At 47.3% G+C, this 56,860-nt stretch carries 61 protein-coding genes, 1 other RNA gene and 1 other annotated feature (2 of these 63 only partly in view); of the genes, 52 read left to right on the forward strand and 10 right to left on the reverse strand.

Annotated features, from left to right (window positions below; genetic code table 11):
• The 12 genes from nadC to yajC all read left to right on the forward strand — a co-directional run.
• Nucleotides 1-271: the end of a carboxylating nicotinate-nucleotide diphosphorylase gene (gene nadC / locus ACH32G_RS11305; RefSeq protein WP_269774717.1), read on the forward strand. It extends 581 nt beyond the left edge of the window; the window shows 271 of its 852 coding nt (coding positions 582-852); the start codon falls outside the window, past its left edge; its stop codon occupies nucleotides 269-271.
• Nucleotides 271-1,374 carry a quinolinate synthase NadA gene (gene nadA, locus ACH32G_RS11310; RefSeq protein WP_064777700.1) on the forward strand — a complete coding sequence of 368 codons (1,104 nt, stop codon included), beginning with the start codon at nucleotides 271-273 and terminating at the stop codon, nucleotides 1,372-1,374. Before nadC ends, nadA begins: the two co-directional genes overlap by 1 nt.
• Before the next feature lie 126 nt (nucleotides 1,375-1,500).
• The gene (gene safA / locus ACH32G_RS11315) at nucleotides 1,501-2,718 is read left to right on the forward strand and encodes a spore coat assembly protein SafA (protein ID WP_327815153.1); all 1,218 of its coding nucleotides are present in this window, start codon (nucleotides 1,501-1,503) and stop codon (nucleotides 2,716-2,718) included.
• Between the two features lie 146 nt (nucleotides 2,719-2,864).
• Complete coding sequence (locus tag ACH32G_RS11320; protein ID WP_016938799.1) at nucleotides 2,865-3,458, forward strand: YhcN/YlaJ family sporulation lipoprotein; 594 nt, start codon at nucleotides 2,865-2,867, stop codon at nucleotides 3,456-3,458.
• A 124-nt stretch (nucleotides 3,459-3,582) separates the two neighbouring features.
• Nucleotides 3,583-3,702, forward strand: coding sequence for a hypothetical protein (locus tag ACH32G_RS11325; protein WP_016938800.1), 120 nt, complete (start codon nucleotides 3,583-3,585; stop codon nucleotides 3,700-3,702).
• A 165-nt stretch (nucleotides 3,703-3,867) separates the two neighbouring features.
• On the forward strand, nucleotides 3,868-4,344 hold the full coding sequence (locus tag ACH32G_RS11330) for an intercompartmental signaling factor BofC (RefSeq protein WP_032864880.1): 477 nt from the start codon (nucleotides 3,868-3,870) through the stop codon (nucleotides 4,342-4,344).
• A 134-nt stretch (nucleotides 4,345-4,478) separates the two neighbouring features.
• The gene (gene ruvA / locus ACH32G_RS11335; RefSeq protein ID WP_003152683.1) at nucleotides 4,479-5,084 is read left to right on the forward strand and encodes a Holliday junction branch migration protein RuvA; all 606 of its coding nucleotides are present in this window, start codon (nucleotides 4,479-4,481) and stop codon (nucleotides 5,082-5,084) included.
• A gap of 10 nt (nucleotides 5,085-5,094) precedes the next feature.
• Nucleotides 5,095-6,099: a Holliday junction branch migration DNA helicase RuvB gene (ruvB, locus tag ACH32G_RS11340; protein ID WP_016938802.1), complete on the forward strand. Its 1,005-nt coding sequence runs from the start codon at nucleotides 5,095-5,097 to the stop codon at nucleotides 6,097-6,099.
• Nucleotides 6,092-6,292, forward strand: a complete 201-nt coding sequence (locus tag ACH32G_RS11345; protein ID WP_003152687.1) for a DUF2905 domain-containing protein — start codon at nucleotides 6,092-6,094, stop codon at nucleotides 6,290-6,292. Before ruvB ends, ACH32G_RS11345 begins: the two co-directional genes overlap by 8 nt.
• Before the next feature lie 25 nt (nucleotides 6,293-6,317).
• Nucleotides 6,318-7,346 (forward strand): tRNA preQ1(34) S-adenosylmethionine ribosyltransferase-isomerase QueA, encoded by a 1,029-nt coding sequence (gene queA, locus ACH32G_RS11350; RefSeq protein ID WP_016938803.1) that lies wholly within the window; start codon nucleotides 6,318-6,320, stop codon nucleotides 7,344-7,346.
• Between the two features lie 27 nt (nucleotides 7,347-7,373).
• The gene (tgt, locus tag ACH32G_RS11355; RefSeq protein WP_016938804.1) at nucleotides 7,374-8,519 is read left to right on the forward strand and encodes a tRNA guanosine(34) transglycosylase Tgt; all 1,146 of its coding nucleotides are present in this window, start codon (nucleotides 7,374-7,376) and stop codon (nucleotides 8,517-8,519) included.
• Between the two features lie 30 nt (nucleotides 8,520-8,549).
• Nucleotides 8,550-8,810, forward strand: coding sequence for a preprotein translocase subunit YajC (gene yajC, locus ACH32G_RS11360; RefSeq protein WP_012118091.1), 261 nt, complete (start codon nucleotides 8,550-8,552; stop codon nucleotides 8,808-8,810).
• A 51-nt stretch (nucleotides 8,811-8,861) separates the two neighbouring features.
• On the opposite strand, the gene ACH32G_RS11365 is transcribed toward yajC, so the two are convergent.
• The gene (locus ACH32G_RS11365; protein ID WP_016938805.1) at nucleotides 8,862-9,248 is read right to left on the reverse strand and encodes a TIGR04086 family membrane protein; all 387 of its coding nucleotides are present in this window, start codon (nucleotides 9,246-9,248) and stop codon (nucleotides 8,862-8,864) included.
• 166 nt (nucleotides 9,249-9,414) lie between these two features.
• Between ACH32G_RS11365 and ACH32G_RS11370 the strand changes: the two genes are divergently transcribed.
• A complete protein-coding gene (locus ACH32G_RS11370; protein ID WP_045926487.1) occupies nucleotides 9,415-10,071 on the forward strand; it encodes a DUF421 domain-containing protein in 657 nt (218 codons plus the stop codon).
• 6 nt (nucleotides 10,072-10,077) lie between these two features.
• Here ACH32G_RS11370 and spoVB read toward each other — a convergent pair whose 3' ends face one another.
• A complete protein-coding gene (gene spoVB, locus ACH32G_RS11375) occupies nucleotides 10,078-11,634 on the reverse strand; it encodes a stage V sporulation protein B (protein ID WP_448814369.1) in 1,557 nt (518 codons plus the stop codon).
• Between the two features lie 113 nt (nucleotides 11,635-11,747).
• On the opposite strand from spoVB, the gene ACH32G_RS11380 reads away from it, so the two are divergent.
• From ACH32G_RS11380 to dtd, 8 genes are all read left to right on the forward strand, one after another.
• Entirely contained in the window at nucleotides 11,748-12,044 is a 297-nt protein-coding gene (locus ACH32G_RS11380) for a post-transcriptional regulator (protein ID WP_045926489.1), read from the forward strand.
• A gap of 36 nt (nucleotides 12,045-12,080) precedes the next feature.
• Entirely contained in the window at nucleotides 12,081-14,300 is a 2,220-nt protein-coding gene (gene secDF / locus ACH32G_RS11385) for a protein translocase subunit SecDF (protein WP_448814370.1), read from the forward strand.
• 130 nt (nucleotides 14,301-14,430) lie between these two features.
• A complete protein-coding gene (locus tag ACH32G_RS11390; protein WP_049627103.1) occupies nucleotides 14,431-14,928 on the forward strand; it encodes a cation:proton antiporter regulatory subunit in 498 nt (165 codons plus the stop codon).
• Nucleotides 14,929-14,991: 63 nt separating this feature from the next.
• The gene (locus ACH32G_RS11395; protein WP_099744695.1) at nucleotides 14,992-15,318 is read left to right on the forward strand and encodes a LapA family protein; all 327 of its coding nucleotides are present in this window, start codon (nucleotides 14,992-14,994) and stop codon (nucleotides 15,316-15,318) included.
• 55 nt (nucleotides 15,319-15,373) lie between these two features.
• The gene (gene recJ / locus ACH32G_RS11400) at nucleotides 15,374-17,734 is read left to right on the forward strand and encodes a single-stranded-DNA-specific exonuclease RecJ (RefSeq protein WP_448814371.1); all 2,361 of its coding nucleotides are present in this window, start codon (nucleotides 15,374-15,376) and stop codon (nucleotides 17,732-17,734) included.
• A gap of 5 nt (nucleotides 17,735-17,739) precedes the next feature.
• Complete coding sequence (locus tag ACH32G_RS11405; RefSeq protein WP_003152714.1) at nucleotides 17,740-18,252, forward strand: adenine phosphoribosyltransferase; 513 nt, start codon at nucleotides 17,740-17,742, stop codon at nucleotides 18,250-18,252.
• 157 nt (nucleotides 18,253-18,409) lie between these two features.
• A complete protein-coding gene (gene relA, locus ACH32G_RS11410; protein ID WP_016938813.1) occupies nucleotides 18,410-20,614 on the forward strand; it encodes a GTP diphosphokinase in 2,205 nt (734 codons plus the stop codon).
• A 12-nt stretch (nucleotides 20,615-20,626) separates the two neighbouring features.
• A complete protein-coding gene (gene dtd / locus ACH32G_RS11415; protein ID WP_016938814.1) occupies nucleotides 20,627-21,070 on the forward strand; it encodes a D-aminoacyl-tRNA deacylase in 444 nt (147 codons plus the stop codon).
• A 26-nt stretch (nucleotides 21,071-21,096) separates the two neighbouring features.
• Here the strand turns inward: dtd and ACH32G_RS11420 are convergent, their stop codons facing one another.
• Nucleotides 21,097-22,659: an SH3 domain-containing protein gene (locus ACH32G_RS11420; protein WP_016938815.1), complete on the reverse strand. Its 1,563-nt coding sequence runs from the start codon at nucleotides 22,657-22,659 to the stop codon at nucleotides 21,097-21,099.
• A 130-nt stretch (nucleotides 22,660-22,789) separates the two neighbouring features.
• On the opposite strand from ACH32G_RS11420, the gene ACH32G_RS11425 reads away from it, so the two are divergent.
• From ACH32G_RS11425 to ACH32G_RS11445, 5 genes are all read left to right on the forward strand, one after another.
• A complete protein-coding gene (locus tag ACH32G_RS11425) occupies nucleotides 22,790-22,960 on the forward strand; it encodes a YrzK family protein (RefSeq protein ID WP_016938816.1) in 171 nt (56 codons plus the stop codon).
• 60 nt (nucleotides 22,961-23,020) lie between these two features.
• Nucleotides 23,021-23,253: a binding site (T-box leader), on the forward strand.
• A gap of 63 nt (nucleotides 23,254-23,316) precedes the next feature.
• Nucleotides 23,317-24,591: a histidine--tRNA ligase gene (hisS, locus tag ACH32G_RS11430; protein ID WP_016938818.1), complete on the forward strand. Its 1,275-nt coding sequence runs from the start codon at nucleotides 23,317-23,319 to the stop codon at nucleotides 24,589-24,591.
• A gap of 14 nt (nucleotides 24,592-24,605) precedes the next feature.
• Nucleotides 24,606-26,384: an aspartate--tRNA ligase gene (gene aspS / locus ACH32G_RS11435; RefSeq protein WP_016938819.1), complete on the forward strand. Its 1,779-nt coding sequence runs from the start codon at nucleotides 24,606-24,608 to the stop codon at nucleotides 26,382-26,384.
• Nucleotides 26,385-26,446: 62 nt separating this feature from the next.
• A non-coding RNA gene (gene ssrS, locus ACH32G_RS11440) (6S RNA) lies at nucleotides 26,447-26,639 on the forward strand.
• Between the two features lie 71 nt (nucleotides 26,640-26,710).
• Complete coding sequence (locus ACH32G_RS11445; protein WP_016938820.1) at nucleotides 26,711-27,475, forward strand: tRNA threonylcarbamoyladenosine dehydratase; 765 nt, start codon at nucleotides 26,711-26,713, stop codon at nucleotides 27,473-27,475.
• A gap of 117 nt (nucleotides 27,476-27,592) precedes the next feature.
• On the opposite strand, the gene ACH32G_RS11450 is transcribed toward ACH32G_RS11445, so the two are convergent.
• A complete protein-coding gene (locus tag ACH32G_RS11450) occupies nucleotides 27,593-28,858 on the reverse strand; it encodes a replication-associated recombination protein A (protein WP_016938821.1) in 1,266 nt (421 codons plus the stop codon).
• 194 nt (nucleotides 28,859-29,052) lie between these two features.
• Between ACH32G_RS11450 and cymR the strand changes: the two genes are divergently transcribed.
• From cymR to ACH32G_RS11490, 8 genes are all read left to right on the forward strand, one after another.
• Nucleotides 29,053-29,469, forward strand: coding sequence for a cysteine metabolism transcriptional regulator CymR (gene cymR, locus ACH32G_RS11455; RefSeq protein WP_003152730.1), 417 nt, complete (start codon nucleotides 29,053-29,055; stop codon nucleotides 29,467-29,469).
• A gap of 19 nt (nucleotides 29,470-29,488) precedes the next feature.
• Nucleotides 29,489-30,628, forward strand: coding sequence for a cysteine desulfurase family protein (locus ACH32G_RS11460; protein ID WP_016938822.1), 1,140 nt, complete (start codon nucleotides 29,489-29,491; stop codon nucleotides 30,626-30,628).
• A 35-nt stretch (nucleotides 30,629-30,663) separates the two neighbouring features.
• On the forward strand, nucleotides 30,664-31,779 hold the full coding sequence (mnmA, locus tag ACH32G_RS11465; RefSeq protein WP_016938823.1) for a tRNA 2-thiouridine(34) synthase MnmA: 1,116 nt from the start codon (nucleotides 30,664-30,666) through the stop codon (nucleotides 31,777-31,779).
• An 87-nt stretch (nucleotides 31,780-31,866) separates the two neighbouring features.
• Entirely contained in the window at nucleotides 31,867-32,487 is a 621-nt protein-coding gene (locus tag ACH32G_RS11470) for a tetratricopeptide repeat protein (RefSeq protein ID WP_448814415.1), read from the forward strand.
• A gap of 18 nt (nucleotides 32,488-32,505) precedes the next feature.
• Complete coding sequence (recD2, locus tag ACH32G_RS11475) at nucleotides 32,506-34,884, forward strand: SF1B family DNA helicase RecD2 (RefSeq protein ID WP_049627096.1); 2,379 nt, start codon at nucleotides 32,506-32,508, stop codon at nucleotides 34,882-34,884.
• A gap of 118 nt (nucleotides 34,885-35,002) precedes the next feature.
• Entirely contained in the window at nucleotides 35,003-35,461 is a 459-nt protein-coding gene (locus ACH32G_RS11480) for a PRC-barrel domain-containing protein (protein ID WP_016938826.1), read from the forward strand.
• A gap of 12 nt (nucleotides 35,462-35,473) precedes the next feature.
• Nucleotides 35,474-35,665: a hypothetical protein gene (locus ACH32G_RS11485; RefSeq protein ID WP_003152738.1), complete on the forward strand. Its 192-nt coding sequence runs from the start codon at nucleotides 35,474-35,476 to the stop codon at nucleotides 35,663-35,665.
• A 21-nt stretch (nucleotides 35,666-35,686) separates the two neighbouring features.
• Entirely contained in the window at nucleotides 35,687-35,818 is a 132-nt protein-coding gene (locus ACH32G_RS11490) for a YrzQ family protein (RefSeq protein ID WP_003152741.1), read from the forward strand.
• A gap of 35 nt (nucleotides 35,819-35,853) precedes the next feature.
• Here the strand turns inward: ACH32G_RS11490 and ACH32G_RS11495 are convergent, their stop codons facing one another.
• Genes ACH32G_RS11495 through ACH32G_RS11510 form a run of 4 tightly spaced genes read right to left on the reverse strand, consistent with a single transcriptional unit; the run spans nucleotide 35,854 to nucleotide 38,812 of the window.
• Nucleotides 35,854-36,510, reverse strand: a complete 657-nt coding sequence (locus tag ACH32G_RS11495; RefSeq protein WP_448814372.1) for an amino acid ABC transporter permease — start codon at nucleotides 36,508-36,510, stop codon at nucleotides 35,854-35,856.
• Between the two features lie 18 nt (nucleotides 36,511-36,528).
• Nucleotides 36,529-37,179, reverse strand: a complete 651-nt coding sequence (locus tag ACH32G_RS11500) for an amino acid ABC transporter permease (RefSeq protein WP_326351299.1) — start codon at nucleotides 37,177-37,179, stop codon at nucleotides 36,529-36,531.
• A 56-nt stretch (nucleotides 37,180-37,235) separates the two neighbouring features.
• Nucleotides 37,236-38,063 carry a transporter substrate-binding domain-containing protein gene (locus ACH32G_RS11505; RefSeq protein ID WP_064777712.1) on the reverse strand — a complete coding sequence of 276 codons (828 nt, stop codon included), beginning with the start codon at nucleotides 38,061-38,063 and terminating at the stop codon, nucleotides 37,236-37,238.
• A 20-nt stretch (nucleotides 38,064-38,083) separates the two neighbouring features.
• Complete coding sequence (locus tag ACH32G_RS11510; protein WP_448814373.1) at nucleotides 38,084-38,812, reverse strand: amino acid ABC transporter ATP-binding protein; 729 nt, start codon at nucleotides 38,810-38,812, stop codon at nucleotides 38,084-38,086.
• A gap of 218 nt (nucleotides 38,813-39,030) precedes the next feature.
• On the opposite strand from ACH32G_RS11510, the gene ACH32G_RS11515 reads away from it, so the two are divergent.
• From ACH32G_RS11515 to ACH32G_RS11575, 13 genes are all read left to right on the forward strand, one after another.
• The gene (locus tag ACH32G_RS11515; RefSeq protein ID WP_448814374.1) at nucleotides 39,031-40,092 is read left to right on the forward strand and encodes an AI-2E family transporter; all 1,062 of its coding nucleotides are present in this window, start codon (nucleotides 39,031-39,033) and stop codon (nucleotides 40,090-40,092) included.
• A 331-nt stretch (nucleotides 40,093-40,423) separates the two neighbouring features.
• Nucleotides 40,424-43,060 (forward strand): alanine--tRNA ligase, encoded by a 2,637-nt coding sequence (gene alaS, locus ACH32G_RS11520; protein WP_448814375.1) that lies wholly within the window; start codon nucleotides 40,424-40,426, stop codon nucleotides 43,058-43,060.
• Nucleotides 43,061-43,144: 84 nt separating this feature from the next.
• Complete coding sequence (locus tag ACH32G_RS11525) at nucleotides 43,145-43,411, forward strand: IreB family regulatory phosphoprotein (protein ID WP_003152749.1); 267 nt, start codon at nucleotides 43,145-43,147, stop codon at nucleotides 43,409-43,411.
• Between the two features lie 8 nt (nucleotides 43,412-43,419).
• Nucleotides 43,420-43,836 (forward strand): Holliday junction resolvase RuvX, encoded by a 417-nt coding sequence (ruvX, locus tag ACH32G_RS11530; RefSeq protein WP_016938833.1) that lies wholly within the window; start codon nucleotides 43,420-43,422, stop codon nucleotides 43,834-43,836.
• Nucleotides 43,837-43,848: 12 nt separating this feature from the next.
• Nucleotides 43,849-44,130 carry a DUF1292 domain-containing protein gene (locus ACH32G_RS11535; RefSeq protein WP_003152751.1) on the forward strand — a complete coding sequence of 94 codons (282 nt, stop codon included), beginning with the start codon at nucleotides 43,849-43,851 and terminating at the stop codon, nucleotides 44,128-44,130.
• Nucleotides 44,131-44,240: 110 nt separating this feature from the next.
• Entirely contained in the window at nucleotides 44,241-45,332 is a 1,092-nt protein-coding gene (mltG, locus tag ACH32G_RS11540) for an endolytic transglycosylase MltG (protein ID WP_045926788.1), read from the forward strand.
• Between the two features lie 150 nt (nucleotides 45,333-45,482).
• Nucleotides 45,483-46,136 (forward strand): O-methyltransferase, encoded by a 654-nt coding sequence (locus tag ACH32G_RS11545; RefSeq protein ID WP_264818879.1) that lies wholly within the window; start codon nucleotides 45,483-45,485, stop codon nucleotides 46,134-46,136.
• 6 nt (nucleotides 46,137-46,142) lie between these two features.
• Nucleotides 46,143-47,072, forward strand: coding sequence for a peptidase U32 family protein (locus ACH32G_RS11550; RefSeq protein ID WP_064777780.1), 930 nt, complete (start codon nucleotides 46,143-46,145; stop codon nucleotides 47,070-47,072).
• A 17-nt stretch (nucleotides 47,073-47,089) separates the two neighbouring features.
• On the forward strand, nucleotides 47,090-48,358 hold the full coding sequence (locus ACH32G_RS11555; protein ID WP_016938837.1) for a peptidase U32 family protein: 1,269 nt from the start codon (nucleotides 47,090-47,092) through the stop codon (nucleotides 48,356-48,358).
• A gap of 5 nt (nucleotides 48,359-48,363) precedes the next feature.
• A complete protein-coding gene (gene udk, locus ACH32G_RS11560) occupies nucleotides 48,364-48,999 on the forward strand; it encodes a uridine kinase (protein WP_016938838.1) in 636 nt (211 codons plus the stop codon).
• A 253-nt stretch (nucleotides 49,000-49,252) separates the two neighbouring features.
• The gene (gene greA / locus ACH32G_RS11565) at nucleotides 49,253-49,726 is read left to right on the forward strand and encodes a transcription elongation factor GreA (protein WP_014470754.1); all 474 of its coding nucleotides are present in this window, start codon (nucleotides 49,253-49,255) and stop codon (nucleotides 49,724-49,726) included.
• A gap of 52 nt (nucleotides 49,727-49,778) precedes the next feature.
• Nucleotides 49,779-51,533, forward strand: a complete 1,755-nt coding sequence (locus tag ACH32G_RS11570; RefSeq protein ID WP_047475563.1) for a peptidoglycan D,D-transpeptidase FtsI family protein — start codon at nucleotides 49,779-49,781, stop codon at nucleotides 51,531-51,533.
• A gap of 63 nt (nucleotides 51,534-51,596) precedes the next feature.
• Nucleotides 51,597-52,292 (forward strand): YrrS family protein, encoded by a 696-nt coding sequence (locus ACH32G_RS11575; RefSeq protein ID WP_016938840.1) that lies wholly within the window; start codon nucleotides 51,597-51,599, stop codon nucleotides 52,290-52,292.
• A gap of 39 nt (nucleotides 52,293-52,331) precedes the next feature.
• Here ACH32G_RS11575 and ACH32G_RS11580 read toward each other — a convergent pair whose 3' ends face one another.
• Nucleotides 52,332-52,535 (reverse strand): YrzA family protein, encoded by a 204-nt coding sequence (locus ACH32G_RS11580; protein ID WP_003152771.1) that lies wholly within the window; start codon nucleotides 52,533-52,535, stop codon nucleotides 52,332-52,334.
• Nucleotides 52,536-52,718: 183 nt separating this feature from the next.
• On the opposite strand from ACH32G_RS11580, the gene ACH32G_RS11585 reads away from it, so the two are divergent.
• The 5 genes from ACH32G_RS11585 to ACH32G_RS11605 all read left to right on the forward strand — a co-directional run bounded on the left by ACH32G_RS11585 (nucleotide 52,719) and on the right by ACH32G_RS11605 (nucleotide 56,504).
• Nucleotides 52,719-53,360: a class I SAM-dependent methyltransferase gene (locus ACH32G_RS11585; protein ID WP_448814376.1), complete on the forward strand. Its 642-nt coding sequence runs from the start codon at nucleotides 52,719-52,721 to the stop codon at nucleotides 53,358-53,360.
• A gap of 20 nt (nucleotides 53,361-53,380) precedes the next feature.
• Entirely contained in the window at nucleotides 53,381-54,076 is a 696-nt protein-coding gene (mtnN, locus tag ACH32G_RS11590) for a 5'-methylthioadenosine/S-adenosylhomocysteine nucleosidase (RefSeq protein ID WP_003152774.1), read from the forward strand.
• Nucleotides 54,077-54,122: 46 nt separating this feature from the next.
• Nucleotides 54,123-55,046 carry an O-acetylserine dependent cystathionine beta-synthase gene (locus ACH32G_RS11595; RefSeq protein WP_047475566.1) on the forward strand — a complete coding sequence of 308 codons (924 nt, stop codon included), beginning with the start codon at nucleotides 54,123-54,125 and terminating at the stop codon, nucleotides 55,044-55,046.
• Between the two features lies 1 nt (nucleotide 55,047).
• The gene (locus ACH32G_RS11600) at nucleotides 55,048-56,190 is read left to right on the forward strand and encodes a bifunctional cystathionine gamma-lyase/homocysteine desulfhydrase (protein ID WP_060964681.1); all 1,143 of its coding nucleotides are present in this window, start codon (nucleotides 55,048-55,050) and stop codon (nucleotides 56,188-56,190) included.
• Nucleotides 56,191-56,273: 83 nt separating this feature from the next.
• A complete protein-coding gene (locus tag ACH32G_RS11605; protein ID WP_166706103.1) occupies nucleotides 56,274-56,504 on the forward strand; it encodes a YrhC family protein in 231 nt (76 codons plus the stop codon).
• A 39-nt stretch (nucleotides 56,505-56,543) separates the two neighbouring features.
• On the opposite strand, the gene ACH32G_RS11610 is transcribed toward ACH32G_RS11605, so the two are convergent.
• Nucleotides 56,544-56,860, reverse strand: the 3' portion of a protein-coding gene (locus ACH32G_RS11610) for a DUF1641 domain-containing protein (protein WP_049627081.1). The gene runs 175 nt beyond the window's last position; only the last 317 of its 492 coding nucleotides appear in the window; its start codon lies off the right edge, out of view — the gene reads right to left on this strand; it ends in the stop codon at nucleotides 56,544-56,546.

Genomic DNA, 56,860 nt, shown 5'->3' on the forward strand with positions numbered 1-56,860 from the left:
TGAATCCGAAGAGCAGCTGCTGGAGGCAATAGAAGCGGGCGCAGACGTTATTATGTTTGACAACTGTCCGCCTGAGACCGTCCGGCGTTTTGCGGCCATGACACCGGCCCATATCAAAACGGAAGCATCCGGAGGCATAACGCTCGACACATTGCCTGCTTATAGAGGAACAGGCGTACAATATATTTCACTCGGATTTCTGACTCATTCAGTAAAAAGCGCCGATATCAGCATGGATGTTGCGGCGGCGGAACAGGGGGATTTTTCATAATGTCTATCTTTGACGTGTTAACTGCATCAGCTGACATGATGCCGAGCCATTATAAAAACTTGAGTACCGAAGAAATGGAGGAGCGGGTCGCCGCGATTAAACGGTCCTTCGGAAAACGTCTGTTCATTCCGGGACATCACTATCAAAAAGATGAAGTGATACAATTCGCCGATACTGCCGGTGACTCCCTGCAGCTTGCCCAAGCAGCCGAAAAAAATAAAGAGGCGGAATATATTGTGTTTTGCGGCGTGCATTTTATGGCGGAAACGGCTGATATGCTGACTGATGATAACCAAACTGTCATTTTGCCCGATATGCGTGCCGGCTGTTCGATGGCTGATATGGCTGATATACAGCAGACAGATAAAGCATGGCAAGAGCTTCAAGAGCTGTACGGTAACACCATCATTCCGTTAACATATGTTAACTCGACGGCGGAAATTAAAGCATTCGTCGGGCGGCACGGCGGAGCAACTGTCACTTCTTCGAATGCCCGGAGCGTGTTGGAATGGGCTTTTAAACAAAAGGAAAGAATTTTATTTTTGCCGGATCAGCATTTAGGCAGAAATACAGCATATGACCTCGGCATTCCGCTGACAGAAATGGCTGTATGGGATCCGGCTCAGAACCGATTGCTTACCGACCACCCGGAAAACATTAAGGTCATCCTTTGGAAAGGACATTGCTCCGTACACGAAAAATTCACAGCGGAAAATATTTCTCAGCTGAGGCAGCGGGATTCTGACATACGCATTATCGTTCACCCGGAATGTTCGCGGGAAGTGGTCTCGCTAAGTGATGACAGCGGATCTACCAAATACATTATTGATACGATTGAACAGGCTGAGCCGGGAAGCAAGTGGGCTGTCGGCACGGAAATGAATCTTGTGCAGCGCCTCATTCAATCGCACCCGGATAAACAGATTAAATCACTGAATCCGGATATGTGTCCGTGTCTGACAATGAATAGAATCGACCTTCCGCATTTATTGTGGTCGCTTGAGCAGCTTGAAAAAGGCGAGCCAAAGGGTGTCATTAAGGTTCCGGAAGCGGTTCGGACAGAAGCGCTTCGTGCGTTGAACAGAATGCTGAGCCATACGTAAAAATAAAAAACTCCCCTCCTTTCCAAATTTTTTATCATCATGCCCAGCTCGCCTGCATATAGTGTGAAGAAACGTATTGTAATGACAAATGTACCGTTCACGTTTTGTGCATAGGAGGGGAAAACGTTGAAAATTCATATCGTTCAAAAAGGCGATTCGCTCTGGAAAATAGCTGAAAAATACGGAGTTGATTTTGAAGAATTAAAGAAATTGAATAATCAGCTGAGCAATCCAGACTTAATTATGCCTGGAATGAAGATAAAGGTGCCTTCAGAAGCCGTTCCGGTCAGAAAAGAACCAAAGGCAAACTTCGGAACGTCTGCGCATAAGCATGAGCATCCATATGCCAAAGAAAAACCGAAATCAGTTGTGGACATTGAAGACACCATACCGGAAGAACCAAAGCCGTCAATTCCGTATGTGCCGCCGATCCCTGAAAAGCATGAGAATGTGCTGCCGAAAGCTGATATGAATCAGTATTATCCGACCAATCAGCTGTTTCAGCCGTGGTCGCCTCCTAAGCCGGAGGAACCGGTGACACATTTTGTCGAGCCGAAAGAAAAAGAGCATGACAATAACATTCCACAACAGGAGGAAATGATCAACATGGAAAACGCGAATTACCCGAATATGCCAAAGGCGCCTGAAGCCGGAAAGATGGAAGAAGAAAACGCAGCTTATCATCTGCCGAACATGCCAAACATCCCGAATGTCCCGTTTCCGAATATGCCGGCCGTTGAACCGCCTTTTATGCATTATCCGATTCCGTGCATGCCTTGTCCTTGTCCGGTTCCGGTGACACCGATGCTGCCGGGTTCGGGTTTATGCCATCCGTGCTTCCCGGTAGGCGGAGGTTTCGGCGGTTATGGAGGAGGTTATGGAGGCTTTCCGGTAATGCCGATGCCGTTACCGTACGGATTCCATCATCACGGATTCCATCATCCGGGATTTGGGCCGCAAGCTGGTTACGGTGAATATGAAAACCAGGCCCATGAAAATGCAGAGCATTTTGATGGTTTTACATCTGGTTTCGGCGGTGCTCCATACGGACATATGCCGTATTACGGCGGCTATTCATCACATTACGCAAACGAGCCGCATCACGATGGAAAATTTAAGGACGATGATTGCGGATGCAATGATTCGCATCACCATCATCACCACCACGGTTCACATCATCATGGTTCACATCACCATCACGCCAATATGCCTGTGCAGCCATATCCGAATATGGGCGCAAATGCCGGATATTTTATGCCTTACGGCGGAGCAAATCCCAATGCCGCGCCGAATCAGCCGAGTCCAAATCAAGTATTCGGACGGCCGGAGGAAGATGAAGACTAATGTATCGGGACGATGTATGTCGTTCCTTTTTTTATGTCCGAAGAAGAATGGACATAACTGACAAGCTTAAACCCGCCGCCGGCCGCACATCCTAAACATGAGCGGAAAACGCTCACACAGCGATGAATCCACGGGGGGTTTTTCCATTGGGCAAAAAACTGATGACAATCGCAGGCGTTTTAGCCGTGACTGCAAGTTTAACGGCATGCGGAGCAAATAATGCCATGAATGACGGACGCTACAATCAGACAACACGTCCGGTCGGGTATTATTCAAATGACAATGATAACGGCAGACGCCAGTACGGAATGGACCATCAAGGACCTGTTTCCGAAATGATGGAAAACCGAAACGGCCGCCGGGATACGACAAACGTGTCTTACCGAAATGCGCCGAATAACGGGGTTCCGTTAACAACTGACGGCACATATAACGGCCGCAACGCCAATACGCCGCCGGCCGCTATGTCTTATAATGGGTATGACAATGCCGAAAACATCAGAATGGCGGCAAAAATTGCAAACCGTGTGAAAAAAGTAAAAGGCGTACAGGATAGTCAGGTCGTCGTGACTGACACGAGAGTCGTCATTGCCGTCAGAACAAATCATCCTTTTACGAAAAATGATGATAAACATGTCAAACATGCAGCCAAAAAGTTCGCGGACGGCCGCGCAATTCAAGTATTTACTGATAACGCCACTTTTACAAAGCTTCAAGACATGAACAAAAACAGCCGTTAGACGGGACTGCCGGATGATTTCATCCGGCAGTATTTTTTTCATCATTTCTTTACATATTCTTAAAACGCTCTTTATATTGCGCTGTTAACATAAAAGCAAAATAAAATGTAACGGAGGAGCCGGGATGAAAAAAACGGAGCGCGACAAAAGCTGCGGGACAAAAACTGTGTATTTGACTGTAAGAGGATACCGACTCAAACTGACGCCCGGACAGATGAAACTGATATCAGCCTGCCGGGCATAATAAAGCGGGGCAGCCTTCATAAGAGGGCTGCTTTTTTTTCGGCGAAACCGTCAAAAGAAAGAAAACGGTTAAGCACCGGCATCTTTGGTCAAACTAGCATCAAGAGTTTGATTGAATAAAGAGGTGTTATTGGTGAAACGAATTTGCGGTGGGCGTCTTTTATTTATGCTTATCTTATCAGCTGCAGTCCTGATTTGCGGAGGAAACAGTGCATACGGGGCAGAGGTCGAGCATTACGGGCCGCTTCGGGTGCACGTCCAGCTGGAAAAGGTTTATCTTGACGGTGATGTCGGCATCGAACATACGGATGAAACCGTTTTGGCGATGGAAGACTTTTGGGCCGCATACGCCGGCTGGACGCTCGTTGAGCAGAAAAAAGGTTTCGTCCTTTTCCGTAAGCATGTTGATGATATTTCTCCGCTCAGTAAGGTAAACGGTTATATCGGTGTCACGGACGGAGGGGTGATTTCCACTTTTCACGGCCGTCCCGGATCGCTGTCGGAGCCGATCCAGTCTTTCTTTCAAATTGATTTAGAGCGGTTGGAAAGCCGATTGCAAAAGCATTTGGAGCATGGTATACCGTACAGGACAAAAGCGGAGTTTGAGAGCGTGATCGATCATATTAAGACTTACAGCGGCTGACTTTGACGCAAGACATGTGACACATGTCTTTTTTTTCTGAACGGAAGGTGGCAAAGCGAACATACGTTAACTTTTCTATAAGACTTTGGCTGTTTTTGTGTTACAATGATAAGCAGTCAAAGAGGTGAATAGGTGTGATTGAATTCGTGAAGGGGACGATTGATTACGTATCTCCCCAATACATCGTGATTGAAAACGGCGGAATCGGCTATCAGGTCTTCACTCCGAATCCGTTTATTTATAAGGTAAGCAATCAAGAGACCATTTTTACGTATCATCATATAAAAGAAGACGCCTTTTCTCTGTACGGCTTTTCAACCAGGGAAGAAAAAGCGCTTTTCACAAAGCTGCTGAACGTCACCGGCATCGGGCCGAAAGGGGCGCTCGCCATTCTCGGTTCCGGTGATCCGGGAGCCGTCATCGAAGCGATTGAACAGGAAGATGAAGCCTTTTTGGTGAAATTTCCGGGTGTGGGCAAAAAGACGGCGCGGCAGATTATTCTTGATTTAAAAGGCAAACTGGCCGATGTCGTGCCTGAAATGATTGACAACCTGTTCAATCATGAAGCGCGCATTGAAAAACAAGAGGCTGAAACGGCGCTTGACGAGGCCCTTGAAGCGCTCAGGGTTCTCGGCTACGCCGAAAAAGAAATTAAAAAAGTGCTTCCTCACTTAAAAGAGGAAACGGCGCTTTCAACAGATCAATATGTGAAAAAAGCATTGCAAAAATTATTAAAGTAAGGTGATGTTCATGGATGAACGGCTCGTTTCAAGTGAAGCAGACAGCCATGAATCAATAATCGAGCAAAGCCTCAGGCCGCAGAATCTCGCCCAGTACATCGGCCAAAAGAAGGTGAAAGAAAATCTGCGCGTCTTTATCGATGCGGCGAAAATGAGGCAGGAAACGCTTGACCACGTTCTTTTATACGGGCCTCCGGGTCTCGGAAAAACAACGCTTGCGTCGATCGTGGCCAATGAGATGGGTGTGGAGATGCGGACAACGTCAGGGCCGGCCATTGAAAGGCCGGGAGACTTGGCAGCCATTCTGACGGCGCTCGAACCCGGTGATGTGCTGTTTATAGACGAAATTCACAGGCTGAACCGTTCAATTGAAGAAGTGCTGTACCCGGCGATGGAGGATTTCTGCCTTGATATCGTCATTGGTAAAGGCCCGTCCGCCCGCTCCGTCCGTCTTGACCTTCCGCCTTTTACGCTGGTAGGAGCGACGACCAGGGTGGGATTATTGACCGCACCGCTCAGAGACCGGTTCGGGGTGCTGTCGCGCCTTGAATACTATACGCAGGAAGAGCTGACAGATATCGTGTCACGAACGGCTGAAGTATTTGAAGTGGATATCGAAGAAGCGCCGGCTCTGGAAATCGCCAGACGGTCAAGGGGAACGCCGCGGGTTGCAAACCGGCTTCTCAGAAGAGTGAGAGATTTTGCCCAGGTGCTCGGCGACAGCCGCATCACTGAAGAAATCGCTCACGACGCGCTCGAACGTCTTCAAGTCGATGCGCTCGGCCTTGATCATATTGACCATAAGCTGCTGATAGGCATGATTGAAAAATTCAGCGGCGGTCCGGTCGGCCTTGATACGATTTCCGCGACAATCGGCGAAGAACCGCATACAATAGAGGATGTGTACGAACCGTATCTGCTGCAGATCGGATTTCTTCAGAGAACGCCGAGGGGACGGGTCGTGACCCCGGCTGTATATGAGCATTTTCGATTGGAGGCGCCTGCCTGTGACTGATTTTCCGAAGGTTCTCATGGTTCTCGGTGCTGTTTTGCTTATTGCCGGCGCAGTCTGGCACTTTGTCGGACGGCTGCCCGGAGATATTTTCGTTAAAAAGGGAAATGTCACATTTTTCTTTCCCGTTGTTACTTGTATTGTAATCAGTGTGATACTATCCATCCTGCTCAATTTTTTCGGCAGAATGAAATAACAATAGACAGAATAAAGGTGAAATGATGAAAGTCGATTTATTTGATTTTGAACTGCCTGAACGCCTCATTGCCCAAGTGCCGCTGAAAGAGCGTGACGCATCGCGGCTGATGGTGCTTGACAAACAGACGGGCGGGCTGACAGACAGTTCATTTAAAGAAATTGTCAGCTTTTTTAAAGAAGGGGATTGTCTCGTCTTGAACAATACCCGTGTGCTCCCTGCCAGATTATTCGGCACAAAAGAAGATACGGGAGCGAAAGTGGAGCTCCTGTTGTTAAAACAGGAAGAGAATGACACATGGGAAACGCTTGTAAAGCCGGCGAAACGCGTAAAAAAAGGAACGGTCCTGACATTTGGGGACGGCCGGCTGACAGCGGTCTGCACGGAGGAACTTGATCACGGCGGCCGGAAAATAGAATTCCGGTATGACGGGATTTTTTACGAAGTGCTTGAATCGCTCGGTGAAATGCCGCTTCCTCCTTACATTAAAGAGCAGCTTGATGATAAAGAACGGTATCAGACCGTCTTTTCAAAAGAAATCGGGTCCGCCGCAGCCCCGACTGCCGGACTTCATTTTACGGAAGAGATTCTGGACGAGCTGAAGCAAAAGGGTGTGCGGATTGAATTTATCACCCTGCACGTGGGACTCGGCACATTCCGCCCAGTCAGTGCGGATGATGTGGAAGAGCATAACATGCACGCGGAATTTTATGAAATGACGGAAGAAACCGCCGCCTCTTTAAACGAGGTCAGAAAGTCGGGAGGGCGCATCGTGTCGGTCGGGACGACATCCACGCGCACCCTTGAAACCATTGCCGGCGAGCATGACGGCGTATTTACCGCTTCAAGCGGCTGGACGTCGATCTTCATTTATCCGGGATATGAATTTAAAGCGATTGACGGCATGATCACCAATTTTCACCTGCCGAAATCTTCGCTTATCATGCTTGTTTCTGCGCTTGCCGGCAGAGAGCATGTTCTTTCTGCCTACCGTCATGCGGTAGAAGAGGAATATCGTTTCTTCAGCTTTGGCGACGCCATGCTGATTATCTAATTTGAATGACAGGAGGCCTCATACAAAGTGGCTGAACAACCGATACGTTATGAATTTATAAAGGAATGCAAACAAACGGGAGCGCGCCTGGGCAGAGTTCATACGCCCCACGGCTCCTTTGAGACGCCTGTATTTATGCCGGTCGGCACGCTTGCTACGGTAAAGACGATGTCTCCGGACGAGCTGAAATCTATGGATGCGGGTATTATTTTAAGCAATACGTACCATTTATGGCTCCGCCCCGGACATGACATTGTAAAAGAAGCGGGCGGGCTTCATCAGTTTATGAACTGGGACCGCGCGATTTTAACGGATTCCGGCGGTTTTCAGGTCTTTTCATTGAGCAAGTTTCGTAATATAGAAGAAGAAGGCGTACATTTCCGCAATCACTTAAACGGAGACAAGCTGTTTTTATCTCCGGAAAAAGCGATGGAAATTCAAAACGCCCTCGGTTCTGATATCATGATGGCCTTTGATGAATGTCCTCCGTATCCGGCAGAATATGATTACATGAAACGCTCTGTCGAACGGACCAGCCGCTGGGCGGAACGCTGCCTGGAGGCGCACGGGCGCTCTGATGAGCAGGGGCTGTTCGGAATCGTACAGGGCGGAGAGTATGAAGACTTGCGGACACAAAGTGCCAAAGACCTGGTTTCACTTGATTTTCCGGGTTATGCCATAGGCGGATTATCTGTCGGCGAGCCGAAGCACGTCATGAACAGAGTGCTTGAGTTTACAACTCCGCTTTTACCGAAGGACAAGCCGAGATATTTAATGGGTGTGGGTTCACCGGATGCCTTAATTGATGGCGCCATCCGCGGCGTGGATATGTTTGACTGCGTGCTGCCGACCCGGATCGCCCGAAACGGCACGGTGTTCACGAATGAAGGGCGTCTGAACATGAAAAACGCCAAATATGAGCGCGATTTCCGACCGATTGACGAAGAGTGCAGCTGTCATACATGCAAAAATTACTCCCGTGCTTACATCAGACATTTGATCCGCTGCAATGAAACGTTTGGAATTCGATTAACAACTTACCATAACCTTCATTTTCTGTTACACTTAATGGAGCAGGTCAGACAAGCTATCCGAGAGGATCGTCTTGGTGATTTCCGAGAAGAGTTCTTTGAGCGTTACGGCTATAATAAGCCAAATGCGAAAAGCTTCTAAATAAAACCATTTTTGAAAGGAGGGTAACAGATGGGTACTTTAGGTACAATCGTTCCTATTATTTTGATGTTTGCAGTGCTTTATTTCCTGCTCATCCGTCCGCAGCAAAAGCAGCAGAAGGCCGTACGCCAGATGCAGGAAGAGCTGAAAAAAGGAGATTCAGTGGTGACAATCGGAGGATTGCACGGCACTGTTGAATCAATTGATGAAAGCAAGGTCGTCATTAAAACAGGTGATAACACCCGTTTAACATTTGACCGCCGCGCAATCAGAGAAGCTTCTGCTGAATAACAGCGAAGCTCATACATACTAAAAAAGAGCGGAGAATCCGCTCTTTTTTTATTACGCTGATCTGCTTCCCTTCAAATTCACTCCGAAAATCCCGCCCAGCATACTGACTCCCAAAAAGCCGAGATGAAACAAAAGCTGACCGGATGTAAATGATTTTCCGAACCCTAAATATTGAAAAAGCAAGATGATTAATGAGAAACAAACGGCGGTTAACGCTCCGATCATCCAGCCTTTTTCTTTTGCTTTGCCGCCGGAAATAAAACCGCCGGCAAATAAAGAAAGAAAAGAAAGCGCGGTGACCAGCCAGCTGAAAGATGACTCTTCCATTGACGTAACCGTCAGCAGCAGTGAAATCGCCAGACTCGTAAGAAGCATCACTGCAAAGATAGCCACTAAGCCGTATAAGACGCCTTTACCCACTTGTTTCGTTTCTTCCATTTTGATCTCCTCTCCGCCCTGCGGCCTGACATATGACAAGCCGGAGCCCGTCTTTTTCTAAATGTATTCTCTGAATGTTTGGATTAGACGTAAAAGCATCATGTTCAGTTCATTTCTTACATAAAACAGAGCGGATCGCAAATGCTATGACCGTTGGAGGTGCGATATGGGAGATATTTTCATTATTACGTTTCGTACGATAGTGCTTTATTTTATCATTCTTGTGATTTTCAGACTGATGGGAAAACGGGAAATCGGAGAACTGAGCATTTTAGACCTTGTCGTTTCCATTATGATTGCCGAGATTGCCGTATTGGCAATTGAAAATGTAGAAGATAAGCTTTTGCATACCATTGTGCCGATTGTCATTTTAATGATTATTCAAGTAAGCCTTGCTTTTGTCTCGCTCAAAAGCCAAAAAATACGGCAGCTGCTTGACGGAAAACCCACCATTATTATAAAACAGGGGAAAATTGACGAACGGGCGATGAGATCGCAGCGCTACAATTTTGACGATCTTCTTATGCAGCTGAGGGAGAATAACATCGATAGAATCTCTGACGTGTCGTACGCCATTTTGGAGTCTTCGGGCAAACTGTCAATCGTCAAAAAGAAAAACAATAAGGATAAGCAGATGGAAACATCGCTTATCGTTGACGGGGTCATTCAGAACGAGCATCTGGACAGAATCGGGAAAGATAAACACTGGCTCGAAAAAAACTTAGCGAAAAGAGGATATCAGGATCTTTCGGTTATATCATTCTGCACGTTTACGGACGGCGCTTTTTTTATTGATCTTAAAGATGAAAAAGGAGAGCCTTAACCGGTTTCACCGCGTCACAAACCGTCCGATGACCGGAATCCGGATCAGCTCCTCCCTTTTAATCAGCCTGAATAACAGCAGAAGCACAATATATAGTATGACGGTCATGGCAATCCAGCCTGTAAGATTAACAGCCTCTGACCCTGAAAAATGAACAGCGCGCTTTATGAATCGGCTCACATAACCGCAAATGAATATGACTGCAAAACAGAGCGCGTATTCTTTTATTTTGATGCTGATCGGAAGCACTTTGCTTACGGTGGCTGCATGGAGAAGGGTGACGAGCACCATTCCCGTCACAATCGCCAATGCCGCGCCCATAATGCCCAAAGAAGGCCTGGTCGCCAGCACAAAAATAAGGCCTGTTTTAACAGCGGCGCCGATAAAACTGTTCATCATGGCGGCTCCGGCTAAATTAAGCGCCTGCAGCACCGCTTGAAGGGGCCCCTGAAAATAATAGAGCAGAAAAAACGGCGCCATGACTTTAATAAAAACGGCCGCATTGGTCGATCCGTACATGACGGACATCAGCTCATCAGCGAAAGAGAATAAAATAACCACCGAGATGCCCCCGCTTAAAAGGCACAGCCTCATCGCCTGTTCCAGACGGTATTCGACAACCTGCAGCTTTTTTTGCTCCATTCCTTCACTGATCGCAGGAACAAGGGCCGTTGACAGAGAATAGGTTATAAAGCTGGGCAGCGTCAAAACCGTCATGGCAAATCCGGTCAGCTCCCCGTACTGTCTGGTGGCAGCAGCGGTGGCGACTCCTGCAATTGCAAGGCTCTGCGCGACGACAATAGGCTCAAAAAACCAAGACAAGTTTCCGATGAATCGGCTTCCGGTTGTCGGGAGCGATACGCTCATCAGCTGACGGAAGGTCTCTTTTCCATTTGCAATCGATTTGAAAAATTGTTTTCTGATTCTGATTGTTTTTTTAGCTTTGAAACAAATGAATAAATAAATAAGAGAGGCGAGCTCTCCGATGACAGACGAAATCATGGCTCCGGCTGCGGCATATTCAATCCCGTACGGCAGAAACACTGTCGTGCAGACCGCGACAAGTGAAATCCGCACAATCTGCTCAAGCACTTGGGAAAATGCCAGCGGGTTCATATTCTGCCTGCCCTGAAAATAGCCGCGCAGCACGCTGGAGATTGCGATAATCGGCACGACGGGCGTAATCGCCAGAAGCGGGTAAACCGTGCGTTGATCAGTCAGCATCGTTTCCGCCATAATCGGCGCAAAGCATAAAAACAGCGGCGTGAAGATGAGACTTAATATCCCGGTGATGGTAAGCGACATCACTAAAATGTGTTTCATTTTCTGCCGGTCCCCCCGGGCGCTTGCTTCAGCGACAAGCTTGCTGATGGCAACAGGGAGGCCGAATTGGGTCAAAGTGGTGGCCAAGAAAAATGTCGGGGCAGCCATCATGTACAATCCGACCCCTTCTTCACCGATAAACCGGGCGATGACCACCCGATTGACAAAGCCGAGCATTCTTGTAATCATCCCCGCTGCGATGAGAATAAGAGTGCCCCTTAAAAAAGTCTGTTTTGCCATTTTATAACCCCTGCCTTCTCAAACTACCTGGAATCATATACAATAAAGATATGCGCCGATGTCGTCCGAGCATGACAAGTCTTCGAGAAAAAGGGAAAAAGGAGCGAGCGCCCATGGAGAAGCATCCCGCCGAAATGTATAAGGATCATTTGCGGCCTTTTTTGTACAGTAAACTTGAAGAGTTCAAAATTCTTGGATACGATGATGTTGAACACGAGAGTTTATGGTCATACCTAATACATAAAAAGTGGAAACAGAAAACGGAAATGCCGCTGTATGAATTGGCCGGCGATATTTTATCAGTTAAAATTGGCGATTTTATGAACTATGCAACCGTTGAAGCTTTTAAGTCGTCTAATTGGCTGGAAAGCGATGAAGGTCAGGAAGCTTTGGATGAACTGCTGAGATAATGATTTGACGGCATAGGTTTAAGGAGGAAATACATAATGAAAAAAGGACGCTTGATTGCGTTTTTCCTGATTGTATTATTAATCGGCACAGGGCTGGGGTATTTTACAAAACCGGCTGCCAATAATATTACGTTAGGATTGGATTTACGCGGCGGGTTTGAAGTACTGTACGACGTGCAGCCTGTCAAAAAAGGCGATAAAATCACAAAAGACGTGCTCGTCAGCACGGTGCAGGCGCTGAACCGCCGGGCTAACGTTCTCGGCGTAAGCGAGCCGAACATTCAGATTGAAGGGAACAACCGCATCCGCGTACAGCTGGCGGGCGTCACGAATCAGAACAGGGCGCGCGAAATTCTGTCAACGGAAGCGCAGCTCTCATTCAGGGACACGAATGATAAAGAGCTTTTAAACGGCTCTGATCTCGTGGAAAACGGCGCGAAGCAAACTTTTGATCCGACAACGAACGAACCGATTGTCAGCGTGAAACTGAAGGATGCGGACAAGTTCGGAGAAGTGACGAAAAAGGTCAAGAAAATGGCGCCTAATAATCAGCTCGTCATCTGGCTCGATTATCAAAAAGGCGATTCATTTAAAAAAGAAGTCGGCAAAAAACATCCGAAATATGTATCCGCTCCGAATGTGAGCCAGGAATTAAATACAAAGGATGTCACGATTGAAGGCCAGTTCACCGTTCAAAAAGCAAAGGACTTGGCCAATATTTTAAACGCGGGTGCACTGCCTGTGAAACTGACCGAAAAATACTCTACTTCAGTAGGGGCACAATTCGGACAGCAGGCTTTACATGATACGGTCGAGGCCGGCATCATCGGGATTGCAATTGTTTTCTTATTTATGCTGCTTTATTACAGACTGCCGGGACTCATAGCGGTCATTACGCTTTCTGTATACGTGTATATTACGCTGCAAGTGTTTGACTGGATGCAGGCTGTGCTGACTTTGCCGGGTATTGCGGCGCTCATTTTGGGTGTCGGGATGGCGGTTGATGCCAACATTATCACCTATGAACGGATAAAAGAAGAGCTGAAACTCGGCAAATCCGTCCGCTCGGCTTTCCGTTCAGGGAACAGACGGTCATTTGCGACGATCTTCGATGCGAATATCACAACGATCATCGCAGCGGTCGTGCTCTTTATTTTCGGGACAAGCTCTGTAAAAGGGTTTGCGACGATGCTGATCTTGTCAATACTGACAAGCTTTATTACAGCGGTCTTCCTTTCAAGATTCCTGCTCGCCCTTCTTGTGGAAAGCAGATGGCTTGACCGGAAAAAAGGCTGGTTCGGCGTCAAGAAAAAACATATTATGGACATCCAGAAAACAGATGAAAATACTGAACCGCATACGGCATTCCAGAAATGGGATTTCACGAGCAAACGAAAATACTTCTTTATTTTCTCAAGCGCTGTAACCGTTGCGGGAATTATCATCTTGCTGGTCTTTAAGCTCAACCTGGGAATCGATTTTGCAAGCGGTGCGCGGATTGACGTGCAGAGCAATCATGCCTTGACGGCGCAGCAGGTTGAAAAAGACTTTGACTCTCTCGGCATGGATCCGGAAAACATCGTGCTCTCGGGTAAAGAGAACCATGTTGCCGCAGCCCGGTTTGTCGGAGAGCCATCTAAAGAAAAGATCGCTGAAATCAAAACGTACTTTAAGGATAAATACGGAGCTGAACCGAATGTCAGCACGGTATCGCCGACAGTCGGAAAAGAACTGGCCCGTAATGCCTTATATGCCGTGGCGATTGCATCAATTGGCATCATTATTTACGTATCAATACGTTTTGAGTATAGAATGGCTGTCGCCGCAATTGTATCCCTGCTGTATGACGCTTTCTTTATCATCGCGTTTTTCAGCATTACAAGGCTGGAGGTCGATGTCACCTTTATCGCCGCTATTCTCACCATTATCGGTTACTCGATAAATGATACGATCGTTACATTTGACCGGATACGCGAGCAGATGAAAAAACGCAAGCCAAAGTCATTTGCCGATCTGGAACACATTGTGAATCTGAGCTTGCAGCAAACCTTTACACGCTCGATTAATACGGTCTTGACCGTTGTGATTGTAGTCGTCGTGCTGCTTATTTTAGGCTCATCGTCAATTACGAACTTCTCAGTCGCCTTATTGGTCGGTTTATTGACGGGTGTTTATTCTTCTCTTTACATCGCCTCGCAGCTGTGGCTTGTATGGAAAGGAAAAGAATTTAAAGGGAAAAAATCAATCGAAGAGTAAAATGGGAACAGGCTGTCTTGCAGAAGGCAGCCTGTTTTTTAGGCTGCGTTGAACTTAAAACCTGCATTTGCTATAATGACATACGCTTACATAATCAATCATCATTGTAAAAACATGTAGGAGGGTTCTTATGAATGTTCGTGAGTCGGAACTTCCGGGCATCGGCCAGAAAGTCGAAATCATTACGAAAAATCATGATAAAATCAGTATTATTCTCCATGATGACGGCAGAAGAGAGCTCTATTACTTCGATGAGAAAGACCATGACGAATGCTTGGCATCCGTTGAATTTAACGATGAAGAGGCGAGGCAGATTTCCGCTATTTTAGGCGGGATGACGTATAAGCCGAAAACGCTGGAATCTGTGGAAGTTGCACTTGATGATCTCGTTATTGAATGGTTTAAAGCCGAATCTCGCGCACCGGCTGTCAGCCGCACAATCGGAGATTTGGATATCAAGAAGCATTACAACGTCCAGATTATTGCGATCGTAAAGAAAAACCGGCAAAAACAGCTGAGTCCCGGCATTGATACTGTGATTGAAGAAGGGGACACCCTCGTCTTATCCGGGGAAAGAAGCGGATTGAAAAGGCTGGTCCGTGAGCAGTTAACGGCCCGGATTTCCTGAGACCGGAGTTTAATCCCTGGAAAATGAGGGAAAAGATAAGAATTAATAATTGGGGGCTGACGTATGAATAAACAATGGACTATTATATTCGCTTTACTATTTACTCTGATTGTCGCCATTTTTGCTGTCATTAACGTGCGGGCGGTTGAGGTTGATTATCTGTTCGGCACCGCTGAATGGCCGCTGATTTTAGTCATTTTAGGCTCTGTGTTAATGGGAGCGCTGATCGTATTTTCAGCCGGTATATTTCAAGTGATGAAGCTGAAGCGGGAAATTAAAATGCTGCGGAAAGAAAACAGATCCGCTGCTGAATTGCCGGCTGATCCGGACGGCAGAAAACCGGCCGCACTGCCGGAAGAAATACTGGAAGAGAAAAAAGGATCAGAATAACATTTGAAACCCCTCAGTCCGCTCTAGTATAATAGGGTGGTTGAGGGGTGAATTTATGTTAGCGTCAAAAATGCGCTGGGAAATCCAGCAGCCGGATCAGGAAAAGGTCAAATCACTCACAGAACAATTGGACATAACACCTCTTGTGGCATCGCTGCTTGTAAAAAGAGGTTTTGATACTGCCGAAAGCGCAAGGCATTTTTTACATACAAAGGATGCAGACTTTTATGACCCGTATGAATTAAAAGGAATGCGGGAAGCAGTTGATCGGATAAAGCTGGCGGTTTCTCAAGGGGAACCGATTATGATTTACGGAGATTACGATGCAGACGGCGTTACAAGCACATCAGTGATGCTGACGGCACTCAGACAGCTGTCAGCAAACGTTGACTTTTATATTCCCGACCGTTTCACAGAAGGCTACGGCCCGAATGAACAAGCTTTCCGCTCCATAAAAGAGCGGGGTTTTTCGCTTATCATTACAGTGGATACGGGCATCGCCGCCGTTCATGAAGCTGAAGTCGCAAAAGAGCTGGACCTAGACGTCATTATTACCGACCACCATGAGCCGGGACCCGAGCTTCCCGACGTATTTGCGATCATCCACCCGAAGCAGCCGGGCTGCAGCTATCCGTTTAAAGAATTGGCCGGCGTCGGTGTGGCGTTTAAGCTTGCTCACGCGCTTACGGGTTCTTTGCCGGAAGCTATGCTGGACTTAGCGGCCATCGGTACGGTTGCGGATCTGGTGCCGCTGCATGATGAAAACAGATTAATTGCGTCACTTGGGATCGAAAAGCTTCGGACGACAAATCGGCCGGGTCTCAAAGCTCTGATTAAGCTTTCCGGCGGGGATATCGGACAAGCTGATGAGGAAACGATCGGGTTTCAGGTTGCACCGAGGCTGAATGCCGTCGGAAGAATAGAACAGGCTGATCCCGCCGTGCACCTGCTGATGACCGAAGACCAGTTTGAAGCGGAGGAATTGGCTTCGGATATTGACCGGCTGAATAAGGAACGCCAGAAAATGGTGAAAACCATGACCGAAGAGGCTGTTGAAATGGTTCAGCAGCAAGACGGAAACCCGTCTGCCATTGTAGTGGCAAAAGCCGGCTGGAACCCGGGGGTTGTCGGGATTGTCGCATCGAAGCTCGCTGAACGTTTTTATCGCCCCGCTGTCGTGCTGGGGATAGATGAGGAGCAGGGAATCGCCAAAGGATCGGCGCGAAGCATCAGGGGTTTCAACCTTTTTACGAGCCTTTCACAGTGCAGAGACATTCTTCCTCATTTCGGCGGGCATCCGATGGCCGCGGGAATGACGTTAAAGGCTGAAGATGTGCCGGATTTAAGAGACAGGCTGAATCAATTGGCTGAAGAAACCCTTACGGAAGAGGATTTTATCCCGATTCAGGAGGTTGATCTTGTCTGCGGCGTCGAAGACATAACCGTTGAAAGCATTACAGAATTGAATATGCTCTCGCCGTTCGGCATGCTTAACCCTAAACCGCATGTCATGGTGGAAAACGCCGTGCTTGATGAAGTGCGCCTGATCGGAGCGAATAAAAATCACGTGAAAATGACGGTGAAAAATGATGCTGCCGTTCTCGATTGCGTCGGCTTTAACAAAGGAGAGCTGGAAGCCGGAATTGTCCCCGGATCAGCGATTTCCATTGTCGGCGAAATGTCCATTAATGAATGGAACAACAGAAAGAAACCCCAGCTGATGATTAAAGACGCTGCGGTGCTGGAATGGCAGCTTTTTGATATCAGAGGCAAGCGGACGTGGGAAGATACGGTTGCTGCGCTGCCGAAGGAAAAACGGGTGCTCATCAGTTTTAACGAAAAAACTGTCCGAAAACTTCGTGGCGAAGAGCTGCCGGACGAGCTGGTTCAGATCACGTCGGAATCCGAGGCGGAGGCTCTTCCGCTTGACGGAAAGTATGCCGTCTTTCTGGATGTGCCGCCGTCAGAGGAGCGGCTCAAGCGTTTGCTTGACGGCAAGAAGCCGGAACGGATTTATTTTGTTTTTATCAATCATGAAGAACATTTTCTGTCCTCATTTCCATCGCGGAGTGATTTCAAGTGGTTTTACGCATTTCTCTTGAAAAGGGGCAATTTTGACTTAAGTAAGCATGGTTCGGAGCTTGCGAGACACAAAGGATGGTCAATTGACACAATCAATTTCATGACAAAGGTGTTTTTTGATCTCGGTTTTGTTAAAATAGAAGATGGTGTGCTGTCTGTCGTGAGCGGCGCGAAAAAACGCGACCTCGCAGATTCGCAAACCTACCAGGTAAAACAGCAGCTGATGGAATTAGACCAGAAGCTCAATTATTCCGCGGCCCATGAGCTGAAGGAATGGCTGAATAAGCTGATGAACCAAGGTTCAGAGGCTTATGAAAGTACGAGGAGGACATAGAACAGATGGATCTTAAAAAATACGTAACAATTGTGCCCGATTACCCGAAAGAAGGCGTACAATTTAAAGATATTACGACATTGATGGACAAAGGCGACGTATACCGTTACGCCACTGACCAAATTGTTGAATATGCAAAAGAAAAAGAAATTGACTTAGTTGTCGGACCTGAAGCGCGCGGCTTTATTATCGGCTGTCCGGTTGCATACGCTCTCGGAGTCGGTTTTGCGCCGGTTCGGAAAGAAGGAAAACTTCCGCGTGAAGTCATTAAAGTCGATTACGGTTTGGAGTACGGAAAAGACGTACTGACGATTCATAAAGATGCGATCCTGCCGGGACAGCGCGTGCTGATTACTGATGACTTGCTTGCAACAGGCGGCACGATCGAAGCAACGATTAAGCTTGTCGAAGAACTGGGCGGCGTCGTAGCCGGTATTGCGTTTTTAATCGAGCTTTCTTACCTTGACGGCAGAGACAAGCTTGACGATTACGATATTTTAACATTAATGAAATATTAACCGCATATGGAAAAAAGCACTCGAGTCAGGGTGCTTTTTTCCTATTATTTCATCATCCTGACAGATTCTTTAGGTGTTTTGAACTTCTGCCCTTTACATCTCTCGTTTTTTTCTTGATAATAAACTAATACAGTTTACATTTAAAAAAGGTGATTCCATGGCGAACGAACAAGTATTGACTGCCGAGCAAGTAATAGATAAAGCGCGCACGTATCTGCCGGAGGAGCAGATTGCGTTTGTTGAGAAAGCTTACCTGTATGCGCAAGACGCGCATCGCGAACAGTACCGCAAATCAGGTGAGCCGTACATCATTCATCCGATTCAGGTGGCGGGAATCCTCGTCGATCTGGAAATGGACCCTTCCACGATTGCGGGCGGTTTTCTGCATGATGTGGTGGAAGACACGGATGTCACCCTCGATGACCTGAAGGAAGCATTCTCTGAAGAAGTGGCGATGCTTGTCGACGGTGTAACGAAGCTCGGTAAAATTAAGTATAAATCTCAAGAAGAGCAGCAGGCGGAAAACCACCGAAAAATGTTTGTCGCTATGGCTCAGGATATCAGAGTCATATTGATCAAGCTGGCGGATCGCCTTCATAATATGCGGACGTTAAAGCATCTTCCGCAGGAAAAGCAGCGGAGAATTTCAAATGAGACGCTGGAAATTTTCGCTCCGCTGGCACATCGGCTCGGGATTTCGAAAATTAAATGGGAGCTTGAAGATACCGCTCTCCGTTATTTGAATCCTCAGCAATACTACAGAATCGTCAACCTCATGAAGAAAAAGCGCGCGGAACGCGAACTTTATGTCGAAGAGGTTGTCAATGAAGTCAAAAAACGCGTCGAAGAAGTGAATATCAAAGCGGACTTTTCAGGCCGTCCGAAGCATATCTACAGTATTTACCGCAAGATGGCGCTGCAAAATAAACAGTTCAATGAAATATATGATCTGCTCGCCGTCCGTATTCTTGTCGGAAGCATTAAAGACTGCTACGCCGTACTCGGCATTATTCATACGTGCTGGAAGCCGATGCCGGGCAGATTCAAGGATTATATTGCGATGCCTAAGCCGAATATGTATCAGTCCCTGCATACGACCGTAATCGGGCCTAAGGGTGATCCGCTGGAAGTGCAGATCAGAACATTTGAGATGCATGAGATCGCTGAATACGGGGTAGCCGCGCACTGGGCATATAAAGAAGGCAAGGCTGCAAACGAAGAAGCGACATTTGAGAAAAAACTGTCCTGGTTCCGCGAAATTCTGGAATTCCAAAACGAGTCTACCGACGCGGAAGAATTTATGGAATCGCTGAAAATCGATCTGTTTTCTGACATGGTATACGTATTTACGCCAAAAGGCGATGTCATTGAACTGCCGTCAGGCTCTGTGCCGATTGATTTTTCCTACAGGATTCACTCGGAAATCGGCAATAAAACAATCGGAGCGAAAGTGAACGGGAAAATGGTGACGCTTGACCATAAGCTCCGGACGGGCGACATCGTTGAAATCCTGACGTCCAAGCATTCGTACGGACCGAGCCAAGACTGGGTCAAACTCGCTCAGACGTCGCAGGCCAAACACAAAATCCGCCAGTTCTTTAAGAAACAGCGCCGTGAAGAAAACGTCGAAAAAGGCCGTGAACTTGTCGAGAAAGAAATTAAAAATCTTGATTTTGAAGTGAAGGATGTTTTAACGCTCGAAAACCTTCAAAAGGTTGCCGACAAGTTTAATTTCTCAAATGAAGAGGATATGTACGCGGCTGTCGGGTATAACGGCATTACCGCTTTGCAGGTGGCCAACAGGCTCACTGAAAAAGAACGGAAGCAGCGTGATCAGGAAGAGCAGGAAAAAATCGTTCAGGAAGTCGCTTCCGAGCCGAAACAGTATCCGCAAGGAAGAAAACGGGAAGCGGGTGTGCGCGTGAAAGGCATCGACAACCTTCTCGTCCGTTTGTCGAAATGCTGCAATCCCGTGCCCGGAGACCATATTGTCGGTTTTATTACAAAAGGCCGCGGTGTATCCGTTCACCGTGATGACTGTCCGAATGTAAAAACGAATGAAGCGCAGGAACGTCTGATCCCTGTTGAATGGGAACATGAATCACAGGTTCAAAGACGCAAAGAATATAACGTTGAGATTGAGATTTTGGGGTATGACCGTCTCGGGCTGTTAAATGAAGTACTCCAGGCCGTAAATGAAACGAAAACCAACATTTCGTCTGTATCCGGCAAATCCGACCGCAATAAAGTCGCTACGATTCATATGGCGATTTTTATTCAAAACATCAATCATCTGCATAAAGTGGTCGAGCGGATTAAGCAGATCAGAGACATCTATTCAGTCCGACGGGTTATGAACTAAAAGGAGCTTGCTATGAAATTAGTTGTTCAGCGTGTAACAGAAGCGAGTGTGACGGTTGACGGCGCTGTCGCCGGCCGGATCGGACCCGGTATTATGGCGCTTGTCGGCGTCACTCATGAAGATACAGAGGAAGATGCCGCTTACTTGGCGGATAAAATCGTGAATCTCCGGATTTTTGAGGACGAAAGCGGCAAGATGAATTTATCGCTTTTAGATACGGGCGGAGAGATTTTATCAGTTTCCCAGTTTACGCTTTACGGCGAAACAAAGAAAGGGAGACGCCCGAATTTTATGAATGCGGCCAAACCGGATCAGGCTCTGCTCCTTTATGAAAAGTGGAACGAACTTCTTCGGGAAAAAGGAGTCAAAGTTGAAACGGGAATATTCGGGGCCATGATGGATGTTCAGCTGACGAATTCCGGGCCCGTTACATTGATTATGGATTCTAAACAATAAAAAAAGCTGCCGTTCGGCAGCTTTTTTTATGATTGAAAATAATGTTCCAATCCGCTTTCAATTCCGTCTGTCACTTTTTCCTGGTAAGAGCCGCTATGTATGATTGTTTCTTCTTGCGGTTGACTGAGATAGCCGAGCTCATACAGCAGGGCAGGCCGTTTATTTTCCCTCAGGACGTAATAATCTCCAAACAGAACGCCGCGATCAGGAATAGGTGAACGCTTCGCTACTTCAGAATGGACGTCTGAGGCAAGCTGACGGTCCTTAGACGGACTGTAATAATAAGCCGTGCTTCCTCTTGTTGACGTATCGGCATAGCTGTCATAGTGGATGCTGATAAAGGCATCCGCATTCCGGTAATGGGACGTTGAAACCCTGGCCTGCAGGCTGATAAATGTATCATCCTGCCTTGTGATATACACGTTTGCCCCGGCGGCTCTCAATTTTCCGGCTAACAGCTTAGCTGTTTTAATCGTTACGTTTTTTTCAAACTTTCCGGAGTAGCCGATCGTTCCGCTGTCTTTTCCTCCGTGTCCGGGATCAACGACGATCGTTTTGTTTTTGAGCGATCCGCTGCCGCCTGACGTGTTGGGAGAAGGTGCTTCTCCTGTTTCTTCACCGCTTTTTGACGTTTGCACGACCCAGTTTGCCACATATGCCGTTTGTCCGTTTTCCAGCCGGACTTCATACCACTTGCCGCTTGAACCGACAATCGGATAGGCTGCGCCTTTATCCGCTCTTTTTACGATAGAAGCGGAAGTCGAGGCTGAGCTCCTTAGGTTGGTGCCGCCGTAAACGATATACGCTTTTTTCGAGGAGCCTGAGCCCTCAGAGCCGTCTCCCGATTCGGACGGGGTGTCCGATGAGTCGGAATCCTTTATGATGTAGTGGCTTGCTGCCCAGCCTTTTTGCCCGTTTGCTTCAATTTTCAGCCAGCCGTGGTCTTCGCTTAAGATGGAAACCTTTGCTCCGCGTGATAATTTAGTGATAATCGCTGAATCATGTGACGCTGCACTTCTGACATTCAATGAAGAAACGCCTACCGTCCCGTTCTTTGAACCGTTTTGGGATGAAGTTGCTTTCGTATCCGATCCGCCGCTGTCTGCGGTGACGTATTCGGAAGAAACCCACCCGCTTGTGCCTTGATAAGAAATATTCACCCAGCCGCTGTTCTTGTCCAGCACAGAAGCATGTGCGCCTTGCGGAAGTTTGCCGATGACTTCATATGATGTCCCCGGGCCTTTTCTGATGCGGAGATCAGGGTCGTTGGAAGTGACCGTTCCGCTTGTGGCGGATGAATGGTCTGCTCCTCCGGCTGTTTTTGATATCAGCCAGGAAACGACCCATCCGGTCTTACCGGGACTCAGCTGGAGCTGTACCCAGTCTCCCTCTTCTTTTGTGATCGGGTATCTTTCCCCTTTTTTCACTTCAGCCTTTATTCCATAGCTCAGGCCGGGACCGCCTCTGACATTGATCTTGTCTGTCGCGATAACCGCTTCTCCCTCAGCGGCGATTGCGGTATGAAATGACGGAAGAAGTGCCGTGATGATGACGCCGCATAAAATAAGAGCAAGAGTTTTCTTATTCATGGCTGTCCTCCTTTCTGAACTAACTAAAATACATTCTTGTATAATATCGTATTTTCCTTGTTGAATGTTAAATAAAAATAAAATGGTTTGTTTATACTAGTTGTAAATACAGCGAAAAGGTGTGCAAATCATGAAATATCAACCAAAAATGGGACGCGCGCTGCACGATGCGGAAGGAAATCTGCACTTCAGTGATCAGAGCGATAAAGAGAAGGCGGGTTTTCTTGAAGAGACGGCGACGGAGTTCGGTCTTTTATCGAAAGATGCAGTCGCAAGGAAAAACAGACGGAATAAAACTTGACAGGGGAGTGCAATCCCATTATTATAATAGAAATTGATGTACATAAGTCAAAATAACGATTTTGAACCGATAATGGAGAAGAGTAGGTCAGAATGCATGGAGAAGAGAGGAACCGTCCCGGGCTGAAAGCGGATCCGCACTGCATCTTTCTCGAAACAACACTCCGGAGGTTCCCTGCTGAACGCTTTTGCGAGTCATTAGGCAGCGGACGTGAACCTGCGTTAACGGTCAGAGCGGGGATGCTTCAGCATTCCAACTAGGGTGGCACCACGGGTATAACTCTCGTCCCTACTATACATGTATAGTAGGAGCGGGAGTTTTTTTATTTGAAGAAAGACATTAAGGAGGCCTGTTACATGGCATATCACATTCCAAGAGGCACACAGGATATACTGCCGGGTGAATCAGACAGATGGCAGTTCGTCGAACAAATTATGAGAGAGACGTGCCGCACTTATCAATATAAAGAAATCCGCACGCCGATTTTCGAGCATACGGAATTGTTCGCAAGAGGCGTCGGTGAGTCTACAGATATCGTGCAGAAAGAAATGTACACGTTCGAAGACCGTAAAGGGAGAAGCCTGACGCTTCGGCCGGAAGGAACAGCCGCTGCAGTCCGCGCGTTCAATGAAAATAAATTATTTGCGAACCCGGTGCAGCCGACGAAGCTGTATTATGTCGGACCGATGTTCCGTTATGAACGTCCGCAGACGGGACGCTTCCGCCAATTCTATCAATTCGGAATTGAAGCGATCGGCTCCAAAGATCCGGCTGTGGATGCAGAAGTCATTGCGCTTGCGATGAGCATTTACCGTAAAGCCGGTTTGAAAAATGTCAAGCTTGTGCTGAACAGCCTCGGTGACCAGGAGAGCCGCAAAGCCTACCGTGAAGCACTCGTCAAACATTTTGAACCGCGCATCGGAGAATTTTGCTCAGACTGCCAGTCGCGCCTGCACACAAACCCGCTCAGAATTCTTGATTGCAAGAAAGACAGAGAACATGAACTGATGAAATCGGCACCGTCCATTCTTGATTACTTAAATGAAGAATCAGCCGCTTATTTTGAGAAAGTCAAACAATACTTAAACGATCTCGGCATCCCGTTTGAAATTGATCCGAACCTTGTCAGAGGGCTTGATTACTACAATCATACCGCTTTTGAAATCATGAGCAACGCGGAAGGTTTCGGAGCGATTACAACACTTGCCGGAGGGGGCCGCTATGACGGGCTTGTTGAACAGATCGGCGGACCTGAAGCGCCGGGTATCGGATTTGCGATGAGCATCGAACGTCTGCTGGCAGCCATTGACGCTGAGAAAGCAGAGCTTCCCGTCAACCAGGGGATTGACTGCTATATCGTGACGCTAGGAGAAAAAGCGAAGGATTATTCCGTATCCCTCGTGTACAAACTGAGAGAAGCGGGCATCTCAAGTGAAATTGATTATGAAAACAAAAAAATGAAGGGCCAATTCAAAACGGCTGACCGTCTCGGCGCACGCTTTATTGCGATTTTAGGGGAAGATGAACTTGCCCAAAATAAAATCAATGTAAAAGATGCGGAAACAGGCGAGCAGCGTGAAGTGGTGTTAGACGAGCTGATACAAGTGTTAAAGGCAGATCAAAAGCAGTGAAGGAGAGGAACGCTATGTTTGGAAGAACATATTATTGTGGCGAGATAACTGAAAAAGCGATTGGCGAAACCGTCAAACTGAAAGGATGGGTGCAGAAACGGCGCGATCTCGGCGGCTTGATTTTCATTGATTTGCGCGACCGTTCGGGTATTGTGCAAGTTGTGTTCAATCCTGACGTCTCGAAAGAAGCCCTTGCCGCGGCAGAAGCAATCAGAAACGAATATGTGCTTGATATCGAAGGCACGGTTTCTGCCCGTGAAGAAGGCACGGTGAACCCTAACCTGAAAACCGGTAAAATTGAAATTAAAGCCGAAGCAGTGACGGTACTCAGCACGGCGAAAACGCCGCCGTTTCCGATCAGTGACCAGGCGGCTGACGTTTCTGAAGACGTCCGGTTAAAACACCGCTATTTGGATTTGCGCCGCCCGGCGATGTTTCAAACATTGCAAATGCGCCATCAAGTCACAAAATCCATCCGCCATTTCTTGGATGAAAACGGATTTCTTGATATTGAAACCCCGATTTTAACGAAAAGCTCTCCGGAAGGCGCCCGTGACTACTTGGTGCCGAGCCGGGTGCATGAAGGGGAATTTTACGCTCTTCCGCAATCGCCGCAGATTTTTAAACAGCTTCTGATGGTATCTGGCTTTGAGCGGTATTATCAAGTGGCCCGCTGTTTCCGCGATGAAGACCTGCGTGCCGACCGCCAGCCGGAATTTACGCAGATTGATATCGAAATGTCCTTTATGAGTCAAGAAGACATCATGGCTCTGGCGGAAAAGATGATGGCGAAAGTCGTGCTCGAAACAAAAGGCGTCGAAGTATCGCTGCCGCTTCCGCGAATGACATATGAAGAAGCGATGAACAGCTACGGTTCCGACAAGCCTGACACCCGCTTCGGCATGCTGCTGACGGACGTATCAGACATTGTGAAAGATACTGAATTTAAGGTGTTCTCATCAGCTGTAGCCAACGGCGGTGTTGTAAAAGCGATCAATGTTAAAGGAGCTGCCGGCGACTACTCCAGAAAAGATATTGATGCGCTCGGCGTTTTTGCCGGAAATTACGGCGCGAAAGGTCTCGCTTGGGTCAAAGTTGAAGCTGACGGCGTAAAAGGCCCGATTGCGAAATTCTTTAATGATGAGAAGCAGGCAAAACTGGCTGAAGCGCTGGATGCTTCTGAAGGCGATCTGCTCCTGTTCGGCGCTGATAAGTTTGAGGTTGTGGCTCAATCCCTCGGTGCGCTGCGCTTAAAGCTCGGTAAAGAACGCGGCCTGATTGACGAAAGCCTCTTCAACTTCCTGTGGGTTGTGGACTGGCCGTTACTGGAGCATGACGAGGAAGAAGGCCGTTTCTATGCGGCTCACCATCCGTTTACTATGCCTGTCCGTGAAGACCTTGATCTGATTGAAACAGCGCCTGAAGATATGAAAGCGCAGGCTTACGACCTCGTCTTAAACGGTTATGAACTCGGCGGAGGCTCCATCCGGATTTTTGAAAAAGACGTTCAGGAAAAAATGTTCGGGCTTCTCGGCTTTACACAAGAAGAAGCGGAGGCGGAGTTCGGATACCTTCTTGAAGCCTTTGAATACGGCGCTCCTCCGCACGGCGGAATCGCGCTCGGTCTGGACCGTATCGTTATGCTTCTTGCAGGCCGTACAAACTTAAGAGATACGATCGCTTTCCCGAAAACGGCAAGCGCAAGCTGCCTTCTTACGGAAGCGCCCGGCGAAGTGAGCGACGCCCAGCTTGAAGAACTTCACCTTTCTGTCAAAAGAAAAGTGAAACAGTAAAGATCAGCAGTTTGTTTCTTGAAAATCAAAATCTGCTGTGATATGATTTTGACAAGTTAAATAAAGTCCTGATGTGTTAGTTGTACACCTAGTTTTGACCGAACATTTTTTTGCTTTGGGAGCCCGTATTTTTAAATGGCGTACATGCCTCTTTTCATTCGGTAAAGAGGACTTACAAGATTTGAAAAAGGGCACCCACCTGCTGAGAGCGGGTTCAAAACGAAGGAAAGCTGCAACGGCACAATTGGGACTTTATTTTTTGTGCGCTGAAACCAGCGGCTTTTTGACAAGCCGAGTTTATAAAACCAGAATGTGGAGTGAGGTTCTTGTTACATCAGTTTTCCAGAAATGAGCTAGCGATTGGAAAAGAAGGGCTGGACACGTTAAAAAACAGCACGGTGGCCGTTCTCGGCGTCGGCGGAGTCGGTTCATTCGCAGCCGAAGCACTGGCGAGGTCCGGAGTGGGACGGATCGTCCTTGTCGATAAAGATGATGTTGACATTACAAACGTAAACCGCCAGCTGCATGCGCTCTTGTCGACGGTGGGACAGCCGAAAACGGACTTGATGAAAGCGCGGATCGCGGATATTAATCCGGATTGCGATGTCGTCGCCTTAAAAATGTTTTATACAGAAGAGACATATGAGCAGTTCTTTGAGTATCCGCTCGATTACGTCATTGACGCGTCGGATACGATTCATTATAAAATTCATCTGATGAAAGAATGTCTGAAAAGGGATGTTCCGCTGATTTCGAGCATGGGAGCGGCGAATAAAACAGACCCGACACGCTTTCAGATTGCTGATATTTCAAAAACCCATACTGATCCGATTGCCAAAGTCGTCCGCACAAGGCTTCGTAAAGAGGGCATCAAAAAAGGCGTACAGGTCATTTTTTCTGATGAAAGCCCGATCGTCATCCGTGAAGACGTCAGAAAAGAAGTCGGGAATGATGAAGCGAAAATCCGCAAAGCGCAAATGCCGCCGTCTTCCAACGCCTGGGTTCCGTCAGTGGCCGGTCTGATTATGGGCGGACATGTCGTGATGGAGCTCTTAAAGGACATCAAGATTAAACGGGTTAAAGATAAATAAAAAGAAAAACAGCCTTCTTTAAGAAAGGCTGTTTTTTATTTGAATCCGCCGCTTGTACGGACGGTTTGGCATGTATCAAACAAAAAAGACAAGAACACATGGGGTGTCCTTGCCCGGTTATTTTTTCTTCATCAGTTTTTCATATACTTGCTTTATGGCGGCTTCAAATTTCCCCGTTTGTTTCGGTTTATAGTATTGTTTGTTTTTTAACGGATCGGGCAAGTATTGCTGTTCGACCCATCCGTTCTCGAAATCATGAGGATATTGATAGCCGATCCCGCGTCCGAGTTCTTGGGCCCCTTTATAGTGGGCGTCTTTTAAATGTTTCGGCACATCACCGATTTTACCCGCTCTGATATCATTAAGCGCCTCATCAACGGCTGAGATGGCGGAGTTTGATTTTGGCGAGAGGCATAATTCGATGACCGCATTGGCCAGCGGAATTCTCGCTTCCGGAAAGCCGATCCGTTCTGCGGTCTGAATCGCGCTCAGCACCCGGGGGCCTGCCTGCGGGCTTGCGAGGCCGATATCCTCATAGGCGATCACGAGAAGTCTTCTTGATATGCTTTCAAGGTCGCCGGCTTCGATCAGACGGGCCAAATAATGAAGGGCGGCGTTTGCGTCAGAGCCCCGGATTGATTTTTGGAACGCGGATAACACGTCATAATGCGCATCTCCGTCTTTATCATGGGTATAGCTTTTTTTCTGCAGACATTCCTCCGCTGTTTCCCGTGTAATCCGGATCGTGCCGTCGCTTGCTTCCTTTGTGGAAAGCACGGCAAGCTCCAGCGCGTTTAAAGCGGAGCGGACGTCTCCTCCGCACCCTTGCGCGAAATGATCCATCGCGTCGTCGTCCACCGAAACGCTGTAAGAACCGAGTCCGCGGTGTTCATCTGTAAGCGCTCTTTTCAATGCCTGCTTGATCAGATCGGGTGTTAACGGTTCGAGCTCGAATATCTGGGTTCGGCTTCTGATGGCCGGGTTAATGGCATGATAAGGATTGGCAGTCGTCGCGCCGATTAAAATAATCATGCCGTTTTCTAAATAGGGCAGCAGAAAATCCTGTTTCCCCTTATCAAGCCTGTGCACTTCATCAAGGATTAAAATGACCTGGCCTGACATTTTCGCTTCCTGTACGACAATCTCCATGTCTTTTTTATTATGAATGACGGCATTCAATTTCCTGAATGCGATGCTTGTCGATCCTGCGATCGCCGTGGCGATGGACGTTTTTCCGATGCCCGGCGGACCGTACAGGATCATGGAGGATAAGTGCTTTGCACGCACCATTCTGCCGATGATTTTATCTTCTTTGACCAGGTGTTCCTGGCCGATAATGTCTTCGATATTGGCAGGCCGCATCCGATACGCCAGTGGTTTCATGAACATCTCTCCTTACATATACAGGGTAACGGAAAACGGACGATTAGAAAAGCGAATTGCGGCAGGCCCCGTGTTTCAATGAAAATTAGGATAAGTTATGTTATAATAACAGTTGGTCTATAAGATACTAAACAGATTATTCATATCCATTTACTTGTATAAATTAACAATTAGAATTGACTGGGGTGTTCATATTGAAAATATCGACAAAGGGAAGATACGGGCTCACCATTATGATCGAATTGGCGAAAAAGCACGGAGACGGTCCGACGTCGCTCAAAAGCATCGCCCAAACAAACAGCCTTTCTGAGCATTACTTGGAACAGCTTGTATCACCGCTCAGAAACGCCGGACTCGTAAAAAGCATCAGAGGCGCTTACGGGGGTTATGTGCTCGGCGGGCAGCCTGAAGAGATCACGGCCGGAGATATTATCAGAGTGCTGGAAGGACCGATCAGCCCGGTGGAAGTTCTTGAGGATGAAGAGCCTGCCAAGCGGGAGCTATGGATCCGCATCCGCGACGCCGTAAAAGACGTGCTGGACAGCACGACGTTAGAAGACCTTGCGAGCTACACGGACGGCGAGCAGGAAGCTTATATGTTCTATATTTAAACCAGAGGTGTAAAAAACAATGGAACGGATTTATTTAGATCACGCCGCGACTTCCCCGATGGATGAGCGTGTGCTTGAAAAAATGAAGCCGCATTTCTTCGGCAGCTTCGGCAACCCGTCAAGCATCCATTCATTCGGAAGAGAGTCCCGGAAATGGGTCGACGAAGCGAGAGCGGACATCGCCCGAGAAATCAGTGCGAAAGAACAGGAAATCATTTTCACAAGCGGCGGCACGGAGGCTGATAATTTAGCGATTTTCGGAACGGCTGCTGCGCGGAAGAATGAAGGGAAGCATATCATTACGACCGCTGTTGAGCATCATGCCGTACTGCACGCTTGCGAAAAGCTGGAAGAAGACGGTTTTGAGGTGACATACCTCAACCCCGGCCCATCAGGACGGATCAGTGCAAATCAGGTGAAAGAAGCGCTCCGTGATGATACAATCCTTGTTACCGTCATGTATGGCAATAACGAAGTCGGAACCATTCAGCCGATTGACGAAATCGGAGAGCTGTTAAGCGGGCATCAGGCCTATTTTCACACAGATGCCGTCCAGGCATTCGGTTATATGCCGATTGACGTGAAAAAAAGCAGAATTGACATGCTGTCTGTTTCCGGTCACAAGCTTAACGGGCCAAAAGGGACAGGCTTTTTATATGTAAATCAAGAGGTGAAGCTGTCACCGATTCTTTTCGGGGGAGAGCAGGAACGAAAGCGCCGCGCGGGGACGGAAAATGTACCGGGCATCGCCGGCTTAAAAGAAGCGGTCGTTCTTTCAAACCGTGAGCGGGAAGAGAAAACAGCGAAGTTTAAGGAGTTTAAAAACATCATCATGAGCACGCTGGAAAAAGCCGGCGTGACAGCGGAGGTGAACGGAGATGCCGAGAACTGCCTGCCTCATATTTTAAATCTTTACTTTCCCGGTGTGCCGGTGGAAGCGCTGCTGGTCAATCTTGACATGGAGGGCGTTGCTGTCTCCAGCGGATCTGCGTGTACGGCGGGATCCGTTCTTCCGTCCCATGTGCTTACGGCCATGTTCGGAAGTGAAAGCGGCAGACTGACCTCGTCAATCCGTCTCAGCTTCGGCCTCGGCAATACGGCGGAACAAATCGAAACAGCTGCCGAAAAGCTTGCCGACGTCGTTAAACGGCTTGCTTAAAACGGCGGACTTACGTTTTAATGGAGTGAATGCAAATGGAAAAACGGCCGGAGAATACAAGAGTCGTAGTCGGCATGTCCGGCGGAGTGGACTCTTCTGTGGCGGCCCTTCTGCTGAAGGAGCAGGGCTACGATGTAATCGGAATTTTTATGAAAAACTGGGATGATACGGACGAAAACGGTTTTTGCACGGCGACTGAAGATTATGAAGACGTCATCCGGGTCTGCAACCAAATCGGAATTCCGTATTATGCCGTCAATTTTGAAAAGCAATATTGGGAAAAGGTATTTCAGTATTTCCTTGATGAATATAAAGCCGGAAGAACCCCTAATCCGGATGTCATGTGCAATAAAGAAATTAAGTTTAAGGCTTTCTTGGATCATGCTTTATCACTCGGCGCGGATTACCTTGCGACGGGCCATTACGCCCGCGTGGACAGAAGCGCAGGTACAGTGCGCATGCTTCGCGGTCTGGATGAAAACAAGGACCAGACTTATTTTCTGAATCAGCTCAATCAGGAACAGCTCAGCAAAGTCATGTTCCCGATCGGTGATCTGCAGAAAAGCCGCGTGCGGGAAATCGCCAAAGAAGCGGAACTTGCGACAGCTGCGAAAAAAGACAGCACGGGAATCTGCTTTATCGGCGAACGCAACTTCAAAACGTTTCTCAGCCAATATCTCCCTGCTCAGCCGGGCGATATGATGACAATGGACGGAGAAGTAAAAGGGCGTCATGACGGACTGATGTATTATACGATCGGACAGCGCCACGGTCTTGGAATCGGCGGAAGCGGCGAGCCGTGGTTCGCAGTCGGCAAAGATCTCGAGAAAAACATTCTGTATGTCGATCAGGGATTCCACAATCCGCTTCTGTATTCCGATAAAATCACGGCGACAAATATCAGCTGGACGCGTCCTGGTCTGATGGACGGCGGCGAAATGACATGCACGGCGAAATTCCGCTATCGTCAGGAAGATCACAAAGTAACGGTGAAAATGACGGGTGCCGATGAAGCGGAAATCATTTTCGACGGGCAGGTCCGCGCCGTAACGCCGGGACAAGCCGTTGTTTTTTATGACGGAGAAGAGTGCCTCGGCGGCGGAACGATAGATGACGTTTATAAAGACGGAACAAAATTGTGGTACGTATAACACATGTAAAAAACCTCAACTCGCATGTTGGGGTTTTTTAGCGAAAGGAAGTTAAAAATGGATTATAATAAAATCGGAATTGATGCCATGCAGGAGGGCGATTTTGAAAAAGCGGCAGAGGCTTTTACGAAAGCGATTGAGGAAAACGGCCAAGATCCGGTGCCGTACATCAACTTCGCAAATCTGCTTTCTTCAGTGAACGAACTTGAACGCGCGCTTGCATTTTACAACAGAGCGCTTGAATTGGACAATTCAGCGGCAGCCGCTTATTACGGAGCGGGAAATGTATACGTGATGAAGGAATCGTTTTCCGAGGCGAAGGATATGTTTGAAAAAGCGCTTCGCTCCGGAATGGAAAACGGAGACTTGTTTTATATGCTCGGAACCGTTCTCGTCAAATTAGAGCAGCCGAAGCTTGCGCTGCCGTATTTGCAGCGGGCCGTTGAATTAAACGAAAATGACACGGAAGCGCGCTTCCAGTTCGGAATGTGTCTCGCAAACGAAGAAATGCTGGATGAAGCATTGGTGCAGTTTGAGACGGTGATTGAACAGGACCCAAACCATGCAGACGCATTTTATAATGCCGGGGTCGCTTACGCTTACAAAGAAAATCGTGAAAAGGCGCTTGAGATGCTTGAAGGCGCAATCGGCATACAGCCTGATCATATGCTCGCACTTCATGCGAAACAGCTTATCACTCAGTCATAACAAAAGGAGGGAAGGCTCGTGGATCAGCTGAACATCGAGGAACAGCCGTATGTAAAAGGCGTCATTCATACGGTCATTTACCACAATGACACCAACCTGTATACAGTGCTGAAAGTCAAGGTTGCAGAAACGTCTGAGGCGATCGAAGACAAGGTCGTATCCGTAACGGGCTACTTCCCTCTGCTGCAAGAAGATGAGACTTACACATTTTACGGAAAAACCGCCACACACCCCAAGTTCGGCCTGCAATTTCAGGCTGAACACTTTAAAAAAGAAATTCCGACCACAAAAGAAGGGATCATTCATTATTTATCAAGTGATCTGTTTGAAGGAATCGGGAAAAAAACGGCGGAAGAAATCGTCAAAAAGCTTGGAGACGGCGCGCTCAATAAAATTCTGGCTGATGCATCGGTGCTTTATGATGTGCCGAAAATGTCAAAAAAGAAAGCGGACAAACTGGCGGGAGAGCTGCAGCGGCATCAGGGGCTGGAGCAGATTATGATCTCTCTGAACCAATACGGTTTCGGGCCCCAGCTATCCATGAAAATTTATCAGGCTTACGAAACGGAAACCCTGGAGAAAATTCAGGAAAATCCTTATCAGCTTGTAAAGGACGTGGAAGGCATCGGTTTTGTGAAAGCCGACGAGCTGGGCGGGAAAATGGGGCTGTCAGGAAACCACCCGGAGCGGGTCAAAGCGGCTATCTTATATACGATCGAATCAACCTGTCTTTCAGAAGGCCATACGTACATAGAGACAAAGCAGCTGATTATCAATACGCAAACGCTTCTGAATCAGTCAGCTGAAGGCGGCCGCGTCACGGAAATGGATGCGGCCGACGGCATCATCGCCCTCGGGGAGAGTAAGGACATCGTCATAGAAGGAGAACGCTGCTATTTTCCGTCCTTGTTTTACGCGGAACAAAACGTCGCAAAACGCGTGCTCGACATTGCGGCCCAGACGGAGTATGCCGATCAGTTTCCTGAATCGGAATTTCTTCTTGCGCTCGGTGAACTGGAAGAACGGATGAACGTTCAATACGCTCCGAGTCAAAAGGATGCGATTCAAAAAGCGCTGTCCTCGCCGATGCTTTTACTGACCGGGGGACCGGGCACGGGAAAAACGACCGTTATCAAAGGCATCGTGGAATTGTACAGTGAACTGCACGGAGTATCGCTTGACCCTGGTGATTATAAAAAAGATGAAGCCTTTCCGGTGCTGCTTGCCGCGCCGACCGGAAGAGCCGCAAAGCGAATGAGCGAATCTACGGGTCTGCCGGCTGTTACGATTCACAGGCTGCTCGGCTGGAATGGCGCTGAAGGCTTTACCTACAATGAAGATCAGCCGATTGAAGGGAAACTGATTATTATAGACGAAGCGAGTATGCTCGATATTTGGCTCGCCAGCCATTTGTTTAAGGCGCTCCCTAAGCACATTCAGCTTATCGTCGTCGGTGATGAAGACCAGCTTCCTTCCGTAGGTCCCGGGCAGGTGCTGAGAGACCTTTTGGCTTCTGAGGTGCTGCCGACCGTGCGTCTGACAGATATTTACCGTCAGGCTGAAGGGTCATCCATCGTTGAACTTGCGCATGATATGAAAAAGGGACTGCTTCCCAAGGGGCTGACCGCGCCGACAAAGGACCGCTCGTTTATCCGCTGTAATTCTTCACAAATTAAAGAAGTCGTGGATCAAGTCGTCTCGAATGCGCTGAAAAAGGGATATACTTCCAAAGACATTCAAGTGCTCGCGCCGATGTACAGGGGAAAAGCGGGAATTAACGAACTGAACGTGCTTCTTCAAGACATCATGAATCCGCCGAAAGAAAAAAGGCGGGAGCTGAAATTCGGAGATGTCGTCTACAGGACGGGCGATAAAATATTACAGCTTGTCAACCAGCCGGAAAACAATGTGTTTAACGGAGATATCGGCGAAATCGTGTCTATCTTTTATGCCAAAGAAAATACGGAAAAAGAAGACATGGTCGTCGTCTCGTTTGACGGGAACGAAATCACCTTTACGAAAAAGGATTTCAGCCAGTTTACCCATGCTTACTGCTGTTCTATTCATAAGTCGCAGGGCAGCGAATTTCCGATTGTCGTCCTGCCTGTCGTTAAAGGCTATTATCGAATGCTCAGGAGAAATCTCCTTTATACCGCGATTACAAGAGCCAAAAAATTTCTGATTCTTTGCGGAGAAGAAGAAGCGCTTGAATGGGGCGTCAAAAACAATGATGCCACCGTCAGACAGACGTCACTTAAAAACAGGCTCACAGAGCAGACTGAAGAGATGGATGCAGAACTGGCCGCCCTGCAAAAAGAGCTGCCGTTCAGTGTATACGATGCAAATATCGGAATGGAAGGCATCACGCCTTTTGACTTTATGGAAGAAAAAGCGTAAATAAAACCCGGCGTATGTTCATGCGCCGGGTTTTCGCCTGTGGAAGTCATTTCAAAGTATGGCGCCCGGCTTCTTGGCAAAACCTATACGTGTTCAACAAAAGGTGGTTGATCACACTTTGAGAACATGCCATGCAGCTGAAGGACGAACCGTATATGACGAACACACCCGGCGCAGCCTGGGGATGATATCGGATGTGTGTTTCTCTCTTGACGGCCGGTTTCTCGGTTTCGTGCTTGAGCAGAAACGCCTGTTTCACAACCGCCATCTTTTTTTAGCAGCCAGTGATATAAAAGAGATGGAACAAGAAGCCGTAGCTGCCGCCGGAGCTCACTTGCAGCCTTTGCCGAAGAGCTGTTTCACCTTTGAACAGATTAAGATGCAGCCGGTGAAATCGCCTGATGGTGAAATGTTCGGTTTGCTGGAAGATGTATACTTTTGTTTGGACAAGGGCATAATCGTAGCATATGAACTCTCGGACGGCTTCTTTTCAGATCTGGCAGGCAGACGCCAAGTGCGGCGCGCTGCCGATACGCTTATTGAAGCGGGGAAAGACGGCATCGTCCTGAACGGATAAGAGGTGTAGTCTGTGCTTGTATGTCCGAACTGCAAAAGTAAAGATATCGGCAAAATCGGCGTAAACCAATACTATTGCTGGGGCTGCTTCATAGAGCTGACGGTGGCCAAAGGCAAAATTGCGACACATCAAGTAGAGGAAGACGGCACGTTAAGCAGTCTTGATGATTTGTTTTCTGAAGACGAACGCAGTATCAATTTTTAATGTTGAAAGGAGATACGCGCGATGGGCAGAACAATGACCTCTCTATTGGCTTTAGGAGCTGGAGCCGTTATGTATCGTATGGCTTCTCAGTCCGATATGCTGAATAAAAAAGGTATGAAACGGATGAGAAGACGAGTTATGAAAATGTTCTAAGCAGAAAAAAGGATACTTCTTCGGAAGTATCCTTTTTACGTTTGTCTCTCTTCCAGCCGCCGGGCTAGAAGAGATAAGCTGTAATTGACCGCAAAATACATCAGGGCCGCCAGCAGAAAAACCGGAAAAAAATAACCCCCGTCAGCGCTTTGTCCGTTTAAAATCTGAGCATTATGAATCAGCTCGGGCAGAGCGATGACCACCGCAAGTGACGTATCCTTTAATAAAGAAATAAATTGGCTCACAATCGGAGGAACCATACGCCTGAGCGCCTGCGGCATGACAACGAGAAAAAGAGTCTGCGTGTAGGTCAGTCCTGAAGAACGCGCCGCTTCAATCTGGCCTTTCTCAACGGATTGCAAACCGCTTCTGATGATTTCTGACAGCATGGCTGATTCAAAAATCGTCAGCGCTGTGATGGCGGCTGCGGTAATTTCCAGTTTGATGCCGATTTCCGGAAGGGCAAAAAACGTAAAGAAAATGATTAATAACAGCGGCAGGTTGCGGATGGTTTCGACAATGGCGGCTATTATGCCAGAGACGGCAGGGATTTTCGCATAGCGCAAAGTGCCGGCGGCAAGCCCGAAAATAAAACTCAGGACAATGGAAATAAGCGCAACATAAAGCGTGATCAAAAAGCCGTTCCATAAAAACAGCAGATGGTCAGGTGTATAGGCGCCGCTAAAATCCATGTTGTTCACTCTCCTTCTTTAATAACTTTTTCCGAGGCGTCTTTCCAAATAGTGAACCCCGATGCTGAGCGGTACCGTTAAAATCAAATAAAAAAGCGCCACAAAGATATAAACATCAAACACGACGAGAGTGCTTGAAGAAACGAGATCGGCCTGATACATCAAATCCAGTCCCGCCACCACGCCGAGAATTGATGAGTTTTTGACAAGGTTGAGAAATTGGTTTCCGAGCGGGGGAATCACGATTTTAACAGCCTGAGGGAGAATCACGTATCTCATTGCCTGACTGTAGGTGAAGCCTGACGATCTGGCCGCTTCCATCTGTCCCTTAGAGACAGTCTGAATTCCGGCTCTTATGGCTTCTGCGATAAAGGCGGACGTATAAATCGTCAGTGCGATCGTCCCGGCCTGAAAGCCGTCCAGTCTCAATCCGGCGTTCGGAAGTCCGAAATAAAAAACGAATGTGATGAGGAGAAGCGGGATGTTCCGGATAAATTCCACATATGCAGTGCCGATCCATTGGAGGGGTTTGAACGTCGTGATTCTCATGACAGCGATCAGAACGCCAAGAGCGAAGCTGCCGGCCAGCGCGATGAAGCTCGCAAGCAGTGTGTGCAGAAAACCGTCCAGGTACATATCGAAGTTTTCCGTTAAGATTGTAAAGTTCATGTTTTTCACTCCTTATAAAACGGGGATGAGCATGTCTGCTCATCCCGCGGTCGATTCTATTTTGCCGGTTCTTCTTTAATCCATTTTTTATAGATTTTTCCGTACCTGCCGTCGGCTTTCATTTTTTTCAAAGAGGCGTTGATTTCTTTGACGAGCCCGGATTGGCCTTTTTTAACGGCGATTCCGTAAGGTTCATCGGTGAATGTGCCGCCTGTCAGCTGATAATGTTTATTTTCATCCGCCATGCCGTATAAAATCGCATTATCCGTTGTGAGCGCATCTCCCTGTCCCGCTTTAAGCGCAGTGAACGCTTCGGCGTAATTTTCAAATTCCAGCACTGAGGCGTCGGGCGCTTTTTCCCTGATGTTCTGTGAGGAAGTGGAGCCTTTTACCGCCAATACTTTTGAGCCTTTTCCAAGGTCTTCGGTGCTTTTGATGCGGCTTCCTTTTTTGACGAGCAGGGACTGCCCGGCTTCAAAATAAACGTCTGAGAAATCAACTTCTTTTTTCCGCTCATCCGTTATCGTCATTGTGGCCGTGATGGCGTCGATATCGCCGTTTTGCAGCATCGGAATTCTCGTTTTTGACGTCACTTCTTTAAACTCCGCTTTTTTCTCATCTCCCAGAATATCTTTTGCAATCTGTTTGGCGATATCAATATCAAACCCTTCGATATCCCCGGAGCTTGGGTTTTTCAGTCCGAATAATCTCGTATCGGTTTTAACGCCGAAGATGATTTTGTCTCTGTCTTTAATAGAAGCTAACGTGTCTTTTCCCGTGCCCTTTGAATCCCCGGACGTTTCTTTCCCTCCGCAGGCGGCCAGCATCAAGACGGCCAGCAGTGAGATCAATCCGAAAGATAACCATTTTGTTACGCGTGACATAAGCGTTCCCCCGTTTCTTTTCAGTGATTTAAAATACGGCTTAAGAATAAACGCGCCCTCTCTTCACGCGGGCTTTCGTAAAACTCAGCCGGTGCAGCTTCCTCTAAGATGGAGCCGCTGTCGATAAACACGATGCGGTCCGCCACTTCTTTGGCGAATCCCATTTCATGTGTGACGACTACCATGGTCATGCCTTCCTTTGCGAGTGTTTTCATGACATCCAGCACTTCTCCGATCATTTCCGGATCAAGCGCGGATGTCGGTTCATCAAACAGCATCACCTCGGGCTTCATCGCAAGCCCTCTGGCGATGGCGACGCGCTGCTGCTGGCCGCCTGAAAGCTGTGAAGGGTAAGCGTCCGCTTTGTCGGGTATGCCGACTTTTTTCAAGTAATATAAAGCCGTTTCTTTTGCTTCTTCTCTTGATTGCTTGAGCACTTTGATCGGCGCGAGCATAATGTTTTGCAGAACGGTTTTATGCGGATACAGATGAAAATGCTGAAACACCATGCCGATATTGCGGCGGACTTTATTCATATCCGTTTTTTTGTCATGGATGGAGGCGCCGTTTACCGTTAAAACGCCTCCATCAACTGTTTCCAGCTGATTAATGCAGCGGAGAAGCGTGCTTTTTCCCGATCCTGATGGTCCGATGACAACGAGAACTTCCCCTTTTTTAATGTGCAGATTAATGTTCTTCAGCACGTGGAACTGTCCGTAGTGCTTATTTACATCCTGAAATGAGATCATGGTCATCCTCCTTAGAAAAACATGCGTCATATTGACTAACAGTTATGGAAATTTCTTTAACGTTACGATGATTATACAAATTTCCGGAAAATATATTCAAACTTTTTTGTAATTTCAGATAATTAATTCCGCCATGAGGTCTGCGACATAAGGCTGACTTTAGGAAACGGGAATAATTCCGGCTTTCTGTCAAAAGATAAAGCAAGAGGTGAAACATCATGCTTCAAAAACCGCTGCAGCTCTTAATGTGGACGGCTGTATGTCTGCTCGTTTTGTTAACAGTGTATGTCTTTTGTATGCTCGATATGTTATGGTCACCCATATGGCTTGTTATAAAATCTCTCTTTATTCCTATATTCATTGCAGTATTTATTGCTTATCTTTTGCTTCCGATTACTGAATGGCTTCATAAGAAAGGGATGCCTAGAACTTTAAGCCTGCTTCTGATTTATTGCCTGTTTTTCGGCGGAATCGGCTGGGGGGCTTATAAAGGGGTTCCTGTTTTAATTGAACAGCTGCAGGATCTGTCTGAGAGCATTCCCGGTCTTGCCGAAAACTACAACAGCATGCTGAGACATCTGCATAATCATACAGATCATTGGCCTGACGGCATGCACCATCGGATGGATAAAATGATTCAGCAGACAGAAACGTTTCTTGCCGGCACGATTGAGAGCACGATCAGAAGCATCCGTTTCGTGCTTGATTATATCCTGATCGCGGCAACGATTCCTTTTCTCGTTTTCTATATGGTGAAGGATATAGACCTCATGAAAAAGACGGTCTGGTATTTGACGCCGAAGTCTTGGAGGAAAAGGGGGAGTGAATTTCTGCGGGATGTGGAGGACTCTCTCGGCGATTATATCCGCGGGCAGGTTCTCGTTTGTTTTTTGCTCGGATTAATAGCCGGCGTTTCTTTCTGGCTGTTCGGCCTTCCTTATCCGCTGATCTTAGGTCTTGCCATCGGGATTACGAATGTCATCCCGTATTTCGGTCCGTTTATCGGCGCTGTGCCGGCGCTGCTCCTTTCGCTGGCGATTTCTGCTAAAGCTGTGATCATCGTAATCGTCACGATTTTTATTCTTCAATTTATAGAAGGAAACATTTTGAGCCCGCTTATTGTCGGGCGCAGTCTCAGAATGCATCCCGTCGTGATTATGCTTGCACTTCTTGCCGGAGGAGAGCTTGCGGGCATTCCCGGCATGATTCTCGCTGTTCCTGCAGCAGCCGTTTTAAAAGTGACGGCCATTCACTTTTTGCGGATCAGGACGGAACATTGACATTCGGGTTCTGCTTGTCTATAATTTCGTGTAGAATACATACGAATCTCGAGTGACGGATATGAGTACGCCGAAGCCCTGTTTAAGAGAGAAGCTCCGATACGCTGAAAGGAGCTTCAGCAGAAGATCGGCCGAAGCTAATCCTGAGTGCAGTTAAAGGCTGCCGCAGTCCTGCGTTACGGGATGAAAGGTGACGGGCCTTTTTCGGCCTGTAATCAGGGTGGTACCGCGAGACAGCTCTCGTCCCTGTGTGAACGCATGGTTTGCATAGGGAGAGGGCTTTTTTGCTGTCGCGAAAGAGAATTTCGGGTAGTGATAAGGAGGAATATAGATGAAACACTTAACTTCTGCTGAAGTGCGTCAAATGTTTTTAGATTTTTTTAAAGAAAAAGGCCATGCCGTTGAACCGAGCGCCTCATTGGTGCCGCATGAAGATCCGTCTTTATTGTGGATCAACAGCGGCGTTGCGACGCTGAAAAAATACTTTGACGGCCGCGTTGTGCCGGAGAATCCGAGAATTGTGAACGCACAAAAATCAATCCGCACAAATGACATTGAAAATGTGGGGAAAACGGCGCGCCACCATACGTTCTTTGAGATGCTCGGAAACTTTTCCATCGGCGATTATTTTAAAGAAGAAGCCATCACGTGGGCATGGGAGTTTTTAACGAGCGAAAAGTGGATCGGTTTTGATCCGAAGCTGCTGTCTGTAACGGTTCACCCGGAGGATGAAGAAGCTTATACGCTATGGGCGGAAAAAATCGGCGTTCCGGAAGAAAGAATCATCCGTCTGGAAGGGAACTTCTGGGATATCGGCGAAGGCCCGAGCGGACCGAATACGGAAATTTTCTATGACCGCGGCGAGAAATACGGCAATGACCCGTCAGATTCTGAATTGTATCCGGGCGGCGAAAATGATCGTTATCTTGAAGTGTGGAACCTGGTATTTTCAGAGTTCAACCACAATCCGGACGGCACGTACACACCGCTTCCGAAGAAAAACATTGATACGGGCATGGGGCTTGAACGGATGGTCTCCGTTATTCAAGACGTTCCGACAAACTTTGACACTGATTTGTTTATGCCGATTATTGAAGCGGCAGAGCGTATTTCCGGAGATGCTTACGGAAAGGATGCAGTGAAGGACACAGCCTTTAAAGTAATTGCCGATCATATCAGAACGGTCGCATTTGCGGTAAGCGACGGAGCTCTGCCGTCAAACGAAGGGCGCGGGTATGTTCTGAGACGCCTCCTTCGCCGGGCTGTGCGATACGCGAAAACAATCGGTATCAGCCGTCCGTTTATGTATGAGCTGGTACCGACTGTTGCAGGAATTATGGACGCTTTCTATCCGGAGGTGAAAGAAAAGCAAGAGTTTATTGCCAAAGTCATCAAAACGGAGGAAGAGCGCTTCCATGAAACATTGAACGAAGGTCTTGCCATTTTATCTGACGTGATAAAGAAAGAAAAGGAAAAAGGCAGCGGCATCATCTCCGGAAAAGACGTATTCAAACTGTACGATACGTACGGATTCCCGGTTGAATTGACGGAGGAATACGCGGAAGATGAGCAAATGAAGGTTGACCATAAAGGGTTTGAAGCCGAAATGGAAAAACAGCGTGAACGGGCGAGAAATGCGCGTCAAGATGTAGGAAGCATGCAGGTGCAGGGCGGCGCATTGCGCGACATTACTGCAGAAAGCACGTTTGTCGGCTACAGTTCCGTAAAAACTGAAGCGAAGGTGATCGAGCTTCTTCATGACGGTCAATTAATCAGCGAGGCGCATGAAGGGGATACCGTTCAGATTCTTCTTGATGAAACGCCTTTCTATGCTGAAAGCGGCGGACAGATCGGTGACAGAGGAGTGCTGAGAAGCGCACAGGCTGTCGTAACCATTAAAGACGTGAAAAAAGCTCCGAACGGCCAGCATGTACACGAAGGCACAGTGGATAGCGGCACGCTTCAAAAAGGCGCAAGCGTCACGGCTGAAGTGGAGGACCAAATGAGAAGCGGCGTGGTGAAAAACCATACGGCAACCCACCTTCTGCATCAGGCGCTGAAAGACGTTCTTGGCACACATGTCAACCAAGCCGGCTCACTCGTTACCGAAAACCGTCTGCGTTTTGACTTCTCTCATTTCGGTCAAGTAACGAAAGAAGAACTTGAACGCATTGAAGGAATCGTCAACGAAAAAATCTGGGAGAGCATTCCGGTAGCGATTGATCTGAAACCGATCAATGAAGCAAAAGAAATGGGCGCAATGGCCCTGTTCGGCGAGAAATACGGCGATATTGTACGTGTCGTACAAGTCGGCGATTACAGCCTGGAGCTTTGCGGCGGATGCCATGTCACGAATACGGCTGAAATCGGCCTGTTTAAAATCGTATCCGAATCAGGGATCGGCGCAGGTACGCGAAGAATTGAAGCCGTGACAGGAAAAGGCGCTTATCAGGAAATGAACAGCCAGCTCAGCCTCCTGCAGCACGCTGCGGACGAGCTGAAATCAAACGTAAAAGACGTGCCGAAGCGAATCCAGTCTCTTCAAGCGGAACTGAAAGAAGCGCAAAGAGAAAATGAATCATTGCTCAGCAAACTCGGCAATGTGGAAGCCGGAGCCATTTTGTCTAAAGTAAAAGACATCGGCGGCGTAAAAGTGCTGGCTGAAAAAGTAAACGCGAAAGACATGAACCACCTTCGCACAATGGTGGATGACCTGAAGGCGAAGCTCGGTTCTGCGGTCATCATTCTCGGCGCCGTGCAAAATGACAAAGTCAACCTGTCAGCGGGCGTAACAAAAGATCTGATCGAAAAAGGCCTTCACGCCGGCAAAATGGTCAAACAAGCGGCAGAAGTCTGCGGAGGCGGAGGCGGAGGCCGTCCGGACATGGCGCAGGCCGGCGGAAAGCAGCCTGAGAAATTGGAAGAGGCGCTCGCATCTGCGGAAGATTGGATAAAATCCGTTTTATAATCCTTTCAACTAGTGTAGAATGATGATAAGATGAGGACCTCAGGCTGAACTTTGCCTGCGAATTTGGGAAAGAGGTGCAAAACGGTGAGCTCGTTTGATAAAACGATGAAATTTAATTTCTCCGATGATTCTGCTGAAACAAACGTCGAAGAAGTGCTGATTACAGTATATGATGCGCTTCAGGAAAAGGGGTACAATCCTATCAACCAGATTGTCGGATACTTGCTGTCTGGAGACCCTGCATACATTCCTAGGCATCGCGACGCCCGGAACTTAATTCGCAAATTGGAACGTGACGAATTAATTGAGGAATTGGTAAAATCCTATCTAGAACAGCATAAAGAGGCGTAAATACACTCATGAGAATATTGGGACTTGATCTGGGAACGAAAACACTCGGCGTCGCTTTAAGCGATGAGATGGGCTGGACCGCTCAGGGCATTGAGACGATAAAAATAAACGAAGCTGAAGGAGATTACGGTCTGGACCGTTTATCCGAGCTGATGAAAGACTATAATGTAGAGAAGGTCGTACTCGGTTTTCCGAAAAACATGAACGGGACGATCGGTCCGAGAGGCGAAGCCAGCCAAACATTTGCGAAACTGCTTGAAACAGCGTACAATGTCCCTGTTGTGCTGTGGGACGAGCGTCTGACGACGATGGCGGCTGAAAAGATGCTGATCGCGGCTGACGTCAGCAGGCAAAAACGAAAAAAAGTCATTGATAAAATGGCGGCTGTCATGATCCTTCAAGGATATCTGGACAGTTTAAACTAAGAGGTGAAAGAAATGGAACACGGCGAAAAACACATTACAATTGTCGATGATCAAGGTAACGAACAGCTTTGCGAAGTGCTGTTTACATTTGAAAACGACACATTCAACAAATCTTACGTTCTTTATTATCCGATTGATGCTCAAGACGATGATGAAATCGAAATTCACGCTTCAAGCTTCGAGCCGAACGAAAACGGCGAAGACGGCGAACTGATGCCGATTGAAACGGATGAAGAGTGGGAAATGATCGAAGAAACGCTGAATACGTTTTTAGCGGAAGAAGACGAAGAATAAAATGAACAGAAAAAGCCGGAGCGCATATGCCGCTTCGGCTTTTTTTGTAATAAATTGCCGAATGCGCGCGAATCATGTAGTATAAGAGCTGTTGGGAGGAAAATACTTGTATGAATATCAATCAGACTAAAAATTCATTTCTGCGCAAAAACAAAAAAACGACGATAATACTGTCCTCCGTGATCGCTCTGATCATCATCATTTGCGGTGCTTTTTTCTATGGAAAATCTCTGCTGTCCCCGGTTGACAAAGGCAGCAAAACGACAGTCAATATTAATATTCCGAGCGGTTCTTCGGTTTCGGCAATCGCCGGAATTCTTGAGGATCAGCATGTCATTAAAAGCAAAAAAGCATTCCAGCTGTATGTGAAGTATAAAGGCGCTTCCGGATTTCAGGCGGGATTTTACCATCTGAATAAAGGAATGGACGCGGATGCGATTATCAAAAAACTGACCGCGGGATCTACGGGGTATGCCTTTCAGATCACCGTTCCCGAAGGAAAACAGCTGACACAGATTGCCGACGCGATCGCAAAAGAAACATCATATTCTAAAGAAGAGATCATGGCAAAACTGGACGACAAAACATTTATCGACAAACTGAAAAAACAGTTTCCTGATACAATAACAGACGCTCTTTCAAACAAGAAGCTTAAGCATCCGCTCGAAGGCTATTTATACCCGGCCACATATCCGTTTAATGATCCGGATGCATCGCTTGATAAGATTTTGACGGCAATGATTCAGGAAACAAACACCCGTATCGAAACATATAAATCTGAACTGGAAAAAAAGAAACTTTCCGTCCATAACGCGCTGACGATGGCATCGCTTATCGAAGAGGAAGCCACAGCCAAAGCCGACCGTCACAAAATCGCAAGCGTCTTTTACAACAGACTTGCAGAAAAAATGCCGCTGCAGACTGACCCGACGGTATTATATGCGGCCGGCAGGCATAAGAGCCGGGTCTTCTACAAAGACCTGAAAATTGATTCTCCGTTTAACACGTATAAACATAAGGGGCTGCCGCCGGGACCGATTGCAAACGCCGGGGATTCATCGTGGGAAGCGGCTCTTAACCCTGACAAAACGGATTATCTCTATTTCCTGGCAAAATCAAACGGTGAGGTCGTATTCACGAAAACATTAAAAGATCATAATAAAGCGAAGGAAAAGTATATTTCCAAAAAAGACAGTGAATAAAGGAGGGCAAAAGCTCTCCTTTTATTCCATTCTGAAAGGTTTTATGATAAAATATATCGGGTTGTTTACTTATGGATAAAGAAGTGTCTTAAGAGAGTGTCCCCGCGGATTCGTCAGGGGCACTCCTTTTTAGAACGGAGGCTGTTTGCCGTGAATGATCGGTATGAACAAATAAACGAGTATATAAACGCGATGCTGAAGCCTCGGCCTGATAAAGTGAAAAAGCTTGAAGCCTATGCAAAAGAGCACCATGTTCCGATTATGGAAGAAGCGGGCATTGAAGTGCTGCTTCAAATGCTGTCGATTCAACAGGCGAAAAACATCTTGGAAATCGGCACGGCAATCGGATATTCGGCTATACGGATGGCGCTTGAACTTCCGGATGCGAATATTTACACGATTGAACGGGACGACAAACGCTATGAAGAAGCTGTGAACAATATAAAAGACTTTGAAATGGAAAATCGGATTCACGTAATGCACGGGGATGCGCTTGAACTTTCTGAGTCTGTCCGTGTCACGGCTCCTTATGATGCCATTTTTATCGATGCGGCAAAAGGCCAGTACACGAACTTTTTTGAGCTCTATGAACCGATGCTTGCGCCAGATGGGGTCATTTTCACAGACAATGTTCTGTTTAAAGGGCTGGTGGCACAAGATCACTCGGAAATTGAGCCGAAAAGAAGACGGAAGCTTGTTGAAAAAATTGATCAATATAACCAATGGCTGATGAACCGGCCTGACTATCAAACGGTCATACTGCCGGTCGGAGACGGCATCGCCATCAGTAAAAAGAAGAGGTGAATGATCATGAAAAAACCTGAACTTTTGGTGACTCCGACTTCCGTACAGGATATTCTTCCGCTCATTCAAGCGGGGGCAACGGCGCTGTTAGTCGGAGAACAAAGATACGGCCTGAGACTGGCCGGGGAATTTTCAAGAGAAGATATTAAAGAAGCCGTAAAGAAAGCTCATCAAGAAGGCGCGAAAGTGTACGCTGCCGTCAATGCTATTTTTCACAATGAAAAAGTGGACGAGCTGAACGGCTATCTTGCCTTTTTGCAGGAAGCCGGCGTGGATGCGGCTGTTTTCGGTGATCCGGCCGTTTTAATGGCGGCGCGTGAAGCGGCTCCCGGGCTCAAACTGCACTGGAGCACGGAAACAACGGGAACCAACTACTATTCCTGCAATTACTGGGGACGCAAAGGCGCACGGCGCGCAGTGCTGGCTAAGGAATTAAATATGGACAGCGTCATTGACATAAAAGAAAACGCCGAAGTGGAAATTGAAATTCAAATCCACGGCATGACGTGCATGTTCCAATCTAAGCGTTCATTAGTGGGCCATTACTTCGAATACCAAGGAAAAGTCATGGACATCGAACAGAAGAAAAAAGAAGCTGGCATGTTTCTGCATGACAAAGAACGGGGCAATAAATACCCGATTTTTGAAGACGAAAACGGCACGCACATCATGAGTCCGAACGATGTGTGCATGATTGATGAATTAGAGGATCTGATAGACGCCGGCATTGATTCTTTCAAAATCGACGGAGTGTTGAAGTCTCCTGAATACTTAACCGAAGTGACCCGCATGTACAGAGAGGCAATCGATTTGTGCATCGAAAGCCGTGAGACATACGAAGAGAAAAAAGAGAGCTGGATAGAGCGGATTGAAAGCATTCAGCCTGTGAACAGAAGCATCGACACAGGATTCTTCTTTAAAGAAACGGTCTATTAAAAAGGAGGGTGCAACGGATGACAGCCGTAAATCAAACCATTTCCAAAGTCGTAAACGGAAAACGCGTCATTACGAAAAAACCTGAACTTCTTGCTCCGGCAGGAAACCTTGAAAAATTAAAAATTGCCGTTCATTACGGAGCGGACGCGGTTTTTATCGGAGGGCAGGAATACGGGCTCCGCTCTAATGCGGATAACTTTTCTATAGAAGAAATCGCAGAGGGCGTAGAATTTGCCAAAAAATACGGGGCGAAAATATATGTGACAACAAACATTTTCGCTCATAATGAAAATATGGACGGTCTGGAAGAATACTTAAAAGCGTTGGGAGACGCAAAAGTTGCCGGAATTATCGTCGCTGATCCGCTGATTATTGAAACATGCCGGAGAGTCGCCCCGGACGTAGAGATTCATCTCAGCACACAGCAGTCCCTTTCCAACTGGAAAGCGGTGCAGTTCTGGAAAGAAGAAGGTCTTGACCGTGTGGTGCTTGCCCGTGAAACGAGCGGACTGGAAATTAAAGAAATGAAGGAAAAGGTGGATATTGAAATCGAAACCTTTATCCATGGCGCCATGTGTATCGCTTATTCAGGCCGATGCGTGCTGAGCAATCACATGACAGCCCGTGATTCCAACCGCGGCGGCTGCTGTCAGTCGTGCCGCTGGGATTATGACCTGTATCAGACAGACGGTGCAAACGCGGTCGCGCTCTATGACGAAGAAGACGCTCCGTTTGCGATGAGCCCGAAAGATTTAAAATTGATTGAATCCATACCGCAAATGATCGAGATGGGCATCGACAGTCTGAAAATTGAAGGCCGGATGAAATCGATTCATTACGTTGCGACGGTTGTCAGCGTGTATCGCAAAGTCATCGACGCATACTGCGCTGATCCTGAAAACTTCGTCATTCAAAAAGAATGGCTTGATGAGCTGGACAAATGTGCAAACCGGGATACTGCGCCTGCTTTCTTTGAAGGCACGCCCGGTTTTGAGGAGCAGATGTTCGGCGAACACGGAAAGAAAACAACATTTGATTTTGCCGGTCTCGTGCTCGCATATAACGAGGAAACTCAAATGGTGACGCTCCAGCAGCGCAATTTCTTTAAACAAGGTGACGAAGTTGAATTTTTCGGTCCTGAAATTGACAATTTCACATTCACCATCGGCACTATTTGGGACGAAGACGGAAACGAGCTTGATGCTGCCCGCCATCCCCTGCAAATCGTTACATTTAAAGTAGACAAAAAGATTTATCCGAGCAACATGATGAGAAAGGGGAAGTAATCCCAATGGGTAAGAGTCCTGTAGTTATAGGCATCGCCGGAGGTTCCGGATCAGGAAAAACAAGCGTCACCCGTTCCATTTACGAACAGTTTAAAGGACACTCGATTTTAATGATCCAGCAAGACCTTTATTATAAAGACCAAAGCCATCTTCCGTTTGAAGAAAGGCTCAACACAAACTATGATCATCCGCTCGCATTTGATAATGACTATTTAATCGAGCATATTCAAGAGCTTTTGAATTACCGGCCGATAGAAAAGCCGATTTATGATTATAAACTCCATACGCGTTCTGAGGAAACCATTCCGGTTGAGCCGAAGGATGTCATTATTTTGGAAGGCATTCTCGTTCTTGAAGATAAAAGGCTTCGCGACCTCATGGACATAAAACTTTATGTCGACACGGACGCGGATCTCCGTATCATCAGACGGATTATGAGAGATATTAACGAAAGAGGCCGTTCTATTGATTCTGTCATCGAGCAGTATGTATCCGTCGTCAGACCGATGCACAATCAGTTTGTTGAACCGACGAAACGCTACGCGGACATCATTATTCCGGAAGGCGGCCAAAACCACGTCGCGATTGATCTGATGGTCACGAAGATTCAAACGATCCTTGAACAAAATGCAATTTTGTAATACCATAGCATAGACATAAATAACTCAGACCATATTATGTATAGGCTGGAAGGGAATGAGACAGTTCCCTTCTTTCCCTGTTTATAAACCGAAACATTTGCAGAAAACACACATTCAGTTTAAGATAAACAGTACCTATATGGGAGAGAAGAACGAGGACTGCCCTGTGTTCTCATTCTTGATTTTTTCGTTTATGCTCTCATACATAATCACACGTTATTGTTGAGGGACAACCACCAAGGAGTGAAGGAACATGGCACAAGAAAAAGTTTTTCCGATGACTCAAGAAGGAAAACAAAAACTTGAACAAGAATTAGAGCAATTGAAAACGGTTAAACGTAAAGAAGTAGTAGAACGCATCAAAATCGCAAGAAGCTTCGGAGATCTGTCAGAGAACTCTGAGTATGATTCTGCAAAAGAAGAACAGGCATTTGTGGAAGGGCGCATCACGACGCTTGAAAATATGATCCGCAATGCGAAAATCATCGAGGACGACGGCGGTTCAAATGTTGTCGGTTTGGGAAAAACCGTATCATTCATCGAATTGCCTGACGGTGAAGAAGAATCTTACACGATCGTCGGAAGCGCTGAAGCTGATCCGTTTGAAGGGAAAATCTCAAACGACTCGCCGATTGCCAAAAGCCTGCTCGGCAGAAAAGTGGACGAAGAAGTTACTGTTCAGACGCCGGGCGGAGAAATGCTCGTGAAAATTGTGAAAATTTCATAAGATCCGTTTAACAATGAAACACCTCGTCCAAAATATGGATGAGGTGTTTTTTATGATCGTATCAAAAAGGCTGAAAACGGCCGTGATTTGTTTTCTGCTCGTGTTTTTCTTTTTGCTTGCCAGGCTGGCTGAAATTCAGCTGTTTTTTACAGAATCTTTTTCAAAATCTAATATTAATCTGATTCAGGAAAGCGTCAAGCAGCGGACTGAAGAAGTCCTTATTTCAGACGGACGCGGCTCTTTTCTTGATCGGAACGGCAAAGAGCTGACCGGAAAAAAGCAGCCTGCCGTCGTTCTGTTTCCCTTTCTCGTGACGCAGGATTGGCCGATTGACCGGGTATCCGCCATTCTCGGGATGAAACAGGATGAGCTCAGGCAGCTTCTCACGGAAGCGAAAAAACCGGTGGTCCTAAACAGCAGAAAAATAAAACATCTGACGAAACAATCCGTGTCAAATATCAATTCTTTGAAATATCCCGGCATTTACGGCGTATATATGAAAGACAGCAAAGAAACAAACATAGCCGCTCATCTGTTGGGCGCGACAAATCAGGACCCGGAGCTTTTGAAAAAGAAATATCCCGGCCGTAAGGAACTGCCGATCACGGCAAAAATCGGGACAAGCGGGATGGAACGGACGTTTGATGAGTTTTTGCTGGCGGATCAGGACACAAAACTTTTGTATCATGTCGACGGAAGGGGAAACCCTTTATTCGGAATGGACGTCAAATATACGGCAGAAGCAAACGCGTTTTATCCGCTGCAAGTCAAAACCTCCATCGACCGCAATATTCAAAAAGCAATGGAAGATGTATTGAAAGACCGCGGGTTAAAAAAGGGGGGAGCCGTCCTTTTAGACATTGAAAAAAGCAGTGTGCTCGGAATGGTATCAAAGCCTGACGCCGACATGTCAAAGCAGCAGACACTGCAAAATTACATGCTGACGCCGATTTATCCGGGATCTGTGTTTAAAACGGTGGTCGCCGCAGCCGCAATTGAACAAAATGAAGTGAAGCCGGGCACATCCTTTAACTGCAGTCTCAACCTGTACGGAGAGCCGGGTGACGACAAAGGCACGCTCAATTTTGGAGAAAGCTTTGCCCAAAGCTGCAATTATACGTTTACAAGTCTTGCAGAAAAATTGGTCAAAAAAGATGACTCCGCTATCGAAAACATGGCGGAAAAACTCGGTCTCACACAGCGGGCGGGCTGGGAAGGCAAGCTGTACCGGGAAGACGGATTCAGGCAGCTGTATAATGAAAAAAGCGGCGTCATTTGGGGAGATGCCAAAGACAAAACCGTCAAAAGAGCAGTAGCCCAGACGGCGATCGGACAGAAAAACGTGAAAGTCACCCCGCTTGAAGTCGCCAATATGATGGCGACGATCGCGCGCGGCGGCGAAAAAAAACAAGTCAAAATCGCGGACAAAATTGAATACAAAAACGGAACGACGATGGCGTCATTCAAAGATCAGCCGTTAAAGGGGAAAACGATCGATAAATATACAGCCCAGCAGCTTCAAAAAATTCTCAGAGAAGTCGTCACTTCACCGAAAGGAACCGGCAGGAGATTTCAGGATCTGCCGTATGCGGTGGCGGGAAAATCCGGAACGGCCCAGACGGGAATGTTTACAAAAGATAAACAGACGCTTTACAACAAATGGTTTGCGGGATACTTTCCCGCGGACAAGCCGAAATACGCTCTCGTTGTGCTGCACATGGACACGCCGGGAGATAAGGCTCTGACAAATACAGTGTTTTATGATATTGTTAAAAAGGTACATGAAAATGAAACAAATCAGACATAGAACAACCGCTCAGCCCATGTTAAAATATATGCTGAGCAAGAGGGATAAAGGAGTGCAGAATGATTGAGCAATAAACAATCTCGTTTTGAAAACCGTGATAAGCGCAGAAAAGCAAATTTAGTGCTTAACATTTTAATTGCTATCGTATCTATTCTTATTGTCGTCGTTGCAGTCAGCCTCTTCATCAACAGTCCGTCCAGCGACGTGAGCCAGAAGCAGGAAACCCCTGCATCAGGCAAGACGAAGCAGACATCAGATGAGGACATAAAAGACAGCAAAAAAGATACGGCCTCAGACGATGACAAAAAAGATAAACAGGATAAGGACAAATCCGATTCATCTTCAGACTCTGACAGCAAAAAAGACGATGATTCATCAAAAAGTGATGACAGCAAAAAAGCCTCTGATTCAAGTGACCCTTTTAAAGGAGCAAAAATAACAGAGGGCGGCTCATCCAGCGATGTCGATAAAACAATTGTTAACTCAAAATGGAAACCAGTCGGCACAAAGCAGACGGGAGAACATGCGGCGACGTATGACTCAAGCTCTGAAGACTGGTCCGAAATGCTTGACGCCATCTCTTACGCAACCGGCGTGTCAAAAGATCACATGACAGTGCTGTGGCTCGGAAACAATGGAAGCCCGCAAGATGCGAAGGGTAAAGTTTTAGACAAAACGAACGGCAAAAAGTATCAGGTCACCATCACTTGGGAAGACAAAAAAGGCTGGAAGCCGACAAAAGTAGAAACCTTAAAATAACCGCAAAAAAGCAGCTGATTCTTCAGCTGCTTTTTTCTGTCATACGTCAGCTGAAAAATGCACCGACGCGCTGTAAAGGATTCTGCCGTCAACGGCGGTCACCTGATGGGATACAGAACGGACGCGAAGCATAATCGCCTGGTTGTTTTCAATCTGTACGTTTATTTTCTTTTCCAGCTCCTGCAAAGATGCCGCTTCAAAAAATTCTACTTTATCTTTTATTAAATCCAATTGAAAATTCATCAGTATAGATCCTCCTGATTTTTCTTCTGAGTCAATGAAAGTATAAGCCTTTCTGCTGTAATTGCGCAATAATCCCAAAGTATTTTAGTACCCTTTCGCTCTTTTTTGTGATAGGATAGGAACTGTTCCATGATTAATCCATACTATACTCATAGGAATTATAAATTATGGAGAGTGAAAAATATGGGCCGTGAATTTATTCCTTTATTTGAAGATTGGGCAGCGACTTATGACGCCACGGTGCACGGAGCTGACGAACAATATGCTGATGTTTTTAAAGGGTATGACAATATTCTTGACAGCATCGTCGCACTTTCGGGTTCTAACGTTTTAGAGTTCGGACCGGGCACAGGGAATTTAACGGCGAAATTAGCCGCCGCGAACAAAAAAGTGTTTGGTGTAGAACCGTCTCCGTCAATGAGAAAACTGGCAGCTGACAAGCTTTCTGACAGAGCTGCGTTCAGTGACGGGGATTTTCTGGAGTTTCCCGCTCCGCCTTTCCAAATAGATACCATCGTCAGCTCGTACGCATTTCATCATTTAACCGATGAAGAAAAGCAAGCGGCTGTAAAGCAATATGGCACAATCCTTCAGAAGCATGATAAAATAGTGTTTGCCGATACCGTCTTTAAAGATCATGAAGCATACGGGGAAGCCGTCAGAAAAGCAAACCGAAACGGCTATCACCAATTAGCGGACGATTTAAAGACGGAACATTATCCGACACTCGGGACAATGAAAAACATCTTTTCAGCTGAGGGATTTGCCGCAAGATTTACGCAGCAAAACGACTTTGTCTGGATAATGGAGGCGATTAAACGGTAAATCGAAGGGATTGTGTATAAATGAAACTGGCAGTCATCGGAGCAATGGAAGAAGAAGTTACGATTTTAAGAAGCAAACTGAAAGACGCAAAACAAGAAATGATCGCTCACTGTGAGTTTACGACGGGCAGCTATGAAGGCGTCGAAGTTATCTTGCTGAAATCAGGCATCGGAAAAGTCAACGCGGCGATCAGCACGACGCTTCTGCTTGACCGTTTCAAACCTGATTATGTGATTAACACAGGCTCAGCGGGCGGATTTCATCATACATTGAATGTAGGCGACGTCGTCATCTCAACAGATGTCCGCCATCATGACGTGGACGTGACGGCGTTTGACTATGAATACGGACAGGTGCCGGGTCTTCCGGCAGCATACAAGGCTGATGAAAAGCTGATCAGCATTACCGAGGAAGCGGTTTCTGAACTGAACGGCATTCAAGTCGCAAAAGGCACAATCGCTACTGGAGATTCTTTTATGAATGATCCGAAGCGGGTTGAAGACGTACGCGCCAAGTTTGCGGATTTGTACGCGGTTGAGATGGAAGCTGCAGCTGTCGCACAGGTGTGCCACCAGTTCAAAACGCCTTTTGTTGTCATCAGAGCTCTATCTGATATTGCCGGAAAAGAATCTGACGTTTCATTTGATAAATTTTTAGAACAGGCAGCCGTTCATTCAACTGAGCTTGTCCTGAATGTCATCAAACGAATTCACTAAGCGGGGGCTTCTCGTTCTCCTCCGCTTTCAGGGGGAGGACACCATATTGAACGTGATAACAGATATTACAGAACTGATCGGACATACACCGCTGCTCCGTCTCAAGCATTTTGATATACCAGAGGGAACAGCGGTTTATGCTAAGCTTGAGATGATGAATCCGGGCGGCAGCATTAAAGACAGGCTGGGCGAGATGCTCATTGAAGATGCGCTTCACACGGGCAAGGTGAAACCGGGCGGCGTTATCATTGAAGCGACAGCCGGGAACACCGGAATCGGACTCGCTCTGTGCGCCAGAAAGCACCGGATTCACGCCGTTTTTTGCGTCCCGGAGCATTTCAGCAGAGAAAAGCAGCAGATTATGAAAGCGCTCGGAGCGGACATTGTGCATACGCCGAGAGAAGAAGGCATGCAGGGAGCCATCCGAAAAGCGCTTGAGCTGGAGAGAGAGATTAATAATTCTTATGCCGTTCTGCAATTTAAAAACCGAGTAAATCCATTGACTTACTATAAAACACTCGGTCCCGAAATTTGGAACGCGCTCGGCGGCAATATCCACACCTTTGTCGCCGGAGCGGGTTCCGGCGGGACCTTTGCCGGCACGGCAGCTTATCTAAAAGAAAAAAATCCTGCCGTCAAAACGGTGATCGTTGAACCGGAAGGCTCCATCCTGAACGGCGGAGAACCGCATGCCCATAAAACGGAAGGCATCGGTATGGAGTTTATCCCGGATTATATGGACGAGAGCCATTTTGACGCCATTTACACGGTGGAAGACGATAAGGCATTTTCGTTTGTCAGAGAAGCGGCCGAGAAAGAAGGCCTTTTAATCGGAAGCTCATCAGGGGCGGCTCTATATGCGGCGCTGGAAGAAGCGAAAAAAGCGCCCGCCGGCTCAAATATCGTCACCATTTTCCCAGATGGCAGCGATCGTTATATAAGCAAAAACATTTTCCAAGGAGGTCAGTAAGATGAAGAAAAAAACGCTGATGGTGCACGGAGGAATTACGGGAGATGAAAAGACCGGAGCGGTTTCCGTACCGATTTATCAAGTAAGCACGTACCAGCAGCCGAAAGCGGGCGAGCACACGGGCTATGAATATTCAAGAACGGCCAATCCGACGCGGACGGCTCTTGAAAGTTTAATTACGGAGCTTGAAGGCGGCGCGGCGGGATATGCATTCGGTTCTGGTATGGCTGCGATTACAGCCGTCATGATGCTGTTTGACAGCGGCGATCATGTTATTTTGACGGATGATGTATACGGCGGCACTTACCGGGTGATGACAGGTGTGCTGAACCGCTTCGGCATTGAAGCGGACTTTGTTGATACGAGCAGCAAAGAAAAAGTCCAAAAAGCCATCCGTCCGAATACGAAAGCGATTTATATCGAAACGCCGACAAACCCGCTTTTGAAAGTGACTGACCTCAAACTGATGTCTGACATCGCAAAAGAAGCGGGCGTATTGCTTATCGTCGATAATACGTTTTACACGCCGTATTTCCAGCAGCCGCTCAGCTTCGGCGCTGACATCGTGCTGCACAGCGCGACAAAATATCTCGGCGGCCACAGCGATGTCGTCGGCGGATTAGTCGTGACGGCTGATAAAGAGCTCGGTGAAAAGCTTCATTACGTGCAAAACTCAACAGGCGGCGTTTTAGGACCGCAGGATTCATGGCTTTTAATGAGAGGCATTAAAACACTGGGACTCAGAATGGATGCCATCAATCACAGCGCCGGAAAAATCGCCGAGCTGCTTGAAGCGCATGATGCCGTTCAGACGCTCTACTATCCGGGATCAGCGAAACACCCGGGCCATGAGCTGACAAAAGCGCAAAGCTCCGGTTTCGGCGGAATGATTTCCTTTGATATCGGCAGCAGCGAACGCGTCGACGCATTTTTAGAAAAATTGAACCTGTTTACGATCGCGGAAAGCTTAGGAGCGGTTGAAAGCTTAATCTCCGTGCCGTCCAGAATGACGCATGCTTCAATCCCGCGCGACCGCCGGCTTGCACTTGGCATAACAGACGGGCTCGTCCGGATCTCAGTCGGTATTGAGGATACTGAGGATTTAACGGCGGATGTGAAACAGGCGCTTGATTCACTTTTATAAAGATTGGATAGATTTACATTCTCTGTCGGCTGCCAGCTTATATTATAATGTTGTTAGACTATAAAACTGGCAGGTGACCTTATATGGAGAACAAAAGACTGAAATCATTAATAGAAGATTTTAAGCATTACGCATTTATTCTGCTTGCAGTCAGCACCTTCATTTATATCGGCGCGGTTCTTCCCGGACAAGGGCTGACTTCGGGCCAGAAAATGCTGATGTTTGTAACGGATTGTGTATTTTTAGCGGGCGCTTATTTCTGCGTGGACCGTTCACTTATTTATAAAAAGAGGCTGGAAGAGGCCGATGAATAAAAAAAAGCCATTGTCTTTTGACAATGGCTTTTTCGTTGCTTACTCAGACGGCGTTTCTCGTAATTCTTTTCCCATTCCTTTTAAAAACTGCAGACCGAAGCCGAGCGCGCGGTTAATATCGGGATCACCGGCGGCTTTCATCAGTTCAAACATACTGACTTTCCGGTCTTCTTTTAAAAAGCTTTGCGCCTGATCCGTTCCGGCCATGACGCTTTCTAAAAGTTTGCCCATAAATTCAGGATCAGCTTTTGACAGCGCGCCTCCCGCTGCCATCATCGTATTCAGGAGATTTGTGACAGGTTCCCGGGAAATCTGTCCGAGCGCGATTTTGGCAATTTCCTCTTTCGCCTGGAGCA

The organism is Bacillus sp. CIS52 (assembly GCF_053545315.1).

Bases quoted from the DNA above. Each gene is read 5' to 3' on its own strand.
- nadA (WP_064777700.1), top strand. From the start codon at position 271: ATGTCTATCTTTGACGTGTTAACTGCATCAGCTGACATGATGCCGAGC.
- ACH32G_RS11325 (WP_016938800.1), top strand. From the start codon at position 3,583: ATGAAAAAAACGGAGCGCGACAAAAGCTGCGGGACAAAAACTGTGTAT.
- ACH32G_RS11330 (WP_032864880.1), top strand. From the start codon at position 3,868: ATGCTTATCTTATCAGCTGCAGTCCTGATTTGCGGAGGAAACAGTGCA.
- ruvB (WP_016938802.1), top strand. From the start codon at position 5,095: ATGGATGAACGGCTCGTTTCAAGTGAAGCAGACAGCCATGAATCAATA.
- queA (WP_016938803.1), top strand. From the start codon at position 6,318: ATGAAAGTCGATTTATTTGATTTTGAACTGCCTGAACGCCTCATTGCC.
- yajC (WP_012118091.1), top strand. From the start codon at position 8,550: ATGGGTACTTTAGGTACAATCGTTCCTATTATTTTGATGTTTGCAGTG.
- ACH32G_RS11365 (WP_016938805.1), bottom strand. From the start codon at position 9,248: ATGGAAGAAACGAAACAAGTGGGTAAAGGCGTCTTATACGGCTTAGTG.
- ACH32G_RS11370 (WP_045926487.1), top strand. From the start codon at position 9,415: ATGGGAGATATTTTCATTATTACGTTTCGTACGATAGTGCTTTATTTT.
- spoVB (WP_448814369.1), bottom strand. From the start codon at position 11,634: ATGGCAAAACAGACTTTTTTAAGGGGCACTCTTATTCTCATCGCAGCG.
- ACH32G_RS11380 (WP_045926489.1), top strand. From the start codon at position 11,748: ATGGAGAAGCATCCCGCCGAAATGTATAAGGATCATTTGCGGCCTTTT.
- secDF (WP_448814370.1), top strand. From the start codon at position 12,081: ATGAAAAAAGGACGCTTGATTGCGTTTTTCCTGATTGTATTATTAATC.
- ACH32G_RS11390 (WP_049627103.1), top strand. From the start codon at position 14,431: ATGAATGTTCGTGAGTCGGAACTTCCGGGCATCGGCCAGAAAGTCGAA.
- ACH32G_RS11395 (WP_099744695.1), top strand. From the start codon at position 14,992: ATGAATAAACAATGGACTATTATATTCGCTTTACTATTTACTCTGATT.
- recJ (WP_448814371.1), top strand. From the start codon at position 15,374: ATGTTAGCGTCAAAAATGCGCTGGGAAATCCAGCAGCCGGATCAGGAA.
- ACH32G_RS11405 (WP_003152714.1), top strand. From the start codon at position 17,740: ATGGATCTTAAAAAATACGTAACAATTGTGCCCGATTACCCGAAAGAA.
- relA (WP_016938813.1), top strand. From the start codon at position 18,410: ATGGCGAACGAACAAGTATTGACTGCCGAGCAAGTAATAGATAAAGCG.
- dtd (WP_016938814.1), top strand. From the start codon at position 20,627: ATGAAATTAGTTGTTCAGCGTGTAACAGAAGCGAGTGTGACGGTTGAC.
- ACH32G_RS11420 (WP_016938815.1), bottom strand. From the start codon at position 22,659: ATGAATAAGAAAACTCTTGCTCTTATTTTATGCGGCGTCATCATCACG.
- ACH32G_RS11425 (WP_016938816.1), top strand. From the start codon at position 22,790: ATGAAATATCAACCAAAAATGGGACGCGCGCTGCACGATGCGGAAGGA.
- hisS (WP_016938818.1), top strand. From the start codon at position 23,317: ATGGCATATCACATTCCAAGAGGCACACAGGATATACTGCCGGGTGAA.
- aspS (WP_016938819.1), top strand. From the start codon at position 24,606: ATGTTTGGAAGAACATATTATTGTGGCGAGATAACTGAAAAAGCGATT.
- ACH32G_RS11450 (WP_016938821.1), bottom strand. From the start codon at position 28,858: ATGAAACCACTGGCGTATCGGATGCGGCCTGCCAATATCGAAGACATT.
- ACH32G_RS11460 (WP_016938822.1), top strand. From the start codon at position 29,489: ATGGAACGGATTTATTTAGATCACGCCGCGACTTCCCCGATGGATGAG.
- mnmA (WP_016938823.1), top strand. From the start codon at position 30,664: ATGGAAAAACGGCCGGAGAATACAAGAGTCGTAGTCGGCATGTCCGGC.
- ACH32G_RS11470 (WP_448814415.1), top strand. From the start codon at position 31,867: ATGCAGGAGGGCGATTTTGAAAAAGCGGCAGAGGCTTTTACGAAAGCG.
- ACH32G_RS11490 (WP_003152741.1), top strand. From the start codon at position 35,687: ATGGGCAGAACAATGACCTCTCTATTGGCTTTAGGAGCTGGAGCCGTT.
- ACH32G_RS11495 (WP_448814372.1), bottom strand. From the start codon at position 36,510: ATGGATTTTAGCGGCGCCTATACACCTGACCATCTGCTGTTTTTATGG.
- ACH32G_RS11500 (WP_326351299.1), bottom strand. From the start codon at position 37,179: ATGAACTTTACAATCTTAACGGAAAACTTCGATATGTACCTGGACGGT.
- ACH32G_RS11505 (WP_064777712.1), bottom strand. From the start codon at position 38,063: ATGTCACGCGTAACAAAATGGTTATCTTTCGGATTGATCTCACTGCTG.
- ACH32G_RS11510 (WP_448814373.1), bottom strand. From the start codon at position 38,812: ATGATCTCATTTCAGGATGTAAATAAGCACTACGGACAGTTCCACGTG.
- ACH32G_RS11515 (WP_448814374.1), top strand. From the start codon at position 39,031: ATGCTTCAAAAACCGCTGCAGCTCTTAATGTGGACGGCTGTATGTCTG.
- alaS (WP_448814375.1), top strand. From the start codon at position 40,424: ATGAAACACTTAACTTCTGCTGAAGTGCGTCAAATGTTTTTAGATTTT.
- ruvX (WP_016938833.1), top strand. From the start codon at position 43,420: ATGAGAATATTGGGACTTGATCTGGGAACGAAAACACTCGGCGTCGCT.
- ACH32G_RS11535 (WP_003152751.1), top strand. From the start codon at position 43,849: ATGGAACACGGCGAAAAACACATTACAATTGTCGATGATCAAGGTAAC.
- mltG (WP_045926788.1), top strand. From the start codon at position 44,241: ATGAATATCAATCAGACTAAAAATTCATTTCTGCGCAAAAACAAAAAA.
- ACH32G_RS11550 (WP_064777780.1), top strand. From the start codon at position 46,143: ATGAAAAAACCTGAACTTTTGGTGACTCCGACTTCCGTACAGGATATT.
- ACH32G_RS11555 (WP_016938837.1), top strand. From the start codon at position 47,090: ATGACAGCCGTAAATCAAACCATTTCCAAAGTCGTAAACGGAAAACGC.
- udk (WP_016938838.1), top strand. From the start codon at position 48,364: ATGGGTAAGAGTCCTGTAGTTATAGGCATCGCCGGAGGTTCCGGATCA.
- greA (WP_014470754.1), top strand. From the start codon at position 49,253: ATGGCACAAGAAAAAGTTTTTCCGATGACTCAAGAAGGAAAACAAAAA.
- ACH32G_RS11570 (WP_047475563.1), top strand. From the start codon at position 49,779: ATGATCGTATCAAAAAGGCTGAAAACGGCCGTGATTTGTTTTCTGCTC.
- ACH32G_RS11580 (WP_003152771.1), bottom strand. From the start codon at position 52,535: ATGAATTTTCAATTGGATTTAATAAAAGATAAAGTAGAATTTTTTGAA.
- ACH32G_RS11585 (WP_448814376.1), top strand. From the start codon at position 52,719: ATGGGCCGTGAATTTATTCCTTTATTTGAAGATTGGGCAGCGACTTAT.
- mtnN (WP_003152774.1), top strand. From the start codon at position 53,381: ATGAAACTGGCAGTCATCGGAGCAATGGAAGAAGAAGTTACGATTTTA.
- ACH32G_RS11600 (WP_060964681.1), top strand. From the start codon at position 55,048: ATGAAGAAAAAAACGCTGATGGTGCACGGAGGAATTACGGGAGATGAA.
- ACH32G_RS11605 (WP_166706103.1), top strand. From the start codon at position 56,274: ATGGAGAACAAAAGACTGAAATCATTAATAGAAGATTTTAAGCATTAC.